The 57,671-nt window shown below is 69.6% G+C and carries 15 protein-coding genes (1 of these 15 running past the window's edge); 14 read left to right on the top strand and 1 reads right to left on the bottom strand.

The genetic code is table 11. From position 1 onward, the window contains the following. Window positions 1-105: 105 nt before the first annotated feature. The 14 genes from FMQ63_RS11340 (at window position 106) to FMQ63_RS11275 (ending at window position 17,605) form a co-directional block, all read left to right on the top strand. Window positions 106-1,818, top strand: coding sequence for a 30S ribosomal protein S1 (locus FMQ63_RS11340; protein WP_002639616.1), 1,713 nt, complete (start codon window positions 106-108; stop codon window positions 1,816-1,818). Between the two features lie 237 nt (window positions 1,819-2,055). Further along, complete coding sequence (locus tag FMQ63_RS11335; RefSeq protein WP_011553805.1) at window positions 2,056-4,455, top strand: WD40 repeat domain-containing protein; 2,400 nt, start codon at window positions 2,056-2,058, stop codon at window positions 4,453-4,455. A 221-nt stretch (window positions 4,456-4,676) separates the two neighbouring features. Continuing rightward, the gene (locus FMQ63_RS11330) at window positions 4,677-5,858 is read left to right on the top strand and encodes an acetyl-CoA C-acetyltransferase (RefSeq protein ID WP_011553804.1); all 1,182 of its coding nucleotides are present in this window, start codon (window positions 4,677-4,679) and stop codon (window positions 5,856-5,858) included. Between the two features lie 81 nt (window positions 5,859-5,939). Then, a complete protein-coding gene (locus FMQ63_RS11325) occupies window positions 5,940-6,638 on the top strand; it encodes a CoA transferase subunit A (RefSeq protein ID WP_011553803.1) in 699 nt (232 codons plus the stop codon). Window positions 6,639-6,649: 11 nt separating this feature from the next. Continuing rightward, on the top strand, window positions 6,650-7,306 hold the full coding sequence (locus tag FMQ63_RS11320) for a CoA transferase subunit B (protein ID WP_011553802.1): 657 nt from the start codon (window positions 6,650-6,652) through the stop codon (window positions 7,304-7,306). A 62-nt stretch (window positions 7,307-7,368) separates the two neighbouring features. Beyond that, window positions 7,369-7,737, top strand: a complete 369-nt coding sequence (locus FMQ63_RS11315) for a TIGR02266 family protein (protein ID WP_090492651.1) — start codon at window positions 7,369-7,371, stop codon at window positions 7,735-7,737. Between the two features lie 7 nt (window positions 7,738-7,744). Continuing rightward, window positions 7,745-9,040, top strand: coding sequence for a class I SAM-dependent RNA methyltransferase (locus FMQ63_RS11310; protein WP_011553800.1), 1,296 nt, complete (start codon window positions 7,745-7,747; stop codon window positions 9,038-9,040). Between the two features lie 253 nt (window positions 9,041-9,293). Next, the gene (locus FMQ63_RS11305) at window positions 9,294-10,691 is read left to right on the top strand and encodes a VWA domain-containing protein (protein WP_026114122.1); all 1,398 of its coding nucleotides are present in this window, start codon (window positions 9,294-9,296) and stop codon (window positions 10,689-10,691) included. Window positions 10,692-10,727: 36 nt separating this feature from the next. Next, on the top strand, window positions 10,728-11,237 hold the full coding sequence (locus FMQ63_RS11300; protein ID WP_011553798.1) for a hypothetical protein: 510 nt from the start codon (window positions 10,728-10,730) through the stop codon (window positions 11,235-11,237). 73 nt (window positions 11,238-11,310) lie between these two features. Further along, window positions 11,311-12,699, top strand: coding sequence for a tRNA (N6-isopentenyl adenosine(37)-C2)-methylthiotransferase MiaB (gene miaB / locus FMQ63_RS11295; protein ID WP_011553797.1), 1,389 nt, complete (start codon window positions 11,311-11,313; stop codon window positions 12,697-12,699). 4 nt (window positions 12,700-12,703) lie between these two features. Then, window positions 12,704-13,219 carry a gamma carbonic anhydrase family protein gene (locus FMQ63_RS11290; protein ID WP_011553796.1) on the top strand — a complete coding sequence of 172 codons (516 nt, stop codon included), beginning with the start codon at window positions 12,704-12,706 and terminating at the stop codon, window positions 13,217-13,219. Between the two features lie 41 nt (window positions 13,220-13,260). Then, window positions 13,261-13,731 (top strand): Crp/Fnr family transcriptional regulator, encoded by a 471-nt coding sequence (locus tag FMQ63_RS11285; RefSeq protein WP_011553795.1) that lies wholly within the window; start codon window positions 13,261-13,263, stop codon window positions 13,729-13,731. A 409-nt stretch (window positions 13,732-14,140) separates the two neighbouring features. After that, on the top strand, window positions 14,141-14,920 hold the full coding sequence (locus tag FMQ63_RS11280) for a DedA family protein (RefSeq protein ID WP_011553794.1): 780 nt from the start codon (window positions 14,141-14,143) through the stop codon (window positions 14,918-14,920). Window positions 14,921-15,073: 153 nt separating this feature from the next. Further along, complete coding sequence (locus FMQ63_RS11275) at window positions 15,074-17,605, top strand: patatin-like phospholipase family protein (protein ID WP_026114123.1); 2,532 nt, start codon at window positions 15,074-15,076, stop codon at window positions 17,603-17,605. Here the strand turns inward: FMQ63_RS11275 and FMQ63_RS11270 are convergent. After that, window positions 17,592-57,671 carry the 3' portion of a hybrid non-ribosomal peptide synthetase/type I polyketide synthase gene (locus FMQ63_RS11270; protein ID WP_011553792.1) on the bottom strand. It continues 2,745 nt past the right edge of the window, so 40,080 of the gene's 42,825 nt are visible here — the last part of the coding sequence; its start codon lies off the right edge, out of view; it ends in the stop codon at window positions 17,592-17,594. The genes FMQ63_RS11275 and FMQ63_RS11270 overlap by 14 nt on opposite strands.

Raw genomic sequence — 57,671 nt, 5'->3', positions numbered from 1 at the left:
CCTCAATGAGGAGGACGAACGTCACTGCCCGCTGCTCCCCGCAGGCCGCGACGGAAAAACCACCATCAGGGGGCAGTTGTACCGGTTTCAAAGGACTTCCATTTCATGCAGCAGAACGTGAACCAGCAGGTCGGGATGGACGGCGGCGACGAAGACTTTGCCGCAATGTTCGAGGCCTCGCTCAAGGAGCGCGGTGGTGACGGCATCCTGAAGGAAGGGGAGATCGTCAAGGGCACCGTGGTCCAGGTGACGAAGGACTTCGCGATTGTCGACATCGGCTACAAGTCCGAGGGACAGGTCCCGATCTCCGAGTTCACCAACCCTCGCGGAGAGGTCTCGGTTCAGGCCGGTGACCCCGTCGAGGTCCTCCTGGAGAGTCGCGAGAACGACACCGGCATGGTCGTCCTCTCCAAGGAGAAGGCCGACAAGATGCGCATCTGGGACGAGATCAGCGCCGCCTGCGAGCGCGATGAGATCGTCAAGGGCACCATCGTCGGTCGCGTGAAGGGCGGCCTGTCCGTCGACATCGGCGTGAAGGCGTTCCTGCCCGGCTCGCAGGTTGACATCCGCCCCGTGCGGAACCTTGACCAGTACATCTCGAAGGAATTCGAGTTCAAGGTCATCAAGTTCAACAAGAAGCGCGGCAACATCGTCCTCTCCCGCCGCGTGCTCCTCGAGAAGCAGCGCGAGGAGATGAAGAAGGAGACCCTCAAGAACCTCAAGGAGGGTGCCGTCCTCAAGGGCGTGGTCAAGAACCTCACCGACTACGGTGCGTTCATCGACCTGGGCGGTATCGACGGTCTGCTCCACATCACGGACATGTCGTGGGGCCGCATCGGTCACCCGAGCGAGATGTTCAACGTGGGTGACGAGGTTCGCGTCGTCGTCCTCAAGTTCGACCCGACGCAGGAGCGCGTCAGCCTGGGCCTGAAGCAGATCCAGGAGGACCCGTGGCACCGCGCCGACGAGAAGTACCCGGTCGGCACGCGCGTCCGCGGCAAGGTCGTGTCCATCACGGACTACGGCGCGTTCATCGAGATCGAGCAGGGCGTCGAGGGTCTGGTGCACGTGTCCGAGATGTCCTGGACCAAGCGCCTCAAGCACCCGTCCAAGATCCTGGAGGTCGGCCAGGAGGTGGAGGCCGTCGTCCTGGACATCGATCCGAAGGCCAAGCGCATCGCGCTGGGCATGAAGCAGATCGAGCAGAACCCCTGGACGCTGCTCGAGGACAAGTACCCGATCGGCTCCGTCATCAAGGGTCAGATCCGCAACGTCACCGACTTCGGCGTGTTCGTCGGCGTCGAGGAGGGCGTGGACGGCCTGGTGCACGTCTCCGACATCTCCTGGACGGTGCGCATCAAGCACCCGGGCGAGATGTTCAAGAAGGGCGACGAGGTCGAGGCGGTGGTGCTCAACATCGACGTCGAGAACGAGCGCTTCAGCCTGGGCATCAAGCAGCTCCAGCCGGACCCCTGGGAGACGCTGTCCGAGCGCCTGCCCGTGGGCAGCCGCGTGAAGGGCAAGGTCACCAAGGTCACCGACTTCGGCGCGTTCGTGGAGATCGAGCCGGGCATCGAGGGCCTCGTCCACGTCTCCGAGCTGAAGGAGGAGCGTGTCGAGAACCCGCGTGACGTGGTGCAGGAGGCGCAGGATGTCGAGGTGAAGATCATCGACATCAACACCCCGGACCGGAAGGTCGCGCTGTCGATGAAGGCGCTGATCGGCGAGGGCGAGGACTACCGCGAGTACCTCCGCAAGCAGGCGGAAGGCTCGAAGGCGCGCCTCGGCGACGTGATGGCGAGCAAGCTGAAGAAGTAGTCTTCAGCCGCACGCGCCAGCACGGCGAGACGGCCGGGTTCCCGAGAGGGGGCCCGGCCGTTGCCGTTTCGGGGCGGGGCCTGCTATGCAAGACGCCGCGCGCTACGGGGCCGAGCGCGCGGGGGACAATCCATGTCTGTTCGTTCTGTTGCCTGGGGCAGTCGCGCCGGGGTGGCCTGCGCGCTCATGCTGAGTGCGGTGTTTGCTTGTTCGGATGGAAGCAGCCCGAATCCCTCTGTGTCCCGCCCTCCGGGCCAGGCACGCATCGAGGCCCCCGTCGTAGGGCTCACGGCGGGATTGCCGGGAGGCTTCCGGTGCATCGCCGAGGATCCGGACGGTGACGCGCTGACCTATGCGTTCGACTGGGGGCGCGCGAAGGCGGAAGTCAGCCTGTCCGAACGTGTTCCCAGCGGCACCGCCGGTGACGTGGCTCCCGTCTTCCAGACGAAGGGGCAGTTTTCGGCCCGCTGCCGCGCGGTCGATACCCACGGACAGTTGGGGGCGTGGTCCGAATACGCGCTCTTCGAAGTGCACCCGGCGCCACCGCTGGATGACGGGAAGCGGGAGCTCACGGTGGAGGTCTTTGGCCACGGGCGCGTGACGAGCACGCCGAGCGGCATCGACTGCACGTCCACCTGCAGCGCTCGCTTCGAGGTCGGAGCCGAAGTCACCCTATCCGCGGAGCCACAGCCCGGCTGGCGCTTCACGGGGCTGCTGCGCTGTGGCACCGAGCGCGCGTCCCAGGTCGTCCGGGTCGACCACAACTATCATTGTGGGGCAGGGTTCGCCCGACGGGAGGAGCAGGCCGTGGAGTGGCGCCAGACGGGCGCCTCCTACCCCAGCGATGCGTCGTGGGGCCCCGATGGCCGGCTGCTCGCGGTGTTGGATCAAAGGGGCACGCGAGGCGGCCTGCGCATCTGGAATGCGGGCCTTGGGCAGGTTGCCCGCATCATCCACCAGGACTCCACTGACATCCGTTCGGTGTCCTGGGGCCCGCGGGACGAGGACCTAGCGGTGGGGCTCGCGGATGGGCGACTGGCCTTGATCGACCCGGCGACGGGAGCGCTCCACCAGACGTGGAGCGCCCACGCTGGGCCCGTGGTGGGGCTGGCCTGGTATGCGAGAGGAAATGAGCTGGCCAGCGTCAGCCACCCGGAGACAGGCGGCGCGGAGGTGCGCTTCTGGGCCGCGTCCTCGGGGACGGAGAGCCGGGCGCCGTTGCGGACGGCGCGCACCCTCCGGAAAATCCACTGGAGCCCGGACGGAGCGCGGGTTGCGTTGGAGATGGCGGGCGAGCAGGTGGAAATCCACAATCTGGACCCCTGGGTGCAGGTCCACGAGGTGGGGCATGGCGACAGCTTCTCCTGGAGTCCGGACGGCGCTCGCTACGCCGTGGGGAGCTACCGGAACGTCCGGGTGTACGAAACGGCAACCCACGAGCTCCAGGCCTCCTGGTTTGGACCGTGGAGCGTGTCGTCCCGCATGGACTGGAGCCCAACCCAGGACTGGCTCGTCATCGTGGACCTGGTCCACTCCCTGACGGTCCTGAACGTCAACACCGGGACGGTGGTCGCAAACGGCACCGAGGTGCCCCCCAATCCGTTGGACGCCCTGGGCTTCAGCGCCGTGCGCTTCCACCCGGTCCACGACTCGTTCGTCGCGGTGGCCCGCAGGCCCGCGTCGGTCTCCACCTTCAGCGTGGACGCGCAGCAATCGCGGCTGCAGCGCCACGAGTTGGTGGCCCATTCGTCCGCGATCAACGCCACGAAGTGGAGTCCGGCGGGGGACCGGCTGGCGTCAGCGGGCGACGACGGAAAGGTCCGGCTCTGGGGCGCCGCGGGCCAGGCGCTGGCGACTTTGGACGGACACGAGGGCAAGTCGGTCCGCGCGCTCGGATGGGACGCGAGTGGCGCACGGCTCGCGTCGGGAGGTGCTGATGGCCGCGTCTGCGTCTGGGACGCCGGCACGGGCCGGCTGACGCAGCCGCCGCTGCAGATGATGCAACGGGCGCAGGGGCATACACCCAAGGTGGAGCACGTCGCACTGAGTCCGGACGGCCGCACGCTGGCGAGCGCGGGCGCGACGCTATTTCTCACGGGAAGCATGACCAGCGTCCAGGTCTGGGACGTCGCTTCGCGCACGGAGCTGCTCAACATCCCAGAGACGGACAGCCCCGTCGTAGCGCTGGGATGGACGCCGGACAGCCAGTCGCTGATCATCGTCTATACCCACGCGGCATGGGATGTCTGGAACCGCAGCTCCGGGGTGCTCAAGCGCGTGGAGTCCGCCCCGGAAATCCTGACCACCGCGGCGCTCAGTCCCGATGGAACCCGGTTGGCCTGCAGCGACCGGCTGGGGGTGTCCGTCCTGGACGTGGGGACGGGGGCTGTCGTCGCGGAGACCCCTATGTGGATGAGGCAACTGTCCCTGGCGTGGCACCCGGACGGTACGCGCTTCTCCGGTGGCGGTGCGTATCAGCTCGTCTTCGACTGGCAGGTGCATGAGCACGGCCAACTTCTGCCCAGCGTCATGGGGGTCCACGACAGCACGGTCCTGGGCGCATCATGGCGCGGGGACGGCGAGGTCCTCACCACAGGTGGCGCGGACATGGCGCTGGTCACCTGGCGCGCCCGCTAGGAACCGTCCGACCGGTAGGTTGGGCAGGGGCCCATCCAGCACACCGCCAGCCTTCGTGACTTCGCGCGGTTACGAGGGCTGGCGCGTTGCGTCGTGCACAGTGGACGCTCACGCCCGTGTGACGAGCAAGGATGCTTGAACTCAGGGAAGTGGCCGGTGATAAGGGCCCCCGACACTGTTATCGAAGAGCATCCGCACATCCTCAAGAGGAGGCAGGTTTCATGGCTCGTGACGTCGTCATCGTGGGCGCGGCCCGTACCCCCATTGGTGCCTTTCAGGGCGCGCTCGCCAAGCTGACGGCCCCGCAGCTGGGCGCGATCGCGATCAAGGCGGCGCTGGAGCGCGCGGGCGTGAAGCCCGAGGCCGTTCAGGAAGTCATCCTGGGCTGTGTGCTCACCGCGGGCGTGGGCCAGGCGCCCGCTCGCCAGGCGGCCATCTTCGCCGGCCTGCCCGAGACGGTTCCCGCCACCACGCTCAACAAGGTCTGTGGCTCCGGCCTCAAGGCCGTCAGCGCGGGCGCGCAGGCCATTGCCCTGGGTGACGCGGACGTCGTCGTCGTGGGCGGCATGGAGTCCATGAGCAACGCGCCGTACATCAGCCACACGATGCGTGGCGGCGCGCGCATGGGCAACGTGGAATTCAAGGACGCGATGATCCACGACGGCCTCTGGGACGTGTACGGCAACGTCCACATGGGCATCTGCGCCGAGGAGTGCGCCACGACGCAGGACATCAGCCGCTCGCAGCAGGACGAGTACGCGCTGGAGTCCACGCGCCGCGCCATCCAGGCCCAGAAGGAAGGCCTGTTCAAGGCGGAGATCGTCCCGGTCCAGATTCCGGGCAAGAAGCCGGAGGACGTCGTCACCGTCTCCGACGACGAGGGGCCCCGCAACGCGAAGCCGGAGAAGATTCCGGGCCTGAAGCCGGTGTTCAAGAAGGACGGCACGGTGACGGCCGCCAACGCGTCCTCCATCAACGACGGCGCCGCGGCGCTGGTGCTGATGAGCGAGGAGCGCGCGAAGGCCGAGGGCCGCGCCATCCTGGGCCGCATCACGGGCTACGCCCAGGCGGCGCGCAAGCCGGTGGAGTTCACCATCGCGCCCACGGACGCCATCAACAAGCTGCTGAAGAAGCAGGGCATCAGCGCGGGTGACGTGGACCTCTGGGAGATCAACGAGGCGTTCGCGGTGGTGTCCATCGCGAACAACCGGCTGCTCGGCCTGGACGTGTCGAAAGTGAACGTGCGCGGCGGCGCGGTGGCGCTGGGGCACCCGATTGGCGCGTCCGGCGCGCGCGTGCTGGTGACGCTGCTGCAGACGATGCAGGACCTGGACAAGAAGCGTGGCGTCGCGTCGCTCTGCATCGGCGGCGGCGAGGGCATCGCGCTGATGGTGGAGCGCTGAACTTCCTCTCCCAATAGGAGAGGGGCACGGGGTGGGGGCCTGCCAAGGGCCTTCACCCCGTTCGCACATGCGGGAGGGCGGATGAACAAGGTCTACGCGAACGCGGACGAGGCGGTCGCCGACATCCCGGATGGCTGCACGCTCATGAGCGGCGGCTTCGGGCTGTGCGGCAACCCGGAGAATCTCATCGAGGCACTTCACCGGAAGAACGTGAAGGACCTCACCATCATCTCCAACAACTGCGGCACCACCGAGCTGGGGCTCGGAATCCTGCTTCAGAACAAGCAGGTGAAGAAGATGGTGTCCAGCTACGTGGGAGAGAACAAGGAGTTCGAGCGACAGTTCCTCTCCGGTGAGCTGGAGGTGGAGCTGAACCCGCAGGGCACCCTGGCCGAGCGCATCCGCGCGGGCGGCTGCGGCATTGGCGGCTTCTTCACCCCGACGGGCGCCGGCACCCAGGTGGCCGAAGGGAAGGAGACGCGCGTCATCGACGGGCGGCTGCACGTGCTGGAGACGCCGCTGAAGGCGGACTTCGCCATTGTCCGTGCGTGGAAGGCGGACCGCTGGGGCAACCTGGTGTTCCGCAAGACGGCGCGGAACTTCTCTCCGATGATGTGCATGGCGGCCAAGGTCACCATCGTCGAGGCGGAGCACATCGTGGAGCCGGGCGAGCTGGACCCGGACCTGGTGCACATCCCGAGCATCTTCGTGAAGCGCATCGTCCAGGCGAAGAACCTCCAGAAGTGGATCGAGCGGCGCACCGTCCGCAAGTCGGCCTGAGGAGCCCAGCCATGCCACTGACTCGTGAACAGATTGCACAGCGCATCGCCCAGGAGCTGCAGGACGGCTTCTACGTCAACCTGGGTATCGGCATGCCCACCCTGGTGGCCAACTACATCCCTCCGGGCATGGACATCGTGCTCCAGTCGGAGAACGGCCTGCTGGGCATCGGCCCCTGGCCCGTGGAAGGCCAGGAGGATCCGGACCTCATCAACGCCGGGAAGGAGACGGTGACGGCGGTGCCCGGCGCCGCGTTCTTCGACTCGGCCCTGTCGTTCGGGATGATCCGCGGCGGCCACATCGACATGGCCGTGCTGGGTGCCATGGAGGTCAGCGAAGAGGGCGACCTGGCCAACTGGATGATCCCCGGAAAGATGATCAAGGGCATGGGCGGCGCCATGGACCTGGCCGTCGGTGCCCAGCGCATCTTCGTGGCCATGGAGCACGCCAACAAGGACGGCAAGCCCAAGATCCTCAAGAAGTGCTCGTTGCCGCTGACGGGCCTCAAGTGCATCCACCACATCGTCACGGACCACGCGTACATCGACGTGACGCCGCAGGGACTCATCCTGCGCGAGGTGGCACCCGGAGTGACGGTGGAGCAGGTGCAGAAGCTCACCGAGCCGAAGCTGACGGTGGCCCCCGACGTCCGTGAGATGAAAGTCTGAGCGTGTGGGGATAAGGTGCACCGCCGCGGGCGTTGTACGAACCCCGCGGCGGAGCGCTTCTCATGGCAGACAGTCCCAACACCTCGACCCCTCATCCCCGCGCGCCCCGTCTCGAGTACGAGCTGCCGGTGGCCTACCGCAGCGTCTCTGGCTTCGTCACCGACTGGGCGGTGAACCTGTCGAAGGGGGGCCTCTACATCAACACCGACAAGCCGCTGGCCGTGGACACGGTGGTGCGGCTGTTGGTGACGCTGCCCGGCGCGCACTTCCCCGTGGAGCTGAAGGGGCGGGTGACGCGCACCAATGCCGTGGGCGTGCCCGCGCCTCAGTCCCCAGGGATGGCGGTGGAGTTCCTGGACGTTGATGAAGACAAGCGAACGCGTATCGCGGAGTTCGTGGAGCGCCTGCGCTCGGAGCTCCCGCCCGAATAGCGCCTGAATGCTGCCGCTACCCGAACTTCCCATTGAATTGACCATCGAACGCCTCGGCCAGCTCGGCGAAGGCGTGGCCTCCTGGCAGGGGCGCACCGTCTTCATCCCGGGGACCTTCCCGGGCGACACCGTGCGCGTCCACCTGGAGACGCAAGGCCGTGTGCTGCGCGGCATCCTGCGACAGGTGGTGTCGCCAGGCCCGGACCGGCGTGACGCGCCCTGCGTGTACGCGTCCGACTGCGGCGGCTGTGACTGGCTGGCGCTGGCCGAGCCCGCACAGCGCAGCGCGAAGCAGGAGATCGTCCTCTCCACCCTGGAGCACCTGGGGCACCTGGCTCGGGACAGCTTCACCGTGCGTCCGCTGCTGGTGGCCCCACGCGACTGGGGCTACCGGCGCCGCGCGGTGCTGCATCCCGCGGGCAAGGGCGCGCTGGGGTACTTCGGCCGGCGCAGCCACGAACGCGTACCCGTGGAAGTCTGCGGCGCGCTCACGCCCGTGCTCACGGCGCTCCCCGGCAAGCTGGCCCCGCTGCTCAAGCCCCTGGCGAAGGATGCCGAGGAAGTGCTGCTGCTGGCGGAAGGGGACAAGGCCGCGTTCGCGGTGAATCTCAGCGGCCCGGTGACGGCGCGCCACCTGGAGGCCGCCGAGGCGGCCGTGCGCGCCCTGCGGCTGGAGGGCGCGGTGCTGACGCCGAAGGAAGGATCGGCTCGGCTTCTTGGCAAGCCGGCGCTGCGCTCCTACTCGCCGCTGCGGCCAGAAGTCCCCCTGTACCTGCGGCCGGATGCCTTCGCTCAGGCCCATGCCGAGGCCAACGTGGGGCTGGTGACCTCGGCCGTGTACGAGCTGGGAGCCCGCGAGTCCGACACCGTGCTGGAGCTGTATTCGGGCAACGGCAACTTCACCTTCCCGCTGGCCGGAACCGCCGCGTCCGTGCTGGGCGTGGAGTCCTCCCCCGTGGGCGTCGAGTTGGCACAGCGGAGCGCTCACGAGGGTGGGGTGACGAATGTGCGCTTCATCCAGGGCGACGCCCGCAAGGTGTGCGACGGGCTGGTGGCCGAGCAGCGCCGCTTCGATGTGTGCCTCGCGGACCCGCCGCGCGCGGGAGCCCCGGGCCTGGCGAAGTGGATGACCGCCTTGGGGGTGCGCCGCGTGGTGTACGTGGCGTGTGATCCGGCATCCCTGGCTCGGGACGCCGCCGGCCTGGTTGCCGCGGGCTACAAGCCCCTGGCCCTCCAGGTGGTCGACATGTTCCCTCAGACGCATCACGTCGAGGCCGTGATGTCCTTCGAGCGGCCGGCCTGAACAGCACCAACACGTACTGTCAGTATTTGCTCTGTTGAGCAGCGAGATTCGGGCGTCCATCGGCGCTCAGGCTACGGCTTGCCCGATTCCCCTCTGAAACCGCAGTGGGTGGATCGCGACCGCAGTCTTGAATAAGCGGTAATTCACTAAATTTTAGTGATTACACCGCGTGTACCAGGGAGGCAGGCGTCCGCTCGCTTCATGGTTGTGCATTCCCGATTGCGCGCGGGCCATCCCCGGACATGATGGTTGCGTGGATGCCCGCATCGTCGAGTTCGCCGAGGTCCTTCGCCAGAACGGTGTGCGTGTCAGTACGTCCGAGGTCCAGGACGCGCTGCGCGCCACGTCCGAGGTAGGCCTCAAGGATCGGAACCTGTTCCGTTCGGTGCTCCGCACCACGCTGGTGAAGCGCGAGCTGGACGTGGACACCTTCAACCGGGCCTTCGAGTTCTACTTCTCCGGCGCGGCGAGGACGTTCGAGGACATCGACAAGTCGCTGGCGCAGCAGTTGGAGGAGGAAGGCTACCTGGAGGGCGACCTGCTGAAGATGGTCCTCATCCAGATGCACCAGCTCCTCCCGGAGATGTCCCCCCTGGCCCAGGCCGTGCTGATGGGAGACCGGGCCCGGCTGGCGCAGATCTTCCGGATGGCTTCGCTGCAGTTGGACCTGTCGCGGATGGAGAGCCCGCTCCAGGCCGGGTTCTTCTCCCGGCGCATGCTGGCGGCGGCTGGGGCGGACAAGGCCCGGAACGACATGAAGTCGCTCGAAGACGAGCTGCGAGCCCGCGGCCTCACCCCGGAAGGGGTGGAGATTGTCTCGCGCCATGTCGCGGCCGCGATGCGGAAGATCGAGGACGCCGCCCGCCAGGAAGTGAAGCGCCAGGCGGAGGCCCGCATCCGCCGCCGCACCGACTCCGCCGCGGACAAGCCGCTGCACCTGCTCACCCAGGCGGAGGTGGACCAGATGGAGTCCGCCGTGCGCACCCTGGCGGAGAAGCTGCGCAGCCGGCTCATCCGGAAGCAGCGCTCGCACCGCAAGGGCGCCCTCAACGTGCGGCGCACGCTGCGCCGGAACCTGCCGTGGGGCGGGGTGCCCATGGTGCCCCAGTTCCGCAGTCGCCGCCCCGAGCGCCCGGAGCTGGTGGTGCTCTGCGACGTGTCCGACTCCGTCCGTCAGGCCTCACGGATGATGCTGCTGTTCATGCACACGATGCAGTCGCTCTTCGTCCGCGTGCGCTCGTTCGTCTTCGTGTCCGACGTGGGCGAGGTGACGCAGTACTTCAAGGACCTGGAGGTCGACGCCGCCATCGATATGGCCACCGCGGGCAAGACGGTGTCCCTGAGCGCGAACTCCAACTACGGCCGCGCCCTGGCCGACTTCACCCGGGACCACCTGGGCAGCATCACCCGCCGGACCACCGTGATGGTGATTGGCGACGGGCGGAACAACTACAACGCGAACAACGCCTGGGCCCTCAAGGACCTGCGCCGCAAGGCGAAGCGGCTCTTGTGGATCTGCCCCGAGGAGCGTGGCAACTGGGGCATTGGCGACAGCGAGATGCTCACCTACGAGAAGCACTGTCACCAGGCCGTCGTCGTCACCTCCGTGTCGGACCTGGCCCGGATCGCCGACCAGCTCGTGCCCGCGTAGTCCCGGGCCCATTCCCCCCCCGCAAGGCACCTCCCCATGTCTTCCTTCCTCTTCGACGACAACGGCTTCCAGGACGTCCCCAACCGGGAGTCGTCCACGGACCTCACCGCCGCCGACGACCGCACCCTCCGCTGGGCCGCCCCCCCGCTGGACGCGGCGATGCTCGACGCCCTGGTCTGCTACCAGCAGACCTACCTTGCCCAGGCCTCCGGGCAGGGAACGGAGACCCTGGCCAAGGCCCACACCGAGGCCCTGGCCGCGTCCGGGCTGGACCCCAAGACGGCGGAGCAGGGCAGCGCGCTGCTGCGAGCCTTCGGCGGGCGGCGCTGGGCGGTCCGCAAGCTCCAGGACAAGCTGGGGCAGCTCCAGGGCGGCGCGGCGGACGAGCTCCAGGGCCGCATCCAGGACGAGCTGGCCAAGCAGGAGCGCGAAACCAATGCCCTGGCGCGGCGTTACGGCGAGGACGCACTGGTGCTGCTCCGGGCCCGCGAAGCGGAGCTGGTGGACCTGCACACCCGCCTGACGCACCTGCTCAGCCGGGGATGAAGGCGGGCGGGCGGCTGGTTGCATTCCGCGTCCGGCCATCGGATAAGGGCACGTACTTGCTCAGGGTTCTTCCATGAAGCGCTATTTCATCCACACCTTCGGCTGCCAGATGAACGTCAACGACTCGCTCCGCATGAGCGAGGTGTTGAGCCAGATGTCCTACGCGCCGACGCCGGTGCCGGACAACGCCGACCTCATCATCCTCAACACCTGCTCCATCCGGGAGAAGGCAGAGGACAAGATGCTGTCCGCCCTGGGGCGGTACAAGCCGGTGAAGGCCAGCCGTGGCGCGCTGATTGGCGTGGGCGGGTGCGTGGCGCAGCAGGAGAAGGACAAGCTCCTCAAGAAGGTGCCGTACCTGGACTTCGTCTTCGGCCCCGACAACATCGCGCGCCTGCCGGACATCATCGGCCGGGTGTCCGCGGAGCGGGAGCGGGTGGTGGAGACGGCCTTCGTGAACTCGGAGGAGTACGTCTTCCCGCGCGCCGACCCGGAGACGTCCCGCGGCAAGGTCACCGAGTTCGTCACGGTGATGAAGGGCTGCGACAACGTCTGCTCGTTCTGCATCGTGCCGCACACGCGTGGCCGCGAGGTGAGCCGGGCGTTCCCCGACGTGCTCGTCGAGGTGGCGGACCTGGCGAAGGTGGGCGTGCGCGAGGTGACGCTCATCGGCCAGAACGTGAACTCGTACGCGGGCGGCATCTCCTTCGCGCAGCTCTTGCTGCGCACCGCGGAGGTCCCCGGCATCGAGCGCGTGCGCTTCACCACCAGCCACCCGCATGACCTGTCCGACGAGCTGATCGAAGCCTTCCGCGTCCAGCCGAAGATCACCCCGCATTTCCACCTGCCGGTGCAGTGCGGCAGCGACCGCATCCTCAAGATGATGCGCCGCGACTACACGGTGGTGCAGTACCTGGAGCGCCTGGCGAAGCTGCGCGAGGCGCGGCCGGGCATCGCCGTCACCACGGACATCATCGTCGGCTTCCCCGGGGAGACCGAGGAGGAGTTCGAGATGACGATGCAGCTGACCGAGCAGGTCCGCTACGACAACCAGTTCTCCTTCGTCTACAGCCCGCGGCCCAAGACGGGCGCGGCCCTGCGCGAGAAGGACTGGGGTCCGGTGCCGCACGAGGTGAAGATTGCCCGCCTGGAGCGGCTGCAGAAGCTGCAGCGGCGCATCAGCGGCGAAATCACCGCGGCGCTCGTGGGCTCGGAAGTGGAGGTCATGGTGGAGGGGCACTCGCGCTACGACGCCACCAAGCGCTTCGGCCGCACGCCGGAGAACCGCACCGTCAACTTCGATGGGGACGCCCCCGCGGGCTCCTTCGTGACGGTGAAGGTGGAGCGCGCCACGCCCAACCAGCTCGCGGGCAAGCAGGTGGCCCTGCTCAAGCCCCCCACGGTGGAGCCGCTGCCGGTGCCCATGGCCGAGGCGCCGTTCCACGTCGTCGCGGAGGCGTAGCCCCATGCCCCAGAGGCCATTCCGAGGTGTCTCCCCCCGCGTCCACCCGGGCTGCTTCGTGGACGACTCCGCCCAGTTGGTGGGTGACATCGAGGTGGGGGAGGACTCCTCCATCTGGTTCAACTGCGTGCTGCGCGGGGACGTGAATCCCATCCGCATCGGGAAGCGCACCAACGTGCAGGACCTGTCCCTGATTCATGTCACCAGCGGCAGGTCCGCCACCACGGTGGGGGACGACGTGACGGTGGGGCACCACGTCATCCTCCATGGGTGCACCATCGGCAACCGGGTGCTGGTGGGCATGGGCGCCACCGTGATGGACGACGCGGAAGTGGGGGACGACTGCATCATCGGCGCGGGAGCCCTGCTGACGCCGGGCACGAAGATTCCCCCAGGCTCCCTGGTGGTGGGCTCCCCGGGCCGGGTGAAGCGCCCCATCACCGAGACGGAGCGTGAGTTCCTCTTGATGTCCGCGCAGCACTACGTGCTGCTCGCGGCCGAGTACCACACGGACCGCTGAGTCGCTCGCGAGCCTACGCTGGGCGTGTTAGGAGCACATCCATGGCTCTCGTGCCTGCCACAACGCTCAAGGCGTGTCCGCTGTTCAAGGGTTTCACGGACACCGGCATCCAGATTTTCGCCGGGGTCGCCGTCACGCGTGCGTTCCCCAAGGGAACCGTGCTCTTCGCCGAAGGCAAGACGGGGGAGTCACTCCTCATCGTGGGTGAGGGCACCGTGCGCCTGAGCGGCAAGAGCGCCGGAGGTGAGGATGTGTCCCTGGGGGAGGTCGGCTCCGGCGAGCCCCTGGGAGAGCTGGCCCTGGTGCAGAAGGGTGAGCGGCTGTGCACCGCCACCGCCGTCACCGACGTGTCGGCCCTTGAGATTCGCGCCGCGGATTTCCAGAAACTCCTGGCCACCAAGCCGCAGGCCTGCGTGAAGCTGCTGATGGGCATCGTCGCGCACTTCGGCCAGAAGGCCCGGGACAACCGGGACATGCTGCGCACGCTCATCGGAAAAGCGCCCGCGGCCTGAGCTGAAGGAGACGCCATCCGGGCGGGCGGTGGTTAAGCTGCGCGGCAGCGCTGGCTGTGCGGGTCTCGAGTAGGGCCTGGTGGCTAGCGCTCGCACCTCATTCCGCGGTGCGGGCCGAGGTGGCATGGGCCTCCTGGACGATTGGAACCCAGGTGGGCAGGCTGCCCGAAGGGGCAGCGAGACGTCGGGACAGTGGGGCAGCGGGAGGCGGCGGTCGGAGAATAAGTAGAGACGACGGGCGCCGAAGAGGGCCCAAGCAGAGGCCGGGTTTCAGGGATTTTTGGGGTCGGTTCCCCTTGTTGACCCGGAGTTTTGACGACCCGCGCCCGGTTGATGTCTGGGCGCTAGAGGGGCGGCCTCAGGTGACTGCCGGGGCGGGCCCTTCGGACGTGAACGGACAGGACGACGCGTGCAAGAACTTCTCACCAACCTCCTCGGCGACTCTCAGGGCGTCTTCGCCTATGCCACGGTGTTCGGCATCCTGGTGGCCTGCGGACTGGGTGTCCCTCTGCCGGAGGACATCTCCCTCATCCTCGGGGGCTTCCTGGCCCACAAGGGGGCCGCCAACCTATCGGTCATGATGGTGGTCGGCTTCGCGGGCATCATCGTTGGCGACAGCCTCATCTACCTCGCCGGCCGCCGGCTGGGTGGGCGGCTGGGGCGTGAAGGCGGCGGTGGCTTCTTCGCCCGCATCGTCACACCCGAGAAACGCGCGAAGGTGGAAGGCCTCTTCGTCAAGCACGGCCAGAAGATCGTCTGCATCGCCCGCTTCATGCCGGGCGTGCGCGCCGTGACGTACTTCACCGCGGGCTCCGTGGGCATGTCCTACTGGCGCTTCATCTTCTGGGACGGCCTGGCCGCGCTGCTGTCCGCGCCCGTGTTCATCTGGCTCGGCTTCCACTTCGGTGGCGAGCTGGACACGATGATCTCCAAGTTCAAGGAAGGGCAGTTCGCCGTGATGGGCGTGCTGGCCGTGGCCGCCATCGGCTACTTCGTGTGGCGCCGCCGGCAGGCCGCGCAGCGCGCCCAGGCCGCCGCCATCGTGGAGCCCGTGGCGGTTCCCGCGCTGGTCCACGAGTCCGTGGCCGCGCCGCTGCGTCCCCAGGTGTCCAGCACGGGCGACGCCCTGTTCGTCGCGGCGCCGGAGCAGGCCGCCGCCGACAGCTCACACGAGCTGCAGAAGTCGTAGGCCTTTGAACCCAGGGCGCCGGGGACGACAGCTTCCCCGGTGCCTTCCGTGGTTGCCGGGCTTCCGGGATCAGGGTCAGGATTGAGGGATAGCCTCAACGTCGACCTTCATCTGAGCCCGCGAATGCCCAAAATCCTTCTTCGTGCCTGTGCCGTGGTCCTGCTCGCAGCCACCAGCACCGCGCAGGCGCAAGCCGTCCCACCGGCCCCCTCCGAGGCCGAGGACTCCTCCACGCCCGCCAACCCCGTGCCGGTGGACGCCCCACCTGATGCGCAAGCGGCGCCACCCGAAGCCGAACCGGGCGAGGTGCCGGCCAGCGCTGTCACTGAAGACGTTCCAGCGGTGAGCCCCGAGGTGCCGCCCGTTCCGCCGAATGGTGGCGCCTTCGCGAAGGACAACGCGCTCGTCCCCGAGGGAACGCCGTTCCTGCCGCTGCACATCGAAGACCCCGCACGGGCCCGTGCCCTGGCCGAGGAGACGGAGCGCAGCGCGCCGGCCCTGGTCGTCAGCGGCGGCATCAGCCTGGGCGCGTATCAGGCGGGGTTCCTCTCCACGCTGGTCCGGTTCTGGAGCGTCGCGCAGCGAGAAGGCGCACAGGCAGACCTGGGCAACCCGGCGCCGCGAGTGTGGACGGGCGCCTCGGCGGGGGCGGTGAACGCGCTGCTCGGGGGACTGGCCTCGTGTGACACGGCGTTCGCCCAGCCCACGTGGTCTCCAGAGCAGAGCCTCTTCTGGACCGTGTGGATCGACCAGCTCGACCTGGGGCGGCTGCTCCCCGAAGAGCGGAATGAGCCACCTCAGGGCACGCACCTCTTCAGCGAGCCCCACATGCAGGACACCCTGCAGCTCATCCTGAAGAAGGCCCAGACGACCCGCTTCAAGGAGGACTGCACCTTCGCCTACGGCATCACCGTGACGAACCTGCGCGGGCGCGAAGTTCCCTTCGGCGAGGGCGGACCCGACGCCCAGTTCAAGCTGAAGCGCGTGACGGAGAAGCTGGTCGTCCAGGTGATGACGCAGGGCGAAGGGAAGCTCACCGCCCGGCTGCCATTCATGGAGGGCGCGGCGAGCGCGTCGTTCCCCCACATCGGGGTGAAGCCGAAGGAGCTCGCATACTACCCGGCGCTGGGCGCCCAACCAACGGGCGACGGCGGACACGAGGTGTCCCTGTCGAACCTGCTGCTCACGCCGCAGGCCTCCGGGGCCTTTCCGCTCGCGTTCCCGCCTGTCCCCGTCGAGGTCTCCTTCTTCAACCAGACGCAATGGGGGCCCCTGGAGTCCCTCAAGCTCATTGACGGCGGCGTGCTCAACAACAACCCCGTGGACCTGGCGGTGCGGCTCGGCTCGCGGTGGGTGGAGCGCAGCACCTCGCGAGAGACGACGCTCAATCGCGAGCGCTTCCCCGTCGTCTACCTGGACCAGGACGCGGTCGCCTGGGACTGGGCATCACCGCCCGAACGGCCGGATCGCTCCCGCAGCCCCTTGGACGAAGCCTACTTCCAGCACCTGGGCAACGTGCTGAACGCCGCGCGCGACAGCGCCGTGCTCAACACGCTGGAGCACGACATCAATCTGTCGGGCCGCATCCAGATTCCTCGCCGCACGTCCGTGCTCCCGTCGGAGTTCCAGTTCGCGATGATGGGCTTCTTCGACCGGCGCTTCCGCGAGCACGACTTCTACCGTGGCATGCAGGACGCCATCCGCTTCCTGTCGACCCAGCTCACCTCGACGCGCGCCGTCGACCTGCTGGTGCCTCGCGCCGGCAAGGAGCGCCTGAGGGATCGTGAGCTCCGCGTGCTGAACGTCCTGGGCATCGACTCGGCCGGCTTCCGCTGCGTCGTGGGCAATGACTGCACGACGACGCCGCAGTTGGGGCGGCTGCGTCAGGCCACCAATGCCCTGACGCAGAAGGCGGAAGCGGGACAGCTCCGGAAGGGACAGGTCGACGACCTTCTCACCGTGCTGGGCGACGTGGGCTACCAGTACAGCGAAGGCGTCATGGAGGGGATTGAAGCCACGGGGACCCGAGAGGACCTCATCCCGGTCCGCCAACGCGTGGGCACCGCCTTCCACAGCCTCGTCACGCAGCAGCGGGGCAACCTCAAGATTCCGCTCCGTCCCGCGGGCGCCGCGCTCCTGGACGAGTGGCTGACGTATTCGAAACCGCACCATGTCTGGACGCTCAGCGCCATGCGCCAGCGCGGTGTGGGTGTGGGCGTGGAGCTTCCGTTCCTGGCGTCCGAGCAGGGACGCGAGGACTACGCCTACAGCCGCAATGAGTGGCGCTTCGGCGCCGTGCTGTCCGGGCTGGGTGTGCGGGACATGGACCAGCTCGTGCCCAACGACACCCGCATCCGTTGGGCCTCGCTGGGCCTCTACATCGACTGTGTCTCCGACATGGACGGCTTCTCCGGCGCGATTCCGTTCCTCGACCTGGGGCCGTACGTCCGGTGGCGCGCCGGACTGGGCGTTTCCGCGGGCTACCTCAGCAAGCCCAATGAATGGGCGCTGACGGTCCCGGAGGCCCGCCTGGGCGTGGACCTGGCGGAGATGGTGGGCGTGCGCCTCACGATGCCGGTCTACCTCCTCAAGAAGACGGAGGGAGAGCGGCGGCTCATCCGAGGGACGCCCAAGTACTTCAAGGAGCTAGGCCTGGGCGTCGAGTTCCTCCTCACGCGGTGGTGACCTTCAGCGCGCTCCGGAGCCGGTCCGCCAGCTCGCGGACCCCCGGGGCGCGCAGCACGCTGTAGTGGTCGCCGGACACGGCGTGCTGCTCCAGTCCGGTTCCCACGAGCGCCTTCCAGCCGCCGTCCTCGGGCAGGCCCTCCGCACCCTCCGTCGCCTGGAGCCGCAACACCCGGCCCGGGTTCAGCGCGGGCGGCTGGTAGCGGCGGGCGGCCCAGAGGTTGGCCTCGAACACCTGGAGCAGGGCCCGCAGGTGCGCGGGCTCCATTCCGGGCGGTAAGGCGCCCGCGCGCTGACCGGCTTCCCAGAGCGCTTCTACCTGGGCCTCGGGTGACAGGGACGCGTCCGGCGTGGCCAGGTCCGTGAACCCGATGCCCAGCAGGTCGCTCGCGAAAGCGGAGACGACCTGCGCGGCGTCGGGCTCCGGTTCGGCGGCGTTGAGCACCGCGGGCGTGTAGGCGTCGATGAGCGCCAACAGGGCCACCGTGTCGCCACGCTCGCGAAGCTGGCGCGCCATTTCATAGGCAATGACGCCGCCCACGGACCAGCCGCCCAGCAGGTAGGGCCCGGCGGGTTGGACCGTGCGGATGGCCTCCACATAGGCGGCGGCCATCTCCTCCACCGTGCCCAGCGGCGGCGTGCTGCCGTCGAGCCCTTGCGCCTGGAGTCCGTAGAACGGGCGCTCCGGCCCCAGCAGCCGGGCCAGCTCCGCGTAGGCCAGGACGTTGCCTCCGACAGGGTGCACGCAGAAGAACGGAACCTCCGTTCCACTCCGGCCCGCGTCGAACGGGACCAGTGACGACGTCGGTCCCGCGTCCTCGCGGCGCAGGAGCGCGGCGAGCTGCTCCACCGTGGGCGCCTGGAACAGCGCGGACAGGGGAAGCGGCCGGCCCAGGGACTCGCGCAGGGCCGCGACCAGACGCACGGCCAGCAGCGAGTGGCCTCCCAGCTCGAAGAAGCTGGAGCGCACGCTGATGGGCTCCACGCCCAGGAGCTGCTCCCAGGTCCGCACGAGCCGCAGCTCGAGCCCATCCCGCGGCGCCACGTGGGCCTCCTGGCTCCGGGTGTCCGCGAGCGTGGGCGAGGGCAGGGCCTTGCGGTCCACCTTTCCACTGGGGTTCAGGGGCAGGGCCGGCAGTGAGACGAAGGCCGGAGGCACCATGTACTCGGGCAGCCGCTGCTGGAGGTGCTGACGCAGCGCCTCCACGGTGGCGGAGCCGCCCACGATGTAGGCCACGAGCCGCTTGTCGCCGGGCACGTCCTCGCGCGCCAGCACCACGGCGTCCTGGACCGCTTCGTGCGCACGCAGGGCCGCTTCGATTTCGCCCAGCTCGATACGGAAGCCGCGCAGCTTCACCTGGAAGTCGAGCCGCCCCAGGTACTCCAGCGTGCCGTCATGCCGCCAGCGGGCCTTGTCGCCCGTGCGATAGAGCCGCTCGCCCGGCGTGGACGCGAACGGGTGGGGGACGAAGCGCTCCGCGGTGAGGCCTGGCTGGCCCAGGTAGCCTCGGGCCAGGCCATCCCCCGCCAGATAGAGTTCGCCCGCGGTGCCCAGGGGGGCCAGTTGCTGGCGCGCATCCAGCACGAATGCCCGAGTCCCCGCGAGCGGCTTGCCGATGACAGGGACCGGACTCGGGCTGTGCTGCACGCGCGCATAGGTGGCGTACACGGTGCTCTCGGTGGGGCCGTAGGCGTTGAACGCCGTCGTGCGCTCCGTGTTCGCCAGGCGGCTCCAGAGCGACGGGTCCATGGCTTCACCCGCGCACAGAATCCGCGACGGGACGTGGGCACGCTCCAGCAGCCCGGCCTGGAGCAGAAGCGTCAGTTGCGCGGGCGTGCAGTCCAGGACGTCCACGCGCTGTTGCTCCAGCCACGCCAGCATCGCCTCCGGATCCCTCCGTGTGTCGTCGGGCAGCAGGCACAAGCAGTGCCCGTCCGCCAGATGGACGAGCTGGTCCATGCTGACGTCGAAGTAGAGCGGCGCGTTGAGGCTGAACCGCTGCCCCGGCGCCTGCCCCAGGTGGAACGCGAGGTTCGAGGCCACGTGCAGCGAGGCCAGCGAGTGGTGCTGCACCATGACGCCCTTGGGCGTGCCCGTGGAGCCGGACGTGTAGATGACGTACGCGAGGTTCTCTCCGCGGACCTCCACCGTGACGTCATCCGTGGGCCGTGACGCCAGGTTCGACGCCCCGGTGTCCAGGCACAACAGATGCCGGACCTGCGGCTTCCAGGCGTCCGCCAGCGGTTGGACGGTGAGCAGGACGGACGCGTCGCTGTCCTTCAGGACGAAGGACTTGCGCTGTGCCGGCGCTGACGGGTCGATGGGCACGAAGGCGCCCCCCGCCTTGAGCACCGCCAACACCGCGACGATGGCGTCCGGCGTGCGCTCCAGGCACAAGCCCACGCGGACCTCGGGGCCCACGCCCAGCGAGCGCAGGGACGAGGCGAGCTGGTTGGCCCTCGCGTCGAGCTGGGCGAACGACAGCACCTGCGCCCCCAGTGTCACGGCGGGGGCCTCGGGCGTGCGCGCGGCTTGCTGCTCGAAGCGTGTGTGGAAGAGCGCACCCCGCTCGCGGGCTGGCGCGAGGTCGTGCCAGTCCACCATCAACTGCTGCTCCTCCGTCTCCGTGTGGAGGGACAGGGTGGCGAGGGCCAGGTCCGGCGCGGCCACGGCACGCTCCAGCAGCAGCCGGAGATGGGTGGCCAGCCGTTCCGCCGTGGCGCGCTCGAACAACTCGGTGCTGTAGACGAGCGCGCCCTCGTAGCCATCCTGGGCACGCGCCAGGTCCAGGCTCAGCTCGAACAGCGTCACCCCCGAGTCGTCGGCGTCCGCGGGACGGACCGACAGCTGGGGCAAGGTCAGCTCGGGGACCTGCGTGTTCTGCAACGCGAACATCACCTGGAACAACGGCGTGCGGCTCAGGTCTCGCGAGGGCTGGAGTTCCTCCACCAACCGCTCGAAGGGCACGTCCTGATGCTCATACGCGCCCAGCGTGGTGTCACGGACTTGCGCCAGCAACTGACGGAAGGTCATCGCGGGCGTGAGGCGGGCGCGCAGCACCAGCGTGTTCACGAAGAAGCCGATGAGCGGCTCGGTCTCCGCGTGGCGCCGGCCGGCGATGGGCGAGCCGACCAACACATCGTCCTGCCCGGCATGACGGGCCAGGACCGACTGGAATGCCGCGAGCAGCAGCATGAACGGTGTGACGCCCTCACGCTGCGCCAGCGCATCCAGCATCAGCGCGAGCTCCTGGGGCAGTTGCACCGGCACCGCCGCGCCGTGGTGACGCAGCACCGCGGGCCGGGGCTTGTCGGTGTGCAACTCCAGCGCATGGGGCGCACCGGCCAACTGCGACTTCCACCAGCCGAGCTGCGCCTTCAGCGTTTCGCCCTGGAGCCACCCGCGCTGCCACACCGCGTAGTCGGCGTACTGCACCGGAAGCTCGGGCAGGGCAGCGGGGTGTCCGTTGTGGAAGGCCTCGTAGAACGTGGTCACCTCACGCACCAGCACGCCCAGGGACCAGCCGTCCGAGACGATGTGGTGCAGGCACAGCAACAGGACGTGCTCGGACGGTTCCAGCTTCAGCAGCGTGGCGCGCAGCAAGGGCCCCGCGGAGAGATTGAACGGCTGTCGGGCATCCCGGGTGGCGCACTGCATCGCCTCCGCTTCCCGCTGGGCCCGGTCCTGGATGTCCGAGAGGTCCACCACCTCCACCACCGTGGCGTGCGGAGGGTGGATGACCTGCCGGGGCTCGCCAGCCACCGATTGGAACGTGGTGCGGAGCGCTTCGTGCCGCTCCACCATGGCACTCACGGCTCGCCGCAGGGCTTCGACGTCGAGCGTCCCTGACAGCCGCAGCGCGGACGGCATGTTGTAGGACACGTCGCCCGGATTGAGCTGATCCAGGAACCACAGTCGCTGCTGCGCGAAGGAGAGCGGCAGTGCTCCGTCCCTCCCGGCGCGCGTCAGGGGCGGGAGCCGGAGGCTGGGCGTCGTGGAGGCCAGCCGCTCGGCGAGCGTCGCCACGGTGGGGGCCGCGAAGAACGCGCGCAGGTTCAGCTCCACATCGAAGGTGTCGCGGATGCGGGCCACGACCTGGGTGGCCAGCAGGGAGTGTCCGCCCAGCTCGAAGAAGTTGTCATGCCGGCCCAAGGTGGGGATCCGCAGCAGCTCCTTCCAGATTTCCGCCAGCCGAGCCTCCGTGGGCGTCGCAGGCGGTTCGACGTCGCGCGTGAGCGCGAGCTGGGATGCGTCCGGTGTCGGCAGCGCGTTGCGGTCCACCTTGCCAGTGGACGTCAGCGGCAGGGCGGCCAGTGGCACGAAGACCGAAGGCACCATGTACTCAGGCAGCCGCTGCAGGAGGTGCTGGCGCAGCGACTCGGCCGTGATGAAGTCGCCCACGACGTAGGCCACGAGCCGCTTGTCGCCCGGCACGTCCTCGCGCGCCAGCACCACGGCGTCCTGGACCTGACCGTGGGTGCGCAGGGCGGCCTCGATTTCGCCCAGCTCGATGCGGAAGCCCCGCACCTTCACCTGGAAGTCGAGCCGCCCCAGGTATTCCAGCGTGCCGTCATGCCGCCACCGGGCCTTGTCTCCCGTGCGGTAGAGGCGGGCCCCCGGCTGTCCACTGAAAGCGTCCGGGATGAAGCGCTCCGCCGTCAGCCCTGGCCTGCCAAAATAGCCCCGGGCCACACCTTCTCCCGCGATGCACAGCTCGCCCGCGGTTCCCAGCGGAGCCAGTTGCTGTCGCGAGTCCAACACGTACACCCGCGTTCCCACGATGGGACGGCCAATGACGGGGACGGGACTCGGGTTGCCCTGAACGCGCGCGGAGGTGGCGCACACCGTGCTCTCGGTGGGGCCATAGACGTTGAAGGCCGTCGTGCGCTCCGTGCTGGCCAGTCGATTCCAGAGCATGGGCGACATGGCCTCGCCTCCACAGAAAATCCTGGCGGGGACGTGGCTTCGCTCGAGGAGCCCGGCCTGGAGCAGGAGTGCCAGTTGCGCAGGCGTGCAATCCAGCATGTCGACGCGCTGCTGCTCCAGCCACGCCACCATCGCCTCCGGGTCCTTCCGCGTGGCCTCTGGCACCAGACACAGGCAGTGGCCCTCCGCAAGGTGCATGAGCCGCTCCACGGTGCCGTCGAAGTACAGCGGCGCGTTGAGACTGAGGCGCTGCCCGGCGGGCTCGGCCATCTCCAGCGACTCCGTCATTCCCTGCAGCAACCACGGCAGCGAGCGGTGCTGCACCATGACGCCCTTGGGCGTGCCCGTGGAGCCGGACGTGTAGATGATGTACGCGAGGTTCTCTCCGCGCACGTTCGCGGGGACGTTGTACGTGGGCAGTGACGCCAGCCTCGCGGCCTCGGTGTCCAGGCACAGCACATGCCGGACCTGGGGCCGCCAGGCCTCGGCCAGGTGCTGGACGGTGAGCAGCACGGTGGCCCCGCTGTCCTCCAGCATGAAGGAACGTCGCTGCGAGGGCGCCATCGGGTCGATGGGGACGAAGGCGCCTCCGGCCTTCAGTACCGCCAGCAGGCTGATGATGGCCTCCAGCGTGCGCTCCAGGCACAGGCCCACGCGGACCTCCGGGCCCACGCCCAGCGTGCGCAGGTGCGCGGCGAGCTGGTTCGCCTTCGCATTGAGCTGACTGAAGGACAGCACCTGCTCATCCAGCGCCACGGCGGGCGCGTTGGGCGTGCGTCCCACCTGCTGCTCGAAGCGCGTGTGGAAGATGCCACCGCGCTGGACGCTGGAGGTGGTGCTGTTCCAGTCCACCATCAACTGGTGCTGCTCCGCCTCCGTGTGGAGGGGAAGGGTGGACACGGGGTCATCCGGTGACGCCACGGCTCCTTCCAGCAGCAGCCGGAGGTGCTCAACCAGTTGCTCCGCTGTGGCGGGCTCGAACAGCTCGGTGCTGTAGATGAGCGCGCCCTGGTAGCCCTCCGGGAGGCGGGCCAGCGCCAGCTCCAGCTCGAACCGGCTGACACCATGCGTCGGCTCCAGCTCTCGCAGGGAGAGGTCCTGGAGGGCCAGATCGGAGCCCGGTGCGTTCTGCAGGGCGAAGATGGCCTGGAACAGCGGCGTGCGGCTCAGGTCTCGCGAGGGCTGGAGTTCCTCCACCAGCCGCTCGAAGGGCACGTCCTGATGCTCATACGCGCCCAGCGTGGTGTCGCGCACTTGCGCCAACAACTGGCGGAAGGTCGTCTCCGGGGAGATTCGGGCGCGCATGACCAGCGTGTTGACGAAGAAGCCGATGAGTGGCTCGGACTCGGCCTGACGGCGCCCGGCGATGGGCGATCCCACCAGCACGTCGTCCTGTCCCGAGTGCCGGCACAACAGCGCCTGGAAGGCCGCGAGCAACAGCATGAACGGCGTGACGCCTTCCTTCTGGGCCAACGCCTCCAGCGCCTGACTGAGCGCGAACGGAAGCTGTACCTGCACGCCAGCGCCTTGGTGCGACACCACCGCGGGGCGCGGCTTGTCCGTGGGCACGTCGAGCGCGTGCGGCGCGCCCGCGAGCTGCTCCTTCCACCAGCCCAGGTGCTGCTTCAGCGTCTCGCCCTGCATCCACCCGCGCTGCCACACCGCGTAGTCGGCGAACTGCACGGGGAGCTCAGGTAGGGACGCGGGCTGTCCGCGAAGGACTGCGTCATAGAACGCGGCCACTTCCCGGACGAGCACGCCCATGGACCAGCCGTCCGAGATGATGTGGTGCATGCACAGCACCAGCACGTGTTCGGTGGGGGTCAGCGTCAGCAGGGTGACGCGCAGCAGGGGGCCCGTGGACAGGTCGAACGGCTGCTGTGCGTCGTGGGTGGCGCGCTTCAACGCCTCGGATTCCCGGTACGCCCGCCCCTGGAGTCCCGAGAGGTCCACCACCTTCAGTGGCAGCGCTCCCGGTGGGTGGATGACCTGGCGGGGCTCGCCGCCCTGGGCCTGGAACGTGGTGCGGAGTGATTCGTGCCGCTCCACCAGGGCATTCGCGGCGCGCTGCAAGGCGTTGACGTCCAGCGTCCCCGACAGGCGCAGCGCGGACGGCATGTTGTAGGAGGCGTTGCCCGGCTGGAGCTGATCCAGGAACCACAGGCGCTGCTGGGCGAAGGACAACGGCGCCGGCCCGTCACGCCGGGCCCGGGTGAGCGGTGGCAGCCGGGAGCCGGGCGTGGCGGAGCCCAGACGTTCTGCGAGGGCCGCCACGGTGGGGGCCTCGAAGAACGCGCGCAGGCTCAGCTCCACGTTGAAGTCGGCACGGACGCGGGCGACCACGCGCGTGGCCAACAGGGAGTGACCCCCCAGCTCGAAGAAGTTGTCGTGGCGTCCCACCGTGGGGACTCGCAGCAGCTCCTGCCAGACCTCCGCCAGCCGGGCCTCCATGAGCGTCGCGGGGGGCATGCTGTCGCGCTTGAGGGCCAGTTGTGAGGCCTCCGGTGCGGGAAGGGCCTTCCGGTCCACCTTTCCGCTGGGCGTCAGGGGCAGGGCGGCCAGTGACACGAAGGCGCCGGGCACCATGTACTCGGGGAGGTTCCCTCGCAGGTGTTCCCGGAGAGCGGACGCCTCCAGTTGGCCCGCGCTTGGCGCGGACGACGGCACGACGTATGCCACCAATCGCTTGTCGCCAGCGACGTCTTCGCGGACGTGCACCACGGCGTCGTGGACCGTGGGATGCGCGCGAAGGGCGGCCTCAATCTCTCCAGGCTCGATGCGGACGCCGCGGACCTTCACCTGGGTGTCGCCGCGGCCCAGGTACTCCAGGTTCCCGTCCCGGCGCCACCGCGCCAGGTCTCCGGTCCGGTACAGCCGCTCGCTGTCCACGAAGGGCGAAGGCACGAAGCGCTCCGCCGTCAGCTCCGGCCGGCCCAGGTAGCCTCGGGCCACACCCCAGCCGCCGATGAACAGCTCTCCGGGCACGCCCGGGGGGACGGGCTCCAGCTCGCGGTCCAGCACGTACATCCGCACGTTCGTCAGCGCCCGGCCAATGGGCACCTCGCGCTCGGCGCCCGGGGACGCCAGAACTCCAGCCGCTGACAGGTTCACGGACGTGGCCACCGCCGTCACCTCGGTGAGCCCGTACGTGTTCAGCAGGGGCAGCTCGACCCCGACGCTCCGCTGCCACTGGGCCACCCGCTCCGGCGCCACGCGTTCGCCGCCAATCACCACCCACTTCAGCCCTGGGGGGAGACGGGCGGTGCCCGCATCGAGGCTCGCCGTCACGTCATGCCAGAAGGCCGTGGGCAGGTTGAGCTGCGTCACGCCCGCCGCTCCACACTTCGCCAGGAACGCACCGGGCTCGTCGAGCATGTCCGGGGTCCGGAGGACCAACGTCCCGCCGCTCGTGAGGCACGGGTAGATCTCCTCCGCGCTGGTGTCCCAACTGATGGAGGCGAACTGGAGCACCCGGTCTCCTGGCGCCACCGGAAAGGACGTCCACGCCGCGCGGGTGAAGTTCACCAGTGACTGGTGCTGGACGACCACGCCCTTGGGCCGGCCCGTGGAGCCGGACGTGTAGAGCACGTACGCGGAAGCCTCGGGGGGCACCAGGACAGCGGGGGCCTGGGGCACGCCGGAGGAGGGAGGTACCTCCGCATCCAGCCAGACGCAGCCCGCCGCGGCACCCAGGCGCTCGCGGAACGCCGCACGGGCCACGATGACCCGAGCGCCGCTGTCCTCCAACATGAAGCGCAGGCGCTCCGCCGGGTACTCCGAGTCCAGCGGCACGTACGCCCCGCCAGCCTTGAGTACCCCCAGCAGCGCGACCAGCAGCTCCACCGAGCGCTCCACGCACACCGCGACGCGCTGCTCCAGTCCCACGCCCGCCGCGCGCAGACGGAGGGCGAGCGCATTCGCCCGCGCATCCAGCTCCCGGTACGTCACGGACTCAGCGCCCGCCACCACGGCCAGCGCGTCGGGCGTGCGAGCCACCTGCGCCTCGAAGAGCGCGTGGATGTGCGCGTCCTTCGGAAGCGTCTCCCGAGCGCCGCTCGCGGCTTCGAGCACGGCCTGACGCTCCTCAGGAGGCATCATCGGCAGCGCGGCGACACGCTCGTCCGGCCGGGCCAGGACGCCTTCCAGGAGCCGTTGGTAGTGCGAGGCCAGCCGCTGGGCCGTGGCCTCTTCATACAAATCGGTGCTGTAGTTGAGCGTCCCGCTGAAGCCGTCCGCGCCACGGAACAGGTCCAGGCTCAGCTCGAACAGCGCCACGCCGGTGTCCTCACCGTCCGCCGGCCGCACCGTCAGGCCCGGCAACACGAGCTCGGGGATGGGTGCGTTCTGCAGAGTGAACAGCGTCTGGAAGAGCGGGGTGCGGCTCGGGTCCCGCTCCACCTGGAGTTCCTCCACCAATCGCTCAACGGGGAGGTCCTGATACTCGTAGGCCCCCAGCGTGGTGTCCCGCACCTGCGCCAGGAGCTGGCGGAAGGTCAGCTCGCGGCCGAAGCGCGCGCGCAGCACCAGCGTGTTCACGAAGAAGCCGATGAGGCTCTCCGTCTGCGCATGGTGTCGGCCCGCGATGGGCGAGCCCACCAACACGTCATCCTGGGCCGAGTACCGGTTCAGCAGCATGTGGTACGCCGCGAGCAGCACCATGAAGGGCGTGACGCCTTCCTTCTGGGCCAGTGTCTCCACGCCCTGGCTGTGCGCCAGGGAGAGTTGCACCGGCACCGATGCGCCCCGGGTGCTGAGGAACGCTGGGCGCGGCTTGTCGGTCGGAAGCTCCAGTGCGTGCGGAGCGCCCGCGAGCTGCTCCTTCCAGAAGCTGAACTGCTGGTTCAGCGCGTCGCCCTGGAGCCACCCCCGCTGCCACACCGCGTAATCGGCGTACTGCACTGGAAGCTCGGGCAGGGACACGGGCTGACCGGCATGGAAGGCGCCGTAGAGCGAGGTCACCTCACGGACCAGCACGCCCATGGACCAGCCATCCGAGATGATGTGGTGCATGCACAGCAGCAACACGTGCTCGGACGGCGCCAGCTTCAACAGGGTGACGCGCAGCAGGGGGCCCTGCGTCAGGTCGAAGGGACGCCGGGCATCGGCGGTGACGCGCTTCAGCGCCTCCGCTTCCCGGTGCGACTCGTCTTGGATGCCCGAGAAGTCCACCCGGTCCACAGCCACGGGGTGCGGCGCGTGGATGACCTGGCGAGGCGCGCCGTCCTCGGTCTGGAAGGTGGTGCGGAGCGATTCATGCCGACGGACGATTTCGTCCACGGCGCGCTGCAAGGCGGCCACGTCCAACGCACCCGAGAGGCGCAGTGCCGTCGGCATGTTGTAGGACGCGTTCCCCGGCTGGAGCTGATCCAGGAACCAGAGCCGCTGTTGGGCGAAGGAGAGCGGCAGTGCTCCGTCCCCCCGGGCTCGCGTCAGGGCTGGAAGCCGGGGACCGGATGAGGCGGAGGACAGGCGCTCGGCGAGCGCGGCCACGGTGGGCGCCGCGAAGAACGTACGCAGGTTCAGGTCCACGTCGAAGGTGGCGCGGATGCGCGCCACCAACTGGGTGGCCAGCAGGGAGTGGCCGCCCAGTTCGAAGAAGGTGTCGCGCCGGCCCACGGTGGGGACACGCAGCAGCTCCTTCCAGACCTCCGCCAGTTGAGCCTCGAGGGGCGTCGCGGGCGGCTCGACATCGCGTTTGACGGCCAGGTTCGAGACGTCCGGGACGGGCAGGGCCTTCCGGTCCACCTTGCCGGTAGGGGTGAGGGGCAGGGTGCCCATCAGCACGAAGGCGGACGGCACCATGTACTCCGGCAGCCGCTCCTGGGCGTGCTGACGCAACAGCTCCGCGGTCACCGGGGCCTCGGGCGTCACCACGACGACGACGTAGGCCACGAGCCGCTTGTCGCCGGGCACGTCCTCACGGACCAGCACCACGGCTTCCTGCACCTGGTCATGGGTCCGCAGCACGGCTTCGATTTCACCCAGCTCGATGCGGAAGCCGCGCAGCTTCACCTGGAAGTCGAGCCGACCCAGGTACTCCAGCGTGCCGTCATGCCGCCACCGCGCCTTGTCCCCCGTGCGATAGAGGCGGGCCCCCGGGGTTCCACTGAACGCGTCGGGGATGAAGCGCTCCGCGGTCAACTGCGGCTGTCCCTGGTACCCACGGGCCAGGCCGTCTCCCGACAGGTAGAGCTCACCCGCGATGCCCGCAGGGGCCACCCGCTGCCGCGCATCCAGCACGTAGGCTCGCGTGCCCTGGATGGGCCGCCCGATGACGGGCACGGGCGCGGTGCTGTTCCGGACGCTCGCCGTGGTGGCGCAGACGGTGCTCTCCGTGGGGCCGTAGGCGTTGAACGCCGTGGTGCGCTCCGTGCTGGCCAACTGCTTCCAGAGCGACGGGGCCATCGCTTCTCCCGCGCACACGATTCGCGAGGGCACATGCGTCTGCTCCAGCAGTCCAGCCTGGAGCAAGAGCGTGAGCTGCGCGGGCGTGCAGTCCAGCACGTCCACGCGCTGCTGCCCCACCCACGCCAGCATCGCCTCCGGATCCTTCCGCGTCTCCTCGGGCACCAGGCAGAGGCAGTGTCCGTCCGCCAGATGGACCAGCGGCTCCAACGCCCCATCGAAGTGGAACGGGGCGTTGAGGCTGATGCGCTGGCGGGTGGCTCCCGTTGCCTGGAACGCCTCCGTCGTTCCCGCGTGCATGGCGAGCAACGAGCGGTGCTGCACCATGACGCCCTTGGGCGTGCCCGTGGAGCCAGACGTGTAGATGACGTACGCGAGGTTCTCCCCGAGGACGTTCACCACGGCGTTCCGCGTCGGGAGTGACGCCAGCTTCGAGGCCTCGGTATCCAGGCACAGCAAGTTCCGGACCTGGGGTTTCCATGCATCGGCCAGGTGCTGGAGGGTGAGCAGCACGGACGCGTTGCAGTCCTTCAGGACGAAGGACTTGCGCTGCGCCGGTGCAGCCGGGTCGATGGGGACGAAGGCCCCACCGGCCTTGAGCACCGCCAGCACCGCGACGATGGCATCGGGCGTGCGCTCCAGGCACAGGCCCACGCGGACCTCCGGGCCCACGCCCATCGTACGCAGCTGCGCGGCGAGCTGGTTCGCCTTCGCGTTGAGCTGGGCGTACGTGAGGACCTGGGACTCCAGCGACACGGCGGGGGCATCGGGCGTCCGAGCCGCCTGCTCCTCGACACGCAGGTGGAAGGTGGCCTCGCGAGCCATGTCCGCTGCGTCGTCCGGCTGCGGCGCCTCCTCTCTTTCGAGCGGCAGCGCGGAGACAGGGGTGTCCGGCGACGTCACGGCTTCTTCCAGCAGGACCTGGAGGTGCGCTACCAGTCGCTCCGCCGTGGCGGACTCGAACAGGTCGGTGCTGTAGACGAGCCCGCCCTGGTAGCCCTCCGTCGCCCGGGACAGGACCAGCTCCAGCTCGAAGCGGCTGACCGTGTGCTTCGACTCGAAGCCCCGGAGGGACAGCTCCGGGAGCGTCAGCTCGGGAACCGGCGTGTTCTGGAGAGCGAACATCACTTGGAAGAGCGGCGTGCGGCCCTCCTCACGGGTGGGGCGGAGGTCCTCCACCAGCCGCTCGACGGGGAGGTCCTGGTGCTCGTACGCCCCCAGCGTGGTGTCACGCACCTGGGCCAACAGCTCCCGGAACGTCGGGTCCTGACCGAAGCGAGCGCGCAGGACCAACGTGTTGACGAAGAAGCCGATGAGCCCCTCCGTCTGCGCGTGGCGACGGCCGGCGATGGGCGAGCCCACCAGCACGTCATCCTGCCCGGAGTACCGATTCAGCAGCACCTGGAAGGCAGAGAGCAACACCATGAAGGGCGTTGCCCGCTCCTTCAGCGCGAGCGCGTCCACGGCGTCGCTCAGGGCCGCCGGCAATTGGATGGGCGTGTTGTCGCCCTGGAAGGACGGCTGCTCCGGCCTCGGCTTGTCGGTGGGGAGCTCCAGGTACGGCGGCGCGTCCGCGAGCATCCCACGCCAGTAGTCGAGCTGCGCCTCCAGCACCTGCCCCTGGAGCCACTTCCGTTGCCACGCCGCGAAGTCCGCGTACTGGAACGGGAGCGGGGGCAGGGGAGACGGCTGCCCCTGCCGGAAGGCGCCGTAGATCGCCGCCATCTCCCGGACCATCACGCCGTTGGACCAGCCGTCGGTGACGATGTGGTGCATGTTGAGCACCAACACGTGCTCCGCCGCGGACTGCTTCAACAGGATGCCGCGGACCACCGGGCCCTTCGCCAGGTCGAAGGGGCGTTGGACCTCTTCCTGGACCCGTCGCAGCGTCTCCGCCTCACGAAGATGGGCGACGGCCTCACCCGACAAGTCCAAGACCTCGATGGGAACCTGAGAGGGCGGGTGGATGACCTGGACGGGCGCGCCGCCTTCCATGCGGAACGTCGTCCGCAGCACCTCGTGGCGGGCAACCAGCGTGTCGAAGCTTCGCTGGAGCGCGGGCAGGTTCAGCGCGCCCGTGAGCTGGAGCGCCAGCGGGTGGTTGTAGGCACTGCTGCCCGTTTCGCTCCACTGGCTGATGACCCAGAGCCGTTGCTGGGAGAAGGACAGTGGCAGCGAGGCGCGCCGGTCCGCGTGGGTCAGTGCCGGCACCGCGGCGTCGGACTGCGCGGGCGCGTTCTTCTGGCCGTCCAGGTACGCCGCGAGTCCGGCGACGGTGGGTGACTCGAAGAAGGCGCGCAGCGGGAGTTCGATGCCGAAGCGCGTCCGCACGCGCACCACCACCTGGGTGGCCAGCAGCGAGTGACCTCCCAGCTCGAAGAACCCATCGTGGATGCCGACCCGGCCGACGCTGAGCACCTGGGCGAAGAGCTCGGCCAGGGCTTCCTCCGTCGGCGTGCGCGGTGCGACGTAGAGGCCCCGCTGGACGGTGGGCGCCTCGGGGGCGGGCAGGGCCTTGCGGTCCACCTTTCCGCTGGGCGTCAGCGGAAGGACGCCCAGGTGAACGAAGGTCGACGGCACCATGTGCTGGGGGAGTTGCTTCAGCAGCTGTGCTCGCAGCGTCTCGGCCTCCAGCGGCGCCGAGTCACCCGTGACGTAGGCCACGAGGCGGGCATCCCCTCGCGTCTCCTCACGCACCACGGCGACGGCGTCGCGCACGCCGGGATGCATGCGCAGCGCGGTCTCGATTTCACCCAGCTCGATGCGGAAGCCGCGCAGCTTCACCTGGAAGTCGGCCCGGCCCAGGTACTCCAGCGTGCCGTCCGGCAACCACCGCGCCACGTCTCCGGTTCGGTACAAGCGCGCGCCCGGAATGCCGCTGAAGGCGTCGGGGATGAATCGCTCCGCTGTCAACTGCGGTCGCTGCCAGTACCCGCGTCCCACCTGCACGCCGCCAATGTGCAACTCGCCCGGGATGCCCACCGGCGCCGGCTGCCCGTGCGTGTCCAGCACGTACAGCACTGTGTTCGCCACCGGCCGGCCAATGGGCACCCGGTGGAAGTCCTCGCCACGAGGGCAGGGCCAGTACGTGACGTCTACTGCTGCCTCTGTCGGGCCGTAGAGGTTGTGCACCCCCACCGGGGCGGGCAGCCGCGCGTACGCCTTCTTCACCAACTCCGCGCTCAGCGCCTCACCGCTGCACACCACCCGCCGGAGACTTCCCAGCCCCTCCAGCCCGGGCTCCTCCACGAAGGCGCGCAGCATGGACGGCACGAAGTGCACCGTCGTCACGCCCTCCGCCTTCATCAGCTTCACCAGGTACGCCGGCTCCTGGTGCCCTCCGGGCCGCGCCACCACCAGCTTCGCCCCCGCCAGCAGCGGCCAGAAGAACTCCCACACCGACACGTCGAAGCTGAAGGGCGTCTTCTGCAGCACCACGTCCGTGCCACCCAGCCCGTACTCCTCCTGCATCCACTTCAGCCGGTTGACGACGCCTCCGTGCGCATTCATCGCCCCCTTCGGACGCCCCGTACTTCCTGAGGTGAAGATGACGTACGCCAGCGCCTGGGGGCCCACCTGCACCGCCGGCTTCGTCACCGGCTGCTTCGCCACTTCTCCCGCTGCGCTGTCCAGGCACACGACTCGCGCGGCGCTGGGCGGAAGCACCGTCTTCCACTTCTCGTGCGTCAGCAGTACCGACGCCCCGGTGTCCTCCAGCATCCACCCCAGTCGCTCCTTCGGGTACGCCGGGTCCACCGGCACGTAGGCCGCGCCCGCCTTCAGCACGCCCAGCAGCGCCACCACCATGTCCACCGAGCGCTCCAGGCACACGCCCACCAGCGACTCTGGTGCCACCCCCAGCCCCCTCAGGTGGTGCGCCACCTGGTTGGCCTTCGCGTCCAGCTCCCGGTACGTCAGCCGCTCCGACTCGAACGCCACCGCCACCGCGTCCGGCGTGCGCGCCACCTGCGCTTCCATCAGCGCGTGGATGCTCGCCTCGGAAGCGGGCGCCATCTCACGTCCCTGGAAGCCCTTCAGTACCTGGCGGCGCTCGTCCTCCGAGAGGATGGCGACACGTTGCAGCGGCAGGTCCGGCGTGACGATGACGGCCCGGGCAAGTTCAATCAGATGGCCCGCGAGCCTCTGCACGGTGCCGCCATCGAAGAGGCTCGACGCGTACTCGAAACGGCAGAACAGGGTGTTCTTGCGCTCGACGATTTCCAGGCTCAGGTCGAACTTGGAGGTATCCGCCTCGATGCCGAGCTGGCTCAACTTCAGCGATTGATGCGCCACGTCCACGGTGGGCGTGTTGACCACGTTGAGGACGGCTTGGAACACGGGCGTGCGGCTCTGGTCACGCGGCAACTGGAGCGCTTCGATGATGCGCTCGAAGGGCGCGTCCTGATGCGCGAACGCATCCAGTGACTGGCTCTTCACTCGGCCCAGCAACTCCCGGAACGACGGTGCCCCCTCCAACCGCGAGCGCAGCGCGAGCGTGTTCACGAAGCAACCCAGCAGTCCCTCCACCTCTGGCCGGGAACGACCGGCCGTGGGGATGCCCACCGCGAAGTCCTCCTGGCCCGCCGTGCGCCCCAGCAGCGCCTGGAACAGCGCCATGAGCACCATGAACGACGTGGCGCCCTCGCGCCGCCCGAAGGCGAGGAGGGGCTCCGAGACATCGGAGGGCAGCTCGAAGCGGAAGCTGCCGCCCGCGTAGGACTGCACCGCGGGCCGAGGCCGGTCCGTGGGCAGCTCGAGCGCGGGGACGGATGTGAGCCGCTCCTTCCACCACCGAACCTGCTCCTCCATCACCGCGCCTTCCAGCCACTGGCGCTGCCACACCGCGTAGTCGGCGTACTGCACCTCCAGCGGCGGAAGCGGCGACGGGATGCCCGCGCTGAAGCAGGCGTAGAGCACCGACAGCTCGCGGCCCAGCACCAGGGTGCACCAGGCGTCGGAGATGACGTGGTGCTGCATCAGGCTCAGGACGTGCTCCTCCAGTCCCATCCGGAGCAGCACCGCGCGCGCCACCGGCCCCTTGTCCAGGTCGAACGGAAGCGCTCCGAGCGCCGCGCACCGCCGCAGCATCTCCGCTTCACGCGCTTCCGGCGTCTCGCCGGGGACATCCTCCACCGGCATCGGCAGCGAGCCCTCCGCGTGGATGAGCTGGACCGCGCCTTCTTCCGTGAGCTGGTAGGTGGTGCGGAGGACTTCGTGCCGCTGCACCACCTCGTTGAGCGCAGCCTGGAGCGCCTCGACGTTCAGCGGACCAGTGAGGCGGAAACTGGATCCGTTGTTGTACGCCGTACTGCTCGGGTCGAGCTGCTGGAGGTACCAGAGCCGCTGCTGCGCGAAGGACAGGGGCAGCGGCCGGGTCCGGGGCACGCGGGGAATCGCCGAGTGCTCGGGTTGCAGCGCTGGCACGGAAGGCGCCTTGGGCTTGGGCTTCTGCGCGGCCACGGGGGCCTGCACCTTGGGCGCGGCGGGGAGGGTGACGTGCTCCACGCGGCCGTCCACGCGGAGCCGCGCGTGCCGTCCGGTCCGGAAGAGCCGGGCCGAGCTGCTCGACGGGTGCTGCACGAAGCGGCGGCGCTCCTGCTCGTTGGCGCGCCACAAGTCCCAGGGAAGGCCCGCGCCCTCCAGGGCCAGCTCACCCACGACGCCTGGGGGAACCGGCAATCCGGCCGCGTCCAGCACCCAGGACTGGAGCCCTTCGGGGACACGCTCCGAGGGAGGCCGAGGCAGCAGGCCTCCCTCGCCAGCGGCGCCCGCGAGCAGGACCTCCGTTCCCAGGTTCCGGTGCAGCGACAAGGCCAGCTCCGCGGAGGCGCCGTCCAGGACGAGCGCGCCCACGGGCTCCAGGGCCTCGCGGGCCTGCGGCAACTCCACCAGCGTGCGCGCGAGCCGCGCCGAGGCATGCAACAGGACGGCGCCCGACTGCCGGGCCAGCGCCAGCAGCTCGTCGACCGCCAGCGTTCCCTCCGCCTGCCGCTGGACCTTCCGCTGCGAGGCGTCCTGCACCAGGCGCTCGCGAATCACGGTCAGCCGGCGCAGTCCCTCCAGCACCACTGGCGTGTCCAGGCCGAAGTCGATGAGGCAGGCCACCTCGTCCACGTCGGCTTCCCGGACGTGGAGCAGGCGTTGCACGCCGCTCTCCACCGTGCCGATGAGGCCGGTGCCCTTCGCGTGGTGCTCGAAGGTGTGTTCGAGCAGGGCATTCACGTCCTCCTCGGACACCTTGTCGATTTCGCCCTGGTAGCCCTGCGCGGCCAGCAGCGTGGCGGTGATCTCCGCCGAGCTCCGGAAGTAGCTGAGCAGCGGCTTGCGGACCGTGCGCAGCACCTCCTGTTCATCGTCGCCGATGAACGCGTGCAGCATCAGCGCGACGTGCCCTCGGCCCGGGTGCCCGTTGCGGCGCCAGGCTTCGCGGTAGAGGGCCACCTTCTGCTTCAGCTCCTCCAAGGACTGCGTGAGCAATCCGGTGAGCACGCCAGCGCCCACCTCGCCAGCCAGGCGGAACGTCTCCGGGCTGCCGGCGGCCGTGAGCCACACGGGCAGCTCCTTCTGGACGGGCTTGGGCCGCAGGCCCACCTCCACCGTGACGCCGCCGCCACCCGGACGGCGGAGCTTCTCGCCTCGCCAGAGGGCGCGGACCGTCTCCAGGTTCCGCAGGAGGACGTTGCGGCGGTCCTCGAAGTTCTGCGGGGCGAAGGTGAAGTCCGCCACGTGCCAGCCCGTCGCAATCGACAGACCCGCGCGGCCTCCGGAGAGGTTGTCCACCACGGACCACTGCTCGGCGACTTGCAGCGGGTCATGCAGCGGGAGGACGACGCTGCCCGAGCGCAGGCTCAGGTTGCGGGTGATGGTGGCCAGCGCGCCCGCCACCACCGCCGGCTGGGGATAGAGGCCGCCGAACGAGTGGAAGTGCCGCTCCGGTGTCCACACCGCCGAGAAGCCGTTGGCATCCGCGTACTTCGCGCCTTCAATCAGCAGCTCGTACTTCGGGCCGACGAGCGAGTCTTCATCGTTGGCGAAGTAGATGAGGCTCAGGTCCATCGCTCCCTGGCGCGGACCGCCGCCCTGGAGCACTTCCCACTGAGCCGTCACCTGCTCGGAGGGGAACGTCACGGTCAGTCCACGAGACAGGGCCCACAGGGCCTCCAGCTCAGGACGCTCCGCCGAGGACTCCGCGGCGGCCACCCACGTGGCGCCCTCCGAGGGGCGCAGCCGCATGTCGAGCGCGTCGAAGAGCTCGGTGAGCCCCTGGTGCACCAGGGCCCACGGCGACTGGTTGGCGCCCACGGGCAGAAGCCACGCCAGCGCTTCCGGGGCTGGGGCCGGACGCTCCGCCAGGGCACCGGAAGACTCCAGCGCATCCTCCACATGGAGCACCCGCGCCGCATCCAACCGGGCGGCGGTCATGATGCCTCGCCACGTGATGAGCACCGGCACCTGGGCTCCGGGCAACGCGAAGTCAGACAGGCGCCCCAGGTCCGTGGAGCCCACGGCGACGACGGCGCCACCTGCCTCCAGGACACCCCAGAGGACTGCGAGCTTCGTGGGGGACGGCTTCAGGCAGACCGCGACCGGCTCACCGGGTTGCACGCCGAGCGCGCGCAGCCGTGCGGCCACGTTGCGCGCACGCTGGGCCAGGTCGCTCCAGGTCCACGACGTCGCGCCCTGAAGGACGGCGGTGGCTCCCGGCTGACGGGCCGCGCGTTGGGACAGTCGCGTGGGAACCGGCGTCGAGACAGACCGGGGCAGGGGGGCGGGCCAGGCGCTCCGGTCCGCATCCGTGGCCAGGGGCAACCGGGAGATGCGCTCCGAGGGCCGGGCCAGCGCCGAGCCCAGCAACACCTGGAGGTGCTCCACGATGCGCCGGGCCGTGGCTTCGTCGAACAGCTCGGTGGCGTACTCCAGCGCACCGCCGATGCGGCCGGAGTCATCGCCAAGGACCAGCGACAGGTCGGACAGCGTCGCGCCCCACTGCACCGGGGCATCCGGCACTTCCATCATCGTCCCCCGAACGCCGGTCAGCTCCAGCGCCGCGGCGGCTCCGCCCGCGGTGGTGTGGAAGACGACGATGGTGTCCGTCAACCGGCCCCGGCCAATGTCCTTGCCGGGGATGAGGGCCTCCACGAGGTGCTCGAAGGGCACGTCCGGACGGAGCTGGACGTCGTTGACCTCCTGCCGCACGCGGGCCAGCAGCTCGAGGAACGTCGGGTCGTCCGCGAAGCTGGTGCGGAACGCGGCCGAGTGCGCCACGTACCCGATGAGCGGCAACAGCTCTGGCCGGGTGCGGTTGCCGATGGGCGTACCGACGATGATGTCCGTCTGCCCGCTGTAGCGGTGCAGCAGCGCCTGCCACGCGGCGAGCACCATCATGTACGAGGTGTAGCCCTCACGCTTTCCGAACCCCGCCACCTCGCGGGACAGGGCGGCGGAGAAGGACACCGGCATGCGCACCGACGTGAGCGGGCTGGTCGGAGGACGCGGCCTGTCCGTGGCGATGCCGAGCTGCCTCGGCATGGCGGCGAGCTGCTGACGCCACCACGACTCCTGATCGGGCAAGCGCCCTTCGGCGACGACCTTCCGCTGCCAGGCGCCGAAGTCCGCGTACTGCACGGGCAGCGGGAGCAGGGGAGACGGCCGGCCCTGCTGGAAGGCCGCGTAGCACTGGAACAGCTCGTGGATGAAGATGGAGATGGACAGCGTGTCGCTGACGATGTGGTGGATGTTGCCCAGCAGGATGTGGAGCCGCTCGTCGAGCCGGACCAGCGTGGTCCGGACGACGGGGCCCTTCACCAGGTCGAACGGCTTCGCGGCATCCTCGCGAGCCAACTGCATGGCCTCGGCTTCGCGGTGCTCGGGGGCGCCGGTGAGGTCCACTCGCACCAGCGGGATGTGCATCCGCGCGTGGAAGCGCTGCACGGGGCGGCCGTCCACCACGTCGTAGGTCGTCCGCAGGGACTCGTGGCGCTGGATGATCTCCTGGACGGCGCGCTCCAGGAGGACCGCGTCCACGGCGCCTTCCAGCCGGAGGACGAACGGGATGTTGTACGCGGACAGGCCCGGCAGGTGCTGCTCCAGGCGCCACACGCGCTCCTGCACGAAGGACAGCGGCAGGGGCTCGTTCCGAGGCAGCGGGACGATGGGCAGCTCGCGCGAGCTCTCCACGACCGGGGCCTGACGCAGCAGGGACTCGATGCGCTGCGCGATGCCCGCCACGGTGGGGGCCTCGAACAGCGCGGCCAGCGGGAGCTGGACGCCGAACGTGGAGCGCACCTGGTTGAGGAGCTGGGCGGCCATCAACGAGTTGCCGCCAATCTCCAGGAAGTTGTCGTCGCGGCCCACGAACGGCAGGCCGAGCCGTTCGCGCCAGAGCGAGGCCAGACGTTCCTCGATGTCGCCTCGCGGCGCATCTTCACGCTCTGGCGTGGCGGCAGGCACAGGCGTCTCCTGGACCTGCACCTGCCGCGGCGACGTGGCGTGGGGCGCCGCGAGGCTGCCGTGCCCAGCGCCATTCGCCAGCGAGGGCATGGCCACGGGCGCCGGACGCGCCGGTGCCTCCACCCAGCACCGCTTCTCCTGGAACGGGTACGTCGGTAGGTGCAGGCGCAGCCGCTGCTCGTGGCCGTAGAAGACGCTCCAGTCCACCGAGACGCCCAGGGTCCACAGCTCGCCCACCGCGGTCATCAGACTCGCGTGCTCCGTAGTCGTCCCGCCACGGCGCAGCGTGGCCACCGCCTTGACCCGCTCCTTGTCACGCCCCAGGCATGCACGCACCAACGGGGTCAGGTCCTGGCCCGGGCCCACCTCCAGCAGCAGGCTGCATCCCTCTTCGAGCAGCGCCCCCACCGCGTTCGTGAAGCGCACCGGCTGACGCATCTGCGCCGCCCAGTAGTCCGGCTGAGCCAGCTCGTTCGCCTGTGCCCAGCGCCCCGTGACGCTGGAGGCGTACCGGAGCGTCGGCGCCTGGCGCTGGAGTGAAGCCACCACCTCCGCCAACGCCGGCATCAGCGGCTCCACGTCCGCCGAATGGAACGCATGCGGCGCGGGCATCCGCACCGTGCCCACCTCACTGCGGCGCAACTCCTCCTGGAGCCGATCCACCTCGGCGATGGGCCCGGCGACGACGCAGCGGTCCGGCGCATTGATGGCCGCCAGCGACAGCCGCCCCGTCAGCAGCGGCAGCACCTGCGACTCCGGCATCGCCACCGCGAGCATCGCGCCCGGAGGCATCCGGTGCATCAGCTCGCCCCGCGCCACGGCGAGCCGCATCGCGTCTTCCAGCGACAGCACGCCCGACAGGCACGCGGCGGCATACTCACCGAAGCTGTGCCCCAGCACGGCGTAGGGCCGCAGGCCCCAGTCCATCCACATCCGGGCCAGCGAGTACTCCACCGTGAACAGCGCGGGCAGGGCGGCACGGGTATCAGCCACCGCCGCCGCGTCCATTCCCGGCCCGGCGAACAGCACCTCGCGGACCCGCTCCCGGAGCGCGGGCTCCAGCAGCGCCAGGCACGCATCCGCGTGCGCGCGGAAGGCCGGCTCCGCTTCGTACAGCTCGCGGCCCATGCCCGCCTGCTGCGCGCCCTGGCCCGGGAAGATGAAGGCCACCCGGCGGCGGTTCACGTCGGCATCGGCCACCTTCACCGGCGTGTACGGCTTGCGCAGCCGCGCCGTCAGGTCCGCGGCGTCCCGGGCCACCACGGTGCGCCGGAACTCGAAGGCCTTGCGTCCCACGGCATGCGTGAAGGCCACGTCCGCCAGGGACAGGTCCGCGGCGTGGGCCTCGGCATGCCCGGCGAGCTGCCGCGCCGCCGCTTCCAGCGCTTCGGCGGAGCGAGCGGACAGCGTGACGACCTGGTGCGAGCGCGTGGTGGAGCCGCTGTGCGCCATCGGGGACTCCTCGAGCACTGCGTGGGCGTTGGTGCCGCCAATGCCGAAGGAGCTGACGGCCGCGCGTCGCGGCGTCTCGGTCCTCGGCCACGGCCGCAGGGTGGTGTTGACGAAGAAGGGGCTGGCGTCGAAGTCGATCTGCGGATTGGGCCGCTCGAAGTGCAGGCTGGGCGGCACCTCGCCGTGGTGCAGGGACAGCGCGACCTTCATGAGGCCCGCAAGTCCCGCCACCGTGTCCAGGTGGCCCATGTTGCTCTTCAGCGAGGCCAGCGCAATGGTGCCCCGGTGCTCGACGCCCAGGCCGTAGGCGCGCTGGAGCGCTGCCACTTCAATGGGGTCGCCCAGCGGCGTCGCGGTGCCGTGGGTCTCCACGTAGCCGATGTCCTGGGCCCGCACGCCGGAGCGCGCGAGCGCCTGGGAGATGACCGCCGCCTGGCCCTGGACGCTGGGGGCGGTGTAGCCGGACTTGTAGCGCCCGTCGTTGTTGGTCGCCGTGGCCCGGATGACGGCGTAGATGGAGTCGCCATCCCGTTGCGCGTCCTCCAGCCGCTTGAGGACCACGCACGCGACGCCGTTTCCGGACACCGTGCCCTGCGCGTTCGCGTCGAAGCTCCGGCAGTGGCCGTCCGGAGAGAGAATCATGCCCTCCTGGTAGACGTAGCCGGTGCGCTGCGGGACGGCGATGCGTGTGGCCCCCGCCAGCGCCACACCCGAGCGGCCGGCCAGCAGGTTCTGGCAGGCGAGGTGGACGGCGACGAGCCCCGTGGAGCACGCCGTGTAGATGAGGACGCTCTCACCGGTGAGGCCCAGCTTGAACGAGGCCTTGGTGGCCAGGCTCTCATGGGTGGCGGTGCCGTAGAGCTCGAACAGCGCCGCGCCATCCAGTGGCAGCGTGGCCCGGACCGCGTCCTTGTAGCCGGAGTCGATGGCGCCCGCGTAGAGCGAGATGGCCTCGGGCGTGCGCTCCGGGTCGATGCCCGCGTCCTCCAGCGCGGACCATGCCGTCTGGAGAAAGAGCCGCTGCTGCGGGTCCATCCACTGCGCTTCGCGCAGCGACAGGTCGAAGAAGCCGGGGTCGAACCCGTCGATGCCGTCCAGAACGCCGCCGGCCGGGACGAAGGCCGGGTGCTGTGACAGCTCCAGTCCCTCGGGCAGTCCGGGCAGCCGCTCCAACTGCTCGGGCGTGAAGCGGGAGATGGACTCCACACCGTCGCGCAGGTTCCGCCAGAAGTCCTGGACGGAGCGGGCACCCGGGAAGCGACCCGACATACCCACGATGGCGACCAGGCCGGAGCCCGTGGCGTGTTTCGCCTCGGCGCTCGGCTCGGAGGCAGGCTCGGGCCGCGCGGGGGCGGCGGGGACCTCGTCCACCTTCGCGTCGCGCTCCAGGACGGCGGCCAGCGCGTCCACGGTGGGGTGCTCGAACAGCCACACCACCGGCACCTCCCGGTTCAACGTCTCCCGCATGCGCTTGGCGATGCGCACGACCGACAGGGACGTTCCGCCCAGGTCATCGAAGAGGTGGTCATGGAGGCCGATGCGCTCCGTGCCCAGCTCCTTCGCCCACAGCGCGGCGAGCTGCTGCGCCAGCGGGCTCGATGGCTCCACGAAATGGCCATCACGGCCCGTGGACGCGCTGTCCGGCGCGGGGAGTGCCTTCCGGTCCACCTTGCCACTGGTGCTCAGCGGCAACGTGGGGAGGACCACGAAGACGGACGGCACCATGTACTCGGGGAGCCGTTGACGCATGCCCGCGCGGAGCGCCGCGACATCCAGCGGCGCGTCATCGCGTCCCATGGCGTAGGCCACCAGTCGCTTGTCACCGGGGATGTCCTCGCGGACCACGGCAGCGGCTTCCAGTACGCCGGGCTGGGTGCGCAGCGCGGCCTCGACGTCCGCCAGCTCGATGCGGAACCCGCGCACCTTCACCTGATTGTCGATGCGGCCAATGAACTCCAGCGTGCCGTCCGGGCGCCACCGGACCAAGTCTCCCGTCCGGTAGAGGCGCGCACCGGGCTGGGTGGCGAAGGGGGCGGGGATGAAGCGCTCCGCCGTGAGGTCCGGCCGCGACACGTATCCGCGCCCGAGCCCTTCACCGCCCACGTACAGCTCTCCCGGCACCCCCACGGGTACCAGTTGGAGCTGCGAATCCAGCACGTAGGCCTGCGTGTTCGAGACAGGACGGCCAATGGGCACGGAGGCCCCGACCTGCGAGGCCTCGTAAGCCGTGTAGCTCGTGGAGATGATGGAGTTCTCCGTCGGGCCGTAGCCGTTGGTGACGGGGACTCCGGTGGTGGTCAGCGTGCGACGCGTGTGCGGGGCGGACAGGATGTCACCCACCACGTTGATGGCCCGCAGCTTCTTCAGCAGGTCGCTCCGGTGCTCCACGACCTGCGAGAACAGGCCTGCGGGGAAGTGGATGAGCGTGACGCCGTGGCGCTCCACCACGCGGGACAGCGTGTCCAGGTCGCTGGCTTGCGCCTCCGGCGGATACAGGACGACGCCGCTTCCGTTGAGCAGCGGAAGCCACAGCTCCATCACCGAGCCGTCGAACGAGGCGGGCGCCATGACGAGCCCTGTCTCGCGGACGCCGAAGCGGATGAAGGGCTCACTGTGCGAGAGGCGGAGCACGCCTCGGTGCGGGATGGCCACGCCCTTCGGGCGCCCCGTGCTCCCGGACGTGAACATCACGTAGGCCAGGTGATTCGGTCCCACGTCGGACACCGGGGACGTGGTGGGCCACTCCGACAGGTCCAGCTCTTCCAGGAGCAGGGTGGGAAGCCCGCCGTCGGGGAGCGGCAGCTTCGCGTGGTTGGCCCGCGACGCGAGCAGCAGGTGCGGTGGCGCGTCCTCCAGCATGATGGCCAGCCGCTGCGCGGGGTACGACGCGTCCAGCGGAACGAAGGCGCCTCCGGCCTTGAGCACCGCCAGCATCGCGATGACCCACGCCGTGCCCCGTTCCAGGCTCACAGCCACGAGCACTTCCGTGCTCACCCCGCGCGAACGGAGCAGGTTCGCGAGCTGGTTGGCCCGCGTGTCCAACTGCTCGAAGGTCAGCGTCTCGTCACCGCACTCCAGCGCGACGGCGAAGGGGCGCAGGGAGGCGTGCCGCGCGATGACCTCCGCGATGGTGCCGCCAGCGCCGTCGTACCGTGCCGGGCTGTCGTTCCACTCCCGGAGGAGCTGATGACGCTCGCCCGGGGTGAGCATCTCCAGCGTGAACAGCGGCTGGTCCGGAGTCGCGGCCACGGACTCCACGAGTACGCGCAGGTGACCGGCGAGTCGGGCCACGGTGGCGGGCTCGAAGAGGTCGGTGCTGTACTCGATGGCGCCGCGCAGTCCGTCGGCGTCGTCCATGAGGGCGAGCCCCAGGTCGAAGCGCGAGGTCGCGATATCCACGTCCGCCGGACGCAGCGTGAGGCCAGTGGCCTGCATCGGGCCCGTGGGGGTGTTCAGTAGCGAGAAGAAGGTCTGCACCAGCGGATTGCGGCCCAGGTCCCTGCGCGGCTGGAGCTCCTCGACCAGCTTCTCGAAGGGCAGGTCCTGGTGCTCGTACGCGGCCAGCGTGGTGTCTCGGACCTGCGCGAGGAACGCTCGGAACGAGTCACGCGGACGCACCCGGGCCCGCAGCACCAGCGTGTTGACGAAGAACCCGACCAGGCCTTCAACCTCGCCGTGGCGGCGGCCCGCGATGGGCGATCCCACCAGCAGGTCTTCCTGCCGGCTGTAACGCGAGAGCAGCACCTGCCATACGGCCAGCAGCGCCATGTACGGAGTGGCCCCTGCCTGGCGCGCCAGCGCGAGGAACGGCGCCACCACGTCCTGCGACAGGTGGATGGGGTAGAGCTCGCCGAACTGCGAGCGCTGATTGGGCCGTGCCTTGTCAGTGGGCAGGTCCAGGACCTGGGGCGCACCGGCCAACTGCTCCTTCCACCAATCCACGTGTGCGGTGAGCACATCGCCCTGGAGCCACTGCCGCTGCCAGGATGCGAAGTCCGCGTACTGGATGGGCAGAGGCGGAAGCGCGGGGCCGCGGCCCTGGGCGAACGCGTCGTAGGCGGCGGCGACCTCGCGCACGATGACGCCGAGCGACCAACCGTCCGACACAATGTGGTGCATGGTCAGCACCAACACGTGCAGGTCCGCATCCAGCTTCAACAGCAGGGTGCGCAGGAGAGGGCCCGCGCTCAAATCGAACGGCTGCCCCGCATCCGTGGCGGCCAACCGGCGCGCCTCGGTCTCCCGGTCGCCCCGCGGCAGGCCGGTAAGGTCCGTCACCGGGAGCGCCCAATCCGACGCGGGGTCGATGACCTGAAGGGGGTCACCATCGCGCATCACGAAGCGGGTGCGCAGCGGCTCATGGCGTTTGACCAGGGACTCCAGCGCACGGCGCAGGGCCTCGGTGTCCAGCGCGCCTTCAAGCCGGACCGCGCCCGGCAGGTTGTACTGGCTGCCGCCGGGCTGGAGCTGGTCGATGAGCCACAGTCGCTGCTGTGCGAAGGACAGCGGCAGGCTCCCATCGCGCGCCACGGGCCGGAGCACTGGAATCTGGGGCGCGGTGACACGAACGAGCATGCCTTCCTCGACGAGCTCGGTGACGCTGGCCACGGACGGCGCGTCGAAGAGCGCGTTGAGGGAGAGCTCCACGCCGAAGGTCGTACGCAGCCGGGAGATAAGCTGCGTGGCCAGGAGTGAGTGGCCGCCCAGCGAGAAGAAGTCGTCGTGCAGGCCCACGCGCTCCACGCGAAGGAGCTCACGGAAGAGGGCTGCGACGCGCTGTTGGAAGGGAGTCATGCGCTCTTGCACGGGCAGGGGGGCAGCGGCTCCAGGGGCAGGAGTGGCCCTCGGTTGAGGCAGGGCCTTACGATCCACCTTGCCGTTGGGAGACAGAGGCAGGGACGGCAGCGTCTCGATGGCCGTGGGCACCATGTGGGCCGGTAGCTGCTCAACCAGCCGTGCCCGCAGTGCCGCCACGTCCAGGGCTGGCTCCCCCGTGACATAGGCTACGAGGCGCTGATCGCCCGGGGCGTCTTCGCGAACCACAGCGACGGCGTCGAACACATCGAGGTGGGCGCGCAGCGCGGCCTCGACTTCACCCAGCTCGATGCGGAAACCGCGCAGCTTCACCTGGAAGTCGGCCCGGCCCAGGTACTCCAGCGTGCCGTCCGCCAGCCACCGCGCCACGTCTCCGGTGCGGTACAGGCGCGCGCCTGGAATGCCGCTGAAGGCGTCGGGGATGAATCGCTCCGCCGTCAACTGCGGCCGCTGCCAGTACCCGCGTCCCACCTGCACGCCGCCAATGTGCAGCTCGCCCGGAATGCCCACCGGCGCCGGCTGCCCGTGCACGTCCAGCACGTACAGCACTGTGTTCGCCACCGGCCGGCCAATGGGCACCCGGTGGAAGTCCTCTCCACGCGGGCAGGGCCAGTACGTGACGTCTACCGCTGCTTCCGTCGGGCCGTAGAGGTTGTGCACCCCCACCGGTGCGGGCAGCCGTGCATACGCCTTCTTCACCAACTCCGCGCTCAGCGCCTCGCCGCTGCACACCACCCGCCGCAGGCTTCCCAGTCCCTCCAGCCCGGGCTCCTCCACGAAGGCGCGCAGCATGGACGGCACGAAGTGCACCGTCGTCACGCCCTCCGCCTTCATCAGCTTCACCAGGTACGCCGGCTCCTGGTGCCCTCCAGGCCGCGCCACCACCAGCTTCGCCCCCGCCAGCAGCGGCCAGAAGAATTCCCACACCGACACGTCGAAGCTGAAGGGCGTCTTCTGCAGCACCACGTCCGTGCCGCTAAGCCCGTACTCCTCCTGCATCCACTTCAACCGGTTGACGACGCCTCCGTGCGCATTCATCGCCCCCTTCGGACGCCCCGTGCTGCCAGAGGTGAAGATGACGTACGCCAGCGCCTGGGGGCCCACCTGTACCGACGGCTTCGTCACCGGCTGCTTCGCCACTTCACCCGCTGCGCTGTCCAGGCACACGACTCGCGCGGCGCTGGGCGGAAGCACCGACTTCCACTTCTCGTGCGTCAGCAGCACCGACGCTCCGGTGTCCTCCAGCATCCACCCCAGACGCTCCTTCGGGTACGCCGGGTCCACCGGCACGTAGGCAGCGCCCGCCTTCAGCACGCCCAGCAGCGCCACCACCATGTCCACCGAGCGCTCCAGGCATACGCCCACCAGCGACTCGGGTGCCACCCCCAGCCCCCTCAGGTGGTGCGCCACCTGGTTGGCTCTCGCGTCCAACTCCCGGTACGTCAGTCGCTCCGACTCGAACGCCACTGCCACCGCGTCCGGCGTGCGTGCCACCTGCGCTTCCACCAGTGCGTGGATGCTCGCCTCGGACGCCGGCGCCATCTCCCGTCCCTGGAAGCCCTTCAGCACCTGGTGCTGCTCATCCTCGGGCAGCATCGGCAGCGACTGGATGCGCATCTCGGGGTCCCGAACGATGGCTTCCAGCAAGGTCTGGAAGTGCCGTATCAGACGCTTCGCCGCTTCGGGCGTGAAGAGGTCGGTGCTGTACTCCAGCGCCCCCTCCAGCGCTCCGTCGCCCAGATCCATCATCGACAGGGTGAGGTCGAGCCGGGCCGTTTCCGTGGCGGACCTCAACGGCTCCACCCGCATGCCCGCCAGCGCAGGCAGCTGCATGGGCGAGTTCTGCAAGGCGAACATCACCTGGATGAGCGGCGACTTGCCGCCGCCGCGCTCGACCCCCATGGCCTCCACCAGCCGGTCGAAGGGCACGTCCTGGCGCACGTAGGCCGCCAGCGCCTCCTCGCGCACGCGAGACACCAGCTCCGCGAAGGTCGGCGCGCCCTCCAGCCGGGCCCGCAGGGCCAGCGTGTTGACGAAGAAGCCGATCAACGGCTCCAGCTCGGACTGCGTGCGGTGGGCAATGGGGCTGCCCACGCAGAAGTCTTGCTGTCCCGAGTAGCGGGAGACCAGGACCTCGTACGCGGCCAGCAGCACCATGAAGAGCGTGGCCCCCTGGTCGCGAGCCACCTTCTCCAGGGACTGCACGAGCTCCGGCGACACCGTGAAGAACTGGCTCGAGCCACGAACGGTACGGACCGCGGGCCGGCTCAGGTCACCGATCAACTCCAGCGCGGGGACGCCCTGGAGATGGCTGCGCAGCTCGGTCAGTTGGGTCTGGATGCCATCGTGCAGCACCCACTGGCGCTGCCACGCGGCGAAGTCCGCGTACTGGACGGCCAGGGGCGGCAGGGGAGACGGTTTGCCTTCGCTGAACGCCGCGTAGAGGGCGGAGACCTCGCGCACCAGCACCCCCAAGGACCAGCCGTCCGAGACGATGTGGTGCACGCACAGCAGCAGCACATACGCGTCCGCATCCAGACGGAGCAGCACCGACCGGAACAGCGGCCCGGTGGACAAGTCGAACGGGAAGTGGGCTTCCGCGATCATCCGCTGGCGCACGCGCGCATCACGGGCCGGCCCCACCATTGCGGACAGGTCCTCCACGGGCAGGTCCCACACCGCCGGCGCCGGGTTGACCTGCTGCCTGGGCAGCCCTTCCGTCACGGGGAAGGAGGTACGCAACACCTCATGCCGGGAGACCACCTCGGCGAAGGTGCGCCGCAGCGCGTCCATGTCCAGTGGCCCGAAGAGCTTCAGAGCGAAGGGCACGTTGTAGACGGCATGTCCCTTCTGGAACTGCGACAGGAACCACAGGCGCTGCTGCGCGAAGGACAAGGGCAGCGCCGCATTCCGGGGCACGGGCTCCAGCGGCGGCATCGACGCACGCGACGCCTGCATCATCAGCGCCTCGATGCGTTCCGCCAGGCCCGCGAGCGTGGGCGCCTCGAACAGCGTCCTCAGCGGGACCTCCACGCCAAGCTCCGCGCGGACACGCGTCACCAACTGCGTGGCCAGGAGCGAATGGCCGCCGAGTTCGAAGAAGTCGTCCTGAGGCCGCACGCGTTCGACGCGCAGCACCTCCCGGAACAACGTCGCCAACTGCTGCTGGAGCAGGGGCAGGGCCGCCGTTTGGGTGTCCTCGGCGGGCGACAGGTCCGGTGCCGGGAGCGCCTTGCGGTCCACCTTTCCGTTCGGCGACAGGGGCAGGGTGCTCAGCACCACCACGGCGTTGGGCACCATGTACTCCGGGAGCCGCTGGCGCAGATGCTCCCGGAGGGACGCGGTGTCCACGTCCTCCGGTGTCACGTAGGCCACCAGCCGCCGGTCACCCGGGCTGTCCTCGCGCACCAAGGCAATCGCCGTCTCCACCTCGGAGTGGCTCCGCAGCGCGGTCTCGATCTCCCCCAGCTCGATGCGGAAGCCCCGCAGCTTCACCTGGAAGTCCACGCGGCCCAGGAACTGGAGCGTACCGTCCGCCAGCCAGCGCGCGCGGTCTCCCGACCGGTACAGCCGGGCGCCCGGAGGCCCGAAGGGATTGGGCACGAAGCGCTCGGCGGTCAGCGCGGGCTGTCCCAGGTATCCCCGGGCCAGGCCGTCGCCGCCGATGAACACCTCGCCTGGCACACCCACGGGCGCGGCCCGCATCGCCGGGTCCAGCACGTACACCTGGGTGTTCGCGATGGGCCGGCCAATGGAGACGGAGTCACCCACGGCGTCGCCCGCCGCCATCCGGTGGCATGCGGTGAAGGTGGTGCTCTCCGTGGGGCCGTAGCCGTTCACCAGCCCCACGCCTTGCGCCAGCCGTTCGCGGACCCGAGGCGCCGGGAGCACGTCGCCGCCGGCGAGGAGCTGACGCACCTTGCGCAGGGCTTCCGGTTGGTGCTGCTGCATCTGGTCGAAGAGCGCAGCCGTCAGCCAGAGCACGGAGACGTGGTGCCGCTCCAGGGCCTGTCCCAGCTCGGCCAGGTCCAGCGTCCGCTGGGGATAGAGCACCAGACGAGCCCCGTGCAGCAGCGCGCCCCAGATCTCCAAGGTGGACGCGTCGAAGGCCAACGGTGCCAATTGCAGCACCACCTCCGACGGCCCCAGGTCCACGAAGCGCGACCCGATGAGCAGGCGCACCACGCCCCGGTGCGGAATGGCCACGCCCTTGGGCGTTCCCGTGGAGCCGGAGGTGTAGGTGATGTACGCGAGCTGGTCCGGGCCCACGATCCCGCCCGTCACGGGCGTCGACGGCTGGCGCTCAATCCACGTCCATTCGTCATCCAGGACGATGACGACCTGAGCGCCCGCGGGCAGTTCGTCCTCCAGCGCGGCCTCGGTGAGGATGGCGGCCACGCCCGAGTCTTCGGCCATGAAGGCCAGCCGCTGTGCGGGATACTCGGGATCCAGCGGCACGTAGGCGCAGCCCGCCTTGAGGATGCCCAGCAGGCCCACCAGCAGGTCCAGTCCCCGGTGCAGGAAGACGCCCACGCGCGCCTCCGCGCCCAGGCCCAACGCGTTCAGGTGATGCGCGAGCTGGTTGGAGCGCGTATCCAGCTCCGCGTACGTGAGCGTGCGGCCGTCGTGCTCCACGGCGACGGCATGCGGCGTCTTCAGCGCCTGGGCCGCGAAGAGCGACGGCACGGTCGCATCCACGGGGTAGGCGGCCTGGGTGGCATTCCAGGTCGAGAGGACCTGCTGCCGCTCCCCTGCATCCATCAGGGGCAACTCACTGAGCCGCTGCGCGCCGGCCCCGTCCGCCACCGCGGCCAGGAGCACTCGGAGGTGCTCCACCATCCGTCGAGCGGTGTCCGGAGTGAAGAGCTCCAGGCTGTATTCCAGTTGGCCGTCCAGCGCGCCGCCCCGATCCATCATCGAGAGCGTCAAATCGAAGCGGGACGTGTCCGTCGCGTTCGGCAGCACGTCAATCTGGAGGCCCGGGAGCGATGGTGCCTGAAGCAGGTCCGAGCTCAGGAGCACAAAGAGCGTCTGGAACAGCGGCGTGCGGGACAGGTCGCGCTCGCCGCCCAGGGCGTCCACGAGCTGCTCGAAAGGCACTTCCTGATGGGCGAAGGCCCCCAGCGACTCCTCGCGGACCCGGGTCACGAGTTCGGAGAAGGTCGGGTTGCCGTCCAACCGACACCGCAAGGCCAGCGGATTGACGAAGACGCCAATGAGCCCCTCCAGCTCAGGCCGGCTTCGGGCGGCGACCGTCGTGCCCACCGTGAAGTCCGTCTGACCCGAGTAGCGCGCGAGCAGCGCCTGCCAGCCCGCCATCAGCACCATGTACAAGGTGGCATTGTGGGCCAAGGCCACCCGCTCCAAGCCCGCGACCTGCTCCGCGGGCAGGGAGAAGAAGTACGTGGCGCCCTTGGCGCCATGGACCGCGGGGCGCGCATGGTCGGTGGGCAACTCCAGCGTGGGAGCGCCTTCGAGGCGCGATCGCCACCAGTCCAACTGCGGCGTCAGCGCCGGGTCATCCAGCAGGCGCCGCTGCCATGCTGCGTAGTCCGCGTACTGAACCACCAACGCGGGCAGCGGGGACTCGCGCCCCTGGGCCAGCGCCTCGTACAGCGCGCCGACTTCGCGCACCAGCACGCCCATGGACCAACCGTCCGAGATGATGTGGTGCATGCACAGCAGCAACACATGCGCGTCCGGGCCGGTGCACAGCAGCACCGTGCGCAGCAGCGGGCCCCTCTCCAAATCAAAGGCGCGGTGGGCCTCTTCGCCCATGCGGGCCTGCACGGCCGCGTCACGGGCGATAGGCTCCAGGCCGCTCAAGTCCTCCACAGGCAGCGGCCACTCGGAAGGCACCGGATGGATGCGCTGGGCGGGATGGCCCCCGCGCGTGACGAAGGTGGTGCGCACCGCCTCATGCCGGCGGACGACTTCCAGGAAGGTGCGCCGCAGGGCTTCCACGTCCAGCCGCCCCGTCAGCCGCAGCGCCGCGGGGATGTGGTTGACGGCGAGCCCTGGATGGAGTTGCTCCATGAACCACAGGCGGCGCTGGGCGGACGAGACGTCGAACGTCGCTTCGCCACTGGCGGGCCGGGAGACGGGCTCCAGCGGGAGCCAGGCGCCCGTTCGCGGTGCCGACTCCAGTCGCGCGGCGAGACGCGCCACGGTGGGGGCCTCGAAGAACGTTCGCAGCGGCAGCTCCACACCCAGTCGGGCGCGCAGCCGCGTCACGACCTGGGTGGCCAGCAGCGAATGGCCGCCCAGGAGGAAGAAGTCGTCGTTCAGGCCCACGCGCTCGATGTCGAGCGCTTCGCGGAACAGGGCCGCCAGTTGTTGCTCCAGTTCCGTCCGGGGCGCCACGAAGTCCGACGCCCCCAGACCAAGGTCCGGAGCCGGCAGGGCCTTGCGGTCCACCTTGCCGGTCGGCGTCAACGGGAAGGCGTCCAGTCCGATGAACGCGGACGGGAGCATGTAGTCGGGCAGGTGCTGGTGCAGATACTCGCGCAGCGGGGCCACATCCGGCTGCGGAGGCACGACATACGCCACCAGGCGATTGCTCCCGGAGCCGTCCTCGCGCACCACGACCGTGGCCTCGGCGACGAAGGGATGGGCGCGCAGCACGGCTTCGATTTCACCCAACTCGATGCGGAAGCCGCGCACCTTCACCTGATGGTCCAGGCGGCCCAGGAACTCCAGCACGCCGTCCGGGCGCCAACGGACCCGGTCACCCGTGCGGTACAGCCGGGCGCCTGGGACGGCGCTGAACGGGTGGGGCACGAAGCACTCGGCGGTGAGGTCCGGGCGGTTCAGGTAGCCCCGCGCGAGCCCCGGTCCGCCCAGGCACAGCTCACCCGGCACGCCCACTGGCACGGGGCACAGCGCCGGGTCGAGCACGTAGACCTCGGTGTTGTCGATGGGCCGGCCGATGGGCACGGAGAGCCCCACGGTGTCCCCTGGAGACAGCGTGTACCGGGTGACCATGGTGCTGCATTCCGTCGGCCCGTAGGCGTTGGTCAGGGCTCCGCCCTGCGCCAGCCGCTCCCGCAGCCGAGGCGCCGGAAGCGCTTCGCCGCCCACCATCAGGTTGGGCACGCGCAGCAGCGCCTCGGGTTGGTGCTGCTGCATCAACCCGAAGAGCGACGTTGGGAGGAGGAGCCACGACACCTTGTGCTCGATGATGAGGCGGGCCACTGCGTCCAGCTCGGGCGTCCCGGGCGGGTACACGACGAGCCGGCCACCGTGCAGCAGCGTGCCCCAGAGCTCGACGCTGGAGACGTCGAAGGCCAAGGGAGAGAGCTGAAGGGTGACTTCCTCGGGGGACTGGGTCAGGAAGCGAGTGCCCTCGCTCAGTCTCAACAGGCCCCGGTGCGGAATGGCCACGCCCTTGGGCGTTCCCGTGGAGCCCGAGGTAAAGGTCGCGAACGCCAGCGCATCAGGCAACACCGGAACGGGCACGGCCTCCGTGGACTGGCGGGCGATGTCCGCCGCATCCGCGTCCAACGCCACGACGTGCCAGGGGCCGTCCTTCAGTGAGGGCAACAGCGACTGCCACGTCAGCACCGCGGACAGGCGCGCCGCCGAGGACACGTGCTCCAGGCGCTTCATGGGCCAGGACGGGTCCAACGGCACGTAGCAGCCACCGGCCTTGAGCGCACCGAGCACCCCGATGACCAGCTCCAGCCCGCGGGATCCGCACACACCGATGCGCGCCTCCAGCTCCAGCCCCAGGGACACCAGGTGCCGGGCCAGTTGGTTGGAGCGAGCATCCAGCTCCGCATAGGTAAGCGAGCGACCCTCGAAGGTCACCGCCACGCGCTCCGGCGTCCGCCGGGCCTGCTCCATGAAGCGCTGATGGACGGTGGTGTCCGCGGGGTAGGGAGCGGCCGTGTCGTTCCAGGCCACGAGGACTTCGTCGCGCTCGGCCTCGCTCCACAGCGGCACCGCGCTGATGCGGCGAGCCGCGTCCGCCGAGACGCCACGGAGCAGCCGCTGGAAGTGCTCCACCATGCGGCGCGCGGCGTCCGGGGTGAACAGGTCCAGGCTGTACTCGAGTTCGCCCTCCAGCCGTCCGCCACGCTCCACCAGCAACAGCGTCACATCGAACCGGGCCGTGTCCGTGCCCGTGCGCAGCACGTCGACGACCATGCCCGGCAACGTGGGCGGCTGCATGGGGGCGTTCTGGAGAACGAAGGCAGCCTGGAACAGCGGCGTGCGCGACAGGTCGCGCTGGCCTCCCAGCGCTTCCACCAGCCGGTCGAAGGGAACGTCCTGGTTCGCGAATGCCGCCAGGGACTCCTCGCGGACTCGCGCCACCAGGTCATCGAAACGAGGATCGCCGTCCACGTTCGCGCGCAGCGCCAGGGTGTTGACGAAGAAGCCGATGAGCCCTTCGAGTTCGGGCCGCGTGCGATGGGCCAGCGGTGTGCCCACGCAGAAGTCCGTCTGTCCGGAGTAGCGCGCGAGCAGCGCCTGCCAGCCCGCCATCAGCACCATGAAGAGCGTGGCACCCTGTTCCTGCCCCACGCGCTCCAGCCCGGCCACCAGGGAGGGTGGCATCGTGAACGCATGAGTGGCACCTCGCAGCGTCCGTACGGCAGGACGCGCGTGGTCAGTGGGCAACTCCAGCGTGGGAGCGCCTTCGAGGCGTGAGCGCCACCAGTCGAGTTGCGGCGCCAGCGCCGGGCCTTCCAGTACGCGCCGCTGCCACGCGGCGTAATCCGCGTACTGCACCGACAACGCGGGCAGCGCGGCCTCGTGCCCCTGAGACAGCGCCTCGTAGAGCGCGGCCACTTCCCGCACGAGCACGCCCATGGACCAGCCATCCGAGACGATGTGGTGCATGCACAGCAGCAGCACATGCGCGTCCGCGCCGGTGCGCAGCAGCACCGTGCGCAGCAGCGGACCCTTCTCCAAGTCGAAGGCGCGGTGGGCCTCTTCGGCCATCCGGGCCTGCACGGCCGCGTCACGGGCGATAGGCTCCAGGCCGCGCAGGTCCTCCTCGGGCAGCGGCCATTCAGCCGGCGCCGGGTGGATGCGCTGGGCGGGCTGGCCCTCGCGCGTGACAAAGGTGGTGCGCACCGCTTCGTGACGGCGGACCACTTCCAGGAAAGTGCGCCGCAGGGCCTCCACATCCAACGGTCCCGTCAGCCGCAGGGCCGCGGGAAGGTTGTAGGCGGCCTGCCCGGGGTGCAGTTGCTCCAGGAACCAGAGCCGTTGCTGCGCGAAGGACGCCGCCAGTCCTTCGTCAGCGGACGGACCGCGCTCCAGCGGGACCAGTGCCGGGACACCCGGTGCGTCGGCCAGTTGGACCTGCGATTCGATGCGCTCCGCCAGACGGGCCACGGTGGGTGCGTCGAACAGGGTCCGCAGCGAGATCTCCGTGTTGAGCTGCGCGCGCACGCGCACGACCACCTGCGTGGCCAGCAGGGAGTGTCCCCCCAGCGCGAAGAAGTCATCGTTCGCGCCGACTCGGGACTGGCCCAGAATCTCACCGAAGATGCGCGCCACCTTCTCCTCGGTGGGCGTCCGGGGCGCGATGAAGGCATCCGCGGCGCCCAGGCGCTCGGCCTCCGGTGCGGGCAGTGCCTTGCGGTCGACCTTGCCATTGGGAGACAAGGGCAGGGCGGGCAGCACCACGAAGGCGGAGGGCACCATGTGCGGCGGCAGCTTGTCCGCCAGCGCGTCGCGGAGACGGCTCACCGCCTGTGCACTCCGAGCCCCGCGCAGCGGATCGCTGGCAAGGCCATCCCAGGAGGTGACCTGCTTTGGTTCGGGGGACAGGTCGAGCGTGCCCACCTCATCGGGGTGCGCGAACACCACGTCCAGCGCACCATCCCGGTGCGCGGAGGCCCAGCTCACCCGGACCTCGTAGCCGAGCTCCGAGCCCAGAACGTACAGGTCCTCCGGCTCCACGCCGCGGGGCCCCGACCAGTCATGCAGGGCCTCGCGAAGCCTCGCCACCGTGGGCGGGGGCGTGGCGGACAGCAGTTCAACGAGCCGGGTGGGTTCCAGGACTCGCGCGTTGGGGAGCCCCCGCACGGCCAGCAGTCCGGGCCGGGCGCTCAGTTGTTCGCGCAGTCCGTCCAGGGTGAGTCCGGCGCCGTCCACCCAGTCCGGCTTCGTGCGCCGGGCGGGAGTCCTGGCGGCGTCGCCGACGTGGAGGATGACCTCGTAGCGGAAGCGGCTGAGCTCGTTGTCGTAGCGCCCGTGCTTCGGCAGCACCTCCACGCGCTGGATGCCCGGGATGCGCTCTGGCAGAGCGGTGAAGAAGGCAGGGGAGAGGACCAGTTCCTTCTCCGCCAGGATGTCGCGCTGAACACGGTAGGCGAACTGGGACGTGGCCCCGGGGCCCGCGGTCCGGTGGAGGCGCACCGAGGCACGGAAGGCTTCGAGCAGCTCCAGGCTCCGCACGTCGCCCAGGAACACCCGGCCCCCTGGCTTCAGGACGCGCACGGCCCCGCGAAGCACGTCGAGCAGGAACTCAGGACTGGAGAAGTACTGGACGACTGAGTTGATGACGACTGTGTCGAACGAGCCCGGCTCCAGGGCCGAGAAGTCGTCCACGCTCTGGTGCAGCAGGTGCACGGAATCCAGAGCGCCGCCCATGCGCTCACGCTGGCGCTCGATGCGGTCCAGGGCGGGCCGGGCGAAATCGACGCCCCAGTAGGCCTCGCAGCGAGGCGCCAGCCGGTACAGGAGGAGGCCGGTGCCGCACCCCAGCTCCAGCACCCGCTTGGGCTGGAAGCTGAGGATCTGCGCCACGGTGGTGTCCACCCACTCACGCATCTGCGCGGGCGGAAGCGACTCGCCGGTGTAGCTGTCCTCCCAGCCGACGATGTTGAAGGTCGGGTCTTCGCTCTCCGTCGTCTCGCGTGCGTAGGCCTCGTCGTAGATGGCCTGCCACTGGGAGGACGCGTCGACCTCCTGCGCTGCCGCCGCATCGTCCAGGACGACGTAGGCCACCAGCCGCTGGTCACCCGTCGAATCCTCACGAGCCAGCACCACGGAGTCGTGGACGGCCGGGTCCGCGGCAAGCGCGGCCTCGATTTCACCCAGCTCGATGCGGAAGCCGCGCAGCTTCACCTGGAAGTCGGCCCGGCCCAGATACTCCAGCGTGCCGTCCGGCAACCACCGCGCCACGTCTCCGGTTCGGTACAGGCGCGCGCCCGGAATGCCGCTGAAGGCGTCGGGGATGAATCGCTCCGCCGTCAACTGCGGCCGCTGCCAGTACCCGCGTCCCACCTGCACGCCGCCAATGTGCAGCTCGCCCGGAATGCCCACCGGCGCCGGCTGCCCGTGCACGTCCAGCACGTACAGCACTGTGTTCGCCACCGGCCGGCCAATGGGCACCCGGTGGAAGTCCTCTCCACGCGGGCAGGGCCAGTACGTGACGTCTACTGCTGCCTCTGTCGGGCCGTAGAGGTTGTGCACGCGCACCGGGGCGGGCAGCCGCGCGTACGCCTTCTTCACCAACTCCGCGCTCAACGCCTCGCCGCTGCACACCACCCGCCGCAGGCTTCCCAGTCCCTCCAGCCCGGGCTCCTCCACGAAGGCGCGCAGCATGGACGGCACGAAGTGCACCGTCGTCACGCCCTCCGCCTTCATCAGCTTCACCAGGTACGCCGGCTCCTGGTGTCCTCCAGGCCGCGCCACCACCAGCTTCGCCCCCGCCAGCAGCGGCCAGAAGAACTCCCACACCGACACGTCGAAGCTGAAGGGCGTCTTCTGCAGCACCACGTCCGTGCCGCTAAGCCCGTACTCCTCCTGCATCCACTTCAACCGGTTGACGACGCCTTCGTGCGCATTCATCGCCCCCTTCGGACGCCCCGTGCTTCCTGAGGTGAAGATGACGTACGCCAGCGCCTGGGGGCCCACCTGCACCGCCGGCTTCGTCACCGGCTGCTTCGCCACTTCTCCCGCTGCACTGTCCAGGCACACGACTCGCGCGGCGCTGGGCGGCAGCACCGTCTTCCACTTCTCGTGCGTCAGCAGCACCGATGCCCCGGTGTCCTCCAGCATCCACCCCAGACGCTCCTTCGGGTACGCCGGGTCCACCGGCACGTAGGCAGCGCCCGCCTTCAGCACGCCCAGCAGCGCCACCACCATGTCCACCGAGCGCTCCAGGCACACGCCCACCAGCGACTCTGGGGCCACGCCCAGGCCACGCAGGTGGTGCGCCAACTTGTTGGCCTTCGCGTCCAGCTCCCGGTACGTCAGCCGCTCCGACTCGAACGCCACCGCCACCGCGTCCGGCGTGCGCTCGACTTGCGCTTCGATGAGGTCCGTCAGCGTGCCGAACGGAGGCGCTTCAACGCGGGGATTCCAGCCGTGGAGCGCGTGCTGCCGATCGGCCTCGCTCATCAACGGCAGGGTGGTCAGCGGCGCCTCCGGCGCATCCACCATTCCGCGAATCACGTGCTCCAGATGGCTCAGGAGCCGGTCCGCTGTCTCCGCATCGAACAGGTCCGCGGAGTACTTGCAGCCAATCAGCAGGCCTTCAGGACGGTGCGTCGCCTCGAAGGTCATGTCCAGCTCTGCCGTGTGGTTGTCCACCAGGGACACGTCGAGCGTCAGCCCGCCGCGAACGGACAACGCGCGCGGCAGCTCGTAGTCGTCAAGGATGAACCCCACGTTGTACAGCTCGCGCCGCTCCGCCCCAGGCAGTTGCACGGCCGCGAGAATCTGCTCGAACGGCACGTACCCATGCGCGAGCGCCCCCAGCATCCGCGACTTCACCTCGGAGAGCATGTCCGCGGACGTCGCGGCTTCGGACAGGCGGACCCGCAACGGGATGAAGTTGGTGCAGTCGCCCATCAGCTCGCGAGTGCCCGCCGCGTCACGGCCGGAGATGACGGTGCCCACGACGAAGTCGGACTGGCCGCTCCAGCGGTGCAGCACCGTGGCCAGCGCGGACATCACGCTCATGAACGGCGTGGCGCCCTGGCGCCGTCCCAGCGCATGCAGCCGGGCCATGAGAGACGCGGGCAGCAGGCGCAGGCGACGAGCACCGTGGAC

It is taken from the genome of Myxococcus sp. CA005, assembly GCF_006518205.1.
In the GTDB taxonomy this organism is placed as follows: Bacteria; Myxococcota; Myxococcia; order Myxococcales; family Myxococcaceae; genus Myxococcus; species Myxococcus xanthus.
Note: the sequence above shows the minus strand (reverse complement) of the source record. Positions and strands in the feature narration are given on the sequence as shown.

What these genes read in the sequence shown, in the direction of transcription:
- FMQ63_RS11290 (WP_011553796.1), top strand. Translation starts at nt 12,704, where the DNA reads ATGCCCCAGAGGCCATTCCGAGGTGTCTCCCCCCGCGTCCACCCGGGC.
- miaB (WP_011553797.1), top strand. Translation starts at nt 11,311, where the DNA reads ATGAAGCGCTATTTCATCCACACCTTCGGCTGCCAGATGAACGTCAAC.
- FMQ63_RS11325 (WP_011553803.1), top strand. Translation starts at nt 5,940, where the DNA reads ATGAACAAGGTCTACGCGAACGCGGACGAGGCGGTCGCCGACATCCCG.
- FMQ63_RS11310 (WP_011553800.1), top strand. Translation starts at nt 7,745, where the DNA reads ATGCTGCCGCTACCCGAACTTCCCATTGAATTGACCATCGAACGCCTC.
- FMQ63_RS11340 (WP_002639616.1), top strand. Translation starts at nt 106, where the DNA reads ATGCAGCAGAACGTGAACCAGCAGGTCGGGATGGACGGCGGCGACGAA.
- FMQ63_RS11320 (WP_011553802.1), top strand. Translation starts at nt 6,650, where the DNA reads ATGCCACTGACTCGTGAACAGATTGCACAGCGCATCGCCCAGGAGCTG.
- FMQ63_RS11285 (WP_011553795.1), top strand. Translation starts at nt 13,261, where the DNA reads ATGGCTCTCGTGCCTGCCACAACGCTCAAGGCGTGTCCGCTGTTCAAG.
- FMQ63_RS11300 (WP_011553798.1), top strand. Translation starts at nt 10,728, where the DNA reads ATGTCTTCCTTCCTCTTCGACGACAACGGCTTCCAGGACGTCCCCAAC.
- FMQ63_RS11330 (WP_011553804.1), top strand. Translation starts at nt 4,677, where the DNA reads ATGGCTCGTGACGTCGTCATCGTGGGCGCGGCCCGTACCCCCATTGGT.
- FMQ63_RS11315 (WP_090492651.1), top strand. Translation starts at nt 7,369, where the DNA reads ATGGCAGACAGTCCCAACACCTCGACCCCTCATCCCCGCGCGCCCCGT.